This window comes from Dyadobacter sp. CY347 (genome assembly GCF_021502655.1).
In the GTDB taxonomy this organism is placed as follows: Bacteria; Bacteroidota; Bacteroidia; order Cytophagales; family Spirosomataceae; genus Dyadobacter.
Genome location: NZ_JAKFFT010000007.1, coordinates 576,716 through 623,591, shown reverse-complemented (window position 1 = coordinate 623,591; position 46,876 = coordinate 576,716). Strand labels below are relative to the sequence as shown.

47 protein-coding genes (1 of these 47 only partly in view) are annotated in these 46,876 nt (G+C 43.9%); 12 read left to right on the top strand and 35 right to left on the bottom strand.

What is annotated here, in order from left to right; genetic code table 11:
- Positions 1 to 72 precede the first annotated feature (72 nt).
- Together kbl and L0659_RS18315 are read right to left on the bottom strand one after the other, a co-directional pair.
- Complete coding sequence (gene kbl / locus L0659_RS18320; protein WP_235128045.1) at positions 73 to 1,257, bottom strand: glycine C-acetyltransferase; 1,185 nt, start codon at positions 1,255 to 1,257, stop codon at positions 73 to 75.
- Between the two features lie 36 nt (positions 1,258 to 1,293).
- Complete coding sequence (locus L0659_RS18315) at positions 1,294 to 2,247, bottom strand: NAD-dependent epimerase/dehydratase family protein (protein WP_235128044.1); 954 nt, start codon at positions 2,245 to 2,247, stop codon at positions 1,294 to 1,296.
- Positions 2,248 to 2,418: 171 nt separating this feature from the next.
- On the opposite strand from L0659_RS18315, the gene L0659_RS18310 reads away from it, so the two are divergent.
- On the top strand, positions 2,419 to 2,880 hold the full coding sequence (locus L0659_RS18310; protein ID WP_026631284.1) for an Lrp/AsnC family transcriptional regulator: 462 nt from the start codon (positions 2,419 to 2,421) through the stop codon (positions 2,878 to 2,880).
- Here L0659_RS18310 and L0659_RS18305 read toward each other — a convergent pair whose 3' ends face one another.
- The 4 genes from L0659_RS18305 to L0659_RS18290 are packed head-to-tail and all read right to left on the bottom strand — an operon-like array spanning position 2,881 to position 9,956.
- On the bottom strand, positions 2,881 to 5,274 hold the full coding sequence (locus tag L0659_RS18305) for a hypothetical protein (protein ID WP_235128043.1): 2,394 nt from the start codon (positions 5,272 to 5,274) through the stop codon (positions 2,881 to 2,883).
- A 23-nt stretch (positions 5,275 to 5,297) separates the two neighbouring features.
- Positions 5,298 to 6,449, bottom strand: a complete 1,152-nt coding sequence (locus tag L0659_RS18300; RefSeq protein WP_235128042.1) for a DUF4249 domain-containing protein — start codon at positions 6,447 to 6,449, stop codon at positions 5,298 to 5,300.
- A 1-nt stretch (position 6,450) separates the two neighbouring features.
- Positions 6,451 to 9,222: a TonB-dependent receptor gene (locus L0659_RS18295; protein WP_235128041.1), complete on the bottom strand. Its 2,772-nt coding sequence runs from the start codon at positions 9,220 to 9,222 to the stop codon at positions 6,451 to 6,453.
- Positions 9,219 to 9,956 (bottom strand): hypothetical protein, encoded by a 738-nt coding sequence (locus L0659_RS18290; protein ID WP_235128040.1) that lies wholly within the window; start codon positions 9,954 to 9,956, stop codon positions 9,219 to 9,221. The genes L0659_RS18295 and L0659_RS18290 overlap by 4 nt, the downstream gene beginning before the upstream one ends.
- 249 nt (positions 9,957 to 10,205) lie before the next feature.
- Here L0659_RS18290 and L0659_RS18285 point away from each other — a divergent pair, with 249 nt between their 5' ends.
- A complete protein-coding gene (locus tag L0659_RS18285) occupies positions 10,206 to 11,267 on the top strand; it encodes an NAD-dependent epimerase/dehydratase family protein (protein WP_235128039.1) in 1,062 nt (353 codons plus the stop codon).
- Positions 11,267 to 12,109 carry a hydroxymethylglutaryl-CoA lyase gene (locus L0659_RS18280; protein ID WP_235128038.1) on the top strand — a complete coding sequence of 281 codons (843 nt, stop codon included), beginning with the start codon at positions 11,267 to 11,269 and terminating at the stop codon, positions 12,107 to 12,109. The genes L0659_RS18285 and L0659_RS18280 overlap by 1 nt, the downstream gene beginning before the upstream one ends.
- Before the next feature lie 4 nt (positions 12,110 to 12,113).
- Here L0659_RS18280 and L0659_RS18275 read toward each other — a convergent pair whose 3' ends face one another.
- Positions 12,114 to 13,226, bottom strand: coding sequence for a hypothetical protein (locus tag L0659_RS18275; RefSeq protein WP_235128037.1), 1,113 nt, complete (start codon positions 13,224 to 13,226; stop codon positions 12,114 to 12,116).
- A 101-nt stretch (positions 13,227 to 13,327) separates the two neighbouring features.
- Between L0659_RS18275 and L0659_RS18270 the strand changes: the two genes are divergently transcribed.
- Together L0659_RS18270 and L0659_RS18265 are read left to right on the top strand one after the other, a co-directional pair.
- Positions 13,328 to 13,915 carry a thymidine kinase gene (locus tag L0659_RS18270; protein WP_235128036.1) on the top strand — a complete coding sequence of 196 codons (588 nt, stop codon included), beginning with the start codon at positions 13,328 to 13,330 and terminating at the stop codon, positions 13,913 to 13,915.
- Complete coding sequence (locus L0659_RS18265; RefSeq protein ID WP_235128035.1) at positions 13,912 to 14,553, top strand: GDSL-type esterase/lipase family protein; 642 nt, start codon at positions 13,912 to 13,914, stop codon at positions 14,551 to 14,553. Before L0659_RS18270 ends, L0659_RS18265 begins: the two co-directional genes overlap by 4 nt.
- Before the next feature lie 67 nt (positions 14,554 to 14,620).
- Here the strand turns inward: L0659_RS18265 and L0659_RS18260 are convergent, their stop codons facing one another.
- Complete coding sequence (locus L0659_RS18260) at positions 14,621 to 15,715, bottom strand: chorismate mutase (RefSeq protein ID WP_026631274.1); 1,095 nt, start codon at positions 15,713 to 15,715, stop codon at positions 14,621 to 14,623.
- 188 nt (positions 15,716 to 15,903) lie between these two features.
- Between L0659_RS18260 and L0659_RS18255 the strand changes: the two genes are divergently transcribed.
- A complete protein-coding gene (locus tag L0659_RS18255; protein ID WP_235128034.1) occupies positions 15,904 to 17,106 on the top strand; it encodes a proline dehydrogenase family protein in 1,203 nt (400 codons plus the stop codon).
- 50 nt (positions 17,107 to 17,156) lie between these two features.
- A complete protein-coding gene (locus tag L0659_RS18250; protein WP_235128033.1) occupies positions 17,157 to 17,978 on the top strand; it encodes a lipoprotein signal peptidase in 822 nt (273 codons plus the stop codon).
- Positions 17,979 to 18,011: 33 nt separating this feature from the next.
- Here L0659_RS18250 and L0659_RS18245 read toward each other — a convergent pair whose 3' ends face one another.
- The 10 genes from L0659_RS18245 to L0659_RS18200 form a co-directional block, all read right to left on the bottom strand.
- On the bottom strand, positions 18,012 to 19,610 hold the full coding sequence (locus tag L0659_RS18245) for a hypothetical protein (protein WP_235128032.1): 1,599 nt from the start codon (positions 19,608 to 19,610) through the stop codon (positions 18,012 to 18,014).
- A gap of 256 nt (positions 19,611 to 19,866) precedes the next feature.
- Complete coding sequence (locus L0659_RS18240; RefSeq protein ID WP_235128031.1) at positions 19,867 to 20,541, bottom strand: OmpH family outer membrane protein; 675 nt, start codon at positions 20,539 to 20,541, stop codon at positions 19,867 to 19,869.
- A gap of 7 nt (positions 20,542 to 20,548) precedes the next feature.
- Positions 20,549 to 21,175, bottom strand: coding sequence for an OmpH family outer membrane protein (locus L0659_RS18235; RefSeq protein WP_235128030.1), 627 nt, complete (start codon positions 21,173 to 21,175; stop codon positions 20,549 to 20,551).
- 52 nt (positions 21,176 to 21,227) lie between these two features.
- Positions 21,228 to 23,816: an outer membrane protein assembly factor BamA gene (bamA, locus tag L0659_RS18230; RefSeq protein WP_235128029.1), complete on the bottom strand. Its 2,589-nt coding sequence runs from the start codon at positions 23,814 to 23,816 to the stop codon at positions 21,228 to 21,230.
- A gap of 6 nt (positions 23,817 to 23,822) precedes the next feature.
- Positions 23,823 to 24,575 carry an isoprenyl transferase gene (locus L0659_RS18225; RefSeq protein WP_235128028.1) on the bottom strand — a complete coding sequence of 251 codons (753 nt, stop codon included), beginning with the start codon at positions 24,573 to 24,575 and terminating at the stop codon, positions 23,823 to 23,825.
- A 319-nt stretch (positions 24,576 to 24,894) separates the two neighbouring features.
- On the bottom strand, positions 24,895 to 25,680 hold the full coding sequence (locus L0659_RS18220) for a LytTR family DNA-binding domain-containing protein (protein WP_235128027.1): 786 nt from the start codon (positions 25,678 to 25,680) through the stop codon (positions 24,895 to 24,897).
- Complete coding sequence (locus tag L0659_RS18215) at positions 25,643 to 27,112, bottom strand: histidine kinase (RefSeq protein ID WP_235128026.1); 1,470 nt, start codon at positions 27,110 to 27,112, stop codon at positions 25,643 to 25,645. The genes L0659_RS18220 and L0659_RS18215 overlap by 38 nt, the downstream gene beginning before the upstream one ends.
- A 20-nt stretch (positions 27,113 to 27,132) precedes the next feature.
- The gene (locus tag L0659_RS18210; protein WP_235128025.1) at positions 27,133 to 27,795 is read right to left on the bottom strand and encodes a hypothetical protein; all 663 of its coding nucleotides are present in this window, start codon (positions 27,793 to 27,795) and stop codon (positions 27,133 to 27,135) included.
- Positions 27,796 to 27,966: 171 nt separating this feature from the next.
- Complete coding sequence (locus L0659_RS18205) at positions 27,967 to 29,715, bottom strand: TonB-dependent receptor (RefSeq protein ID WP_235128024.1); 1,749 nt, start codon at positions 29,713 to 29,715, stop codon at positions 27,967 to 27,969.
- A 128-nt stretch (positions 29,716 to 29,843) separates the two neighbouring features.
- Positions 29,844 to 30,479, bottom strand: a complete 636-nt coding sequence (locus L0659_RS18200; protein ID WP_235128023.1) for a DUF1080 domain-containing protein — start codon at positions 30,477 to 30,479, stop codon at positions 29,844 to 29,846.
- A gap of 95 nt (positions 30,480 to 30,574) precedes the next feature.
- On the opposite strand from L0659_RS18200, the gene L0659_RS18195 reads away from it, so the two are divergent.
- On the top strand, positions 30,575 to 31,084 hold the full coding sequence (locus tag L0659_RS18195) for a fasciclin domain-containing protein (RefSeq protein WP_235128022.1): 510 nt from the start codon (positions 30,575 to 30,577) through the stop codon (positions 31,082 to 31,084).
- Between the two features lie 73 nt (positions 31,085 to 31,157).
- Here L0659_RS18195 and L0659_RS18190 read toward each other — a convergent pair whose 3' ends face one another.
- A complete protein-coding gene (locus tag L0659_RS18190; protein WP_235128021.1) occupies positions 31,158 to 31,577 on the bottom strand; it encodes a nucleoside-diphosphate kinase in 420 nt (139 codons plus the stop codon).
- 202 nt (positions 31,578 to 31,779) lie between these two features.
- Here L0659_RS18190 and L0659_RS18185 point away from each other — a divergent pair, with 202 nt between their 5' ends.
- The 4 genes from L0659_RS18185 to L0659_RS18170 all read left to right on the top strand — a co-directional run bounded on the left by L0659_RS18185 (position 31,780) and on the right by L0659_RS18170 (position 35,356).
- Positions 31,780 to 32,814, top strand: coding sequence for a bifunctional oligoribonuclease/PAP phosphatase NrnA (locus L0659_RS18185; RefSeq protein WP_235128020.1), 1,035 nt, complete (start codon positions 31,780 to 31,782; stop codon positions 32,812 to 32,814).
- A gap of 53 nt (positions 32,815 to 32,867) precedes the next feature.
- Complete coding sequence (locus L0659_RS18180) at positions 32,868 to 33,767, top strand: FKBP-type peptidyl-prolyl cis-trans isomerase (RefSeq protein ID WP_235128019.1); 900 nt, start codon at positions 32,868 to 32,870, stop codon at positions 33,765 to 33,767.
- 83 nt (positions 33,768 to 33,850) lie between these two features.
- On the top strand, positions 33,851 to 34,426 hold the full coding sequence (locus L0659_RS18175; RefSeq protein ID WP_235128018.1) for a non-canonical purine NTP diphosphatase: 576 nt from the start codon (positions 33,851 to 33,853) through the stop codon (positions 34,424 to 34,426).
- Positions 34,427 to 34,462: 36 nt separating this feature from the next.
- Positions 34,463 to 35,356, top strand: coding sequence for a polyphosphate kinase 2 family protein (locus tag L0659_RS18170; RefSeq protein ID WP_235128017.1), 894 nt, complete (start codon positions 34,463 to 34,465; stop codon positions 35,354 to 35,356).
- A gap of 85 nt (positions 35,357 to 35,441) precedes the next feature.
- Here L0659_RS18170 and L0659_RS18165 read toward each other — a convergent pair whose 3' ends face one another.
- From L0659_RS18165 to secY, 16 genes are all read right to left on the bottom strand, one after another.
- Positions 35,442 to 36,395, bottom strand: a complete 954-nt coding sequence (locus tag L0659_RS18165; RefSeq protein WP_235128016.1) for a hypothetical protein — start codon at positions 36,393 to 36,395, stop codon at positions 35,442 to 35,444.
- A gap of 325 nt (positions 36,396 to 36,720) precedes the next feature.
- On the bottom strand, positions 36,721 to 37,254 hold the full coding sequence (locus L0659_RS18160) for a hypothetical protein (RefSeq protein ID WP_235128015.1): 534 nt from the start codon (positions 37,252 to 37,254) through the stop codon (positions 36,721 to 36,723).
- Positions 37,211 to 37,408, bottom strand: coding sequence for a hypothetical protein (locus L0659_RS18155; protein WP_235128014.1), 198 nt, complete (start codon positions 37,406 to 37,408; stop codon positions 37,211 to 37,213). The genes L0659_RS18160 and L0659_RS18155 overlap by 44 nt, the downstream gene beginning before the upstream one ends.
- A gap of 15 nt (positions 37,409 to 37,423) precedes the next feature.
- Positions 37,424 to 38,956 (bottom strand): 2,3-bisphosphoglycerate-independent phosphoglycerate mutase, encoded by a 1,533-nt coding sequence (gpmI, locus tag L0659_RS18150; protein WP_235128013.1) that lies wholly within the window; start codon positions 38,954 to 38,956, stop codon positions 37,424 to 37,426.
- Positions 38,957 to 39,000: 44 nt separating this feature from the next.
- Positions 39,001 to 39,333, bottom strand: a complete 333-nt coding sequence (locus L0659_RS18145) for a septum formation initiator family protein (protein ID WP_235128012.1) — start codon at positions 39,331 to 39,333, stop codon at positions 39,001 to 39,003.
- A 57-nt stretch (positions 39,334 to 39,390) separates the two neighbouring features.
- Positions 39,391 to 40,662 (bottom strand): phosphopyruvate hydratase, encoded by a 1,272-nt coding sequence (gene eno / locus L0659_RS18140; protein WP_026631254.1) that lies wholly within the window; start codon positions 40,660 to 40,662, stop codon positions 39,391 to 39,393.
- 91 nt (positions 40,663 to 40,753) lie between these two features.
- Positions 40,754 to 41,857, bottom strand: a complete 1,104-nt coding sequence (gene carA, locus L0659_RS18135) for a glutamine-hydrolyzing carbamoyl-phosphate synthase small subunit (protein ID WP_235128011.1) — start codon at positions 41,855 to 41,857, stop codon at positions 40,754 to 40,756.
- A 152-nt stretch (positions 41,858 to 42,009) separates the two neighbouring features.
- Complete coding sequence (rplQ, locus tag L0659_RS18130; protein ID WP_235128010.1) at positions 42,010 to 42,591, bottom strand: 50S ribosomal protein L17; 582 nt, start codon at positions 42,589 to 42,591, stop codon at positions 42,010 to 42,012.
- Positions 42,592 to 42,663: 72 nt separating this feature from the next.
- Positions 42,664 to 43,653 carry a DNA-directed RNA polymerase subunit alpha gene (locus L0659_RS18125; protein WP_026631251.1) on the bottom strand — a complete coding sequence of 330 codons (990 nt, stop codon included), beginning with the start codon at positions 43,651 to 43,653 and terminating at the stop codon, positions 42,664 to 42,666.
- 124 nt (positions 43,654 to 43,777) lie between these two features.
- Positions 43,778 to 44,383, bottom strand: a complete 606-nt coding sequence (gene rpsD, locus L0659_RS18120; RefSeq protein WP_026631250.1) for a 30S ribosomal protein S4 — start codon at positions 44,381 to 44,383, stop codon at positions 43,778 to 43,780.
- 86 nt (positions 44,384 to 44,469) lie between these two features.
- Complete coding sequence (gene rpsK / locus L0659_RS18115) at positions 44,470 to 44,865, bottom strand: 30S ribosomal protein S11 (RefSeq protein WP_026631249.1); 396 nt, start codon at positions 44,863 to 44,865, stop codon at positions 44,470 to 44,472.
- Between the two features lie 41 nt (positions 44,866 to 44,906).
- Complete coding sequence (gene rpsM / locus L0659_RS18110) at positions 44,907 to 45,284, bottom strand: 30S ribosomal protein S13 (RefSeq protein WP_026631248.1); 378 nt, start codon at positions 45,282 to 45,284, stop codon at positions 44,907 to 44,909.
- Between the two features lie 5 nt (positions 45,285 to 45,289).
- Positions 45,290 to 45,406 (bottom strand): type B 50S ribosomal protein L36, encoded by a 117-nt coding sequence (gene ykgO, locus L0659_RS18105; protein WP_015813811.1) that lies wholly within the window; start codon positions 45,404 to 45,406, stop codon positions 45,290 to 45,292.
- A gap of 41 nt (positions 45,407 to 45,447) precedes the next feature.
- The gene (gene infA, locus L0659_RS18100) at positions 45,448 to 45,666 is read right to left on the bottom strand and encodes a translation initiation factor IF-1 (protein ID WP_015813810.1); all 219 of its coding nucleotides are present in this window, start codon (positions 45,664 to 45,666) and stop codon (positions 45,448 to 45,450) included.
- A 12-nt stretch (positions 45,667 to 45,678) separates the two neighbouring features.
- The gene (gene map / locus L0659_RS18095) at positions 45,679 to 46,476 is read right to left on the bottom strand and encodes a type I methionyl aminopeptidase (RefSeq protein ID WP_235128009.1); all 798 of its coding nucleotides are present in this window, start codon (positions 46,474 to 46,476) and stop codon (positions 45,679 to 45,681) included.
- A 7-nt stretch (positions 46,477 to 46,483) separates the two neighbouring features.
- Positions 46,484 to 46,876, bottom strand: the final stretch of a protein-coding gene (secY, locus tag L0659_RS18090; RefSeq protein WP_235128008.1) for a preprotein translocase subunit SecY. Its footprint extends 921 nt past the window's final position; only the last 393 of its 1,314 coding nucleotides appear in the window; the start codon falls outside the window, past its right edge; its stop codon occupies positions 46,484 to 46,486.

The window sequence follows — 46,876 nt, the reverse complement described above, 5'->3', positions numbered from 1 at the left end:
GGAGTCGAAGGCGCGTTACCCAGGAGTAGCGCGCCTTCGACTCCGCTCAGGCTGACAGGTGGATGTTAGTCTTTATATTACCCCCAACTCCTTCCCTACCTTGGTAAACGCCTCTACGGCTTTCACCAAATGCTCCTGCTCATGCCCAGCAGAAATCTGAACACGTATGCGGGCCTTGCCCTGTGGCACGACGGGATAGAAAAACCCGATTACATAAATGCCTTCTTCCAATAATTTCGAAGCAAATTCCTGTGCGAGTTTTGCATCATAAAGCATGATCGGCACGATGGGGTGCTCGCCTGGTAAGATATCAAAGCCTGCCTCATTCATCGCTTTGCGGAAATAAGCTGTGTTTTTTTCCAGCTTGTCTCGCAATGCTGTGGATGAAGAAAGCAGATCCAGCACTTTAATGGATGCGCCAACGATGGAAGGCGCTAGTGTGTTGGAGAAAAGATAAGGTCTTGAACGCTGGCGAAGGATTTCAACAATTTCCTTTTTAGCAGCCGTAAAACCGCCCGATGCACCGCCCAATGCCTTTCCGTAAGTGCCTGTGATAATGTCTATCCGGCCCATTACATTGCGGAATTCATGTGAGCCGCGGCCGGTTTTACCCATGAAGCCCGATGCGTGACACTCGTCGATCATGACCATGGCGTTGTTTGTCTCAGCCAGGTCGCAGATCTTGTCGAGCTGTGCGATGGTTCCGTCCATGGAGAACACGCCGTCCGTTACGATCAGGATGCGGCGGCTTCCGGCTGCGTCTTTTAATTGTTGTTCCAAATCGGCCATGTCATTGTGCTTGTAGCGAAAACGTTTCGCTTTACACAACCTGATGCCGTCTATTAAGGAAGCATGATTCAGTTCGTCAGAGATAATGGCGTCCTTTTCATTGAGTAACGGTTCAAAAACGCCACCGTTCGCGTCAAATGCTGCTGCGTAGAGAATGCAGTCTTCCATGCCTAGAAAAGCTGCGGTTTTGCTTTCCAGTTCCTTGTGAATGTCCTGTGTTCCGCAAATAAAACGAACCGAAGACATACCGAATCCGTGTGTGTTAATGGCTTCTATCCCGGCTTTAATCACCTCAGGGTGAGACGAAAGTCCCAGGTAATTGTTAGCGCAAAAGTTAAGCACATCCTTTCCGTCGGTTGCGATCTGAGCGGCCTGTGGGGTGGTGATGACCCTTTCTTTTTTATATAAACCGGCCTCCTTAATGGCTTCCAGTTCCTGATGCAGTTCTTCCTGAATGCTAGCGTTCATAAATCTGATTTTTTAATGTTGATATGTAATCGCCTTTCAGCTTTTAACGGATTGATATTTCTTTTTCAGTTCAGAAATCATTTCATCCGTCATTTTATCCAAATTATAAGCCGGACGCCATCCCCAGTCTTTTCTGGCTTGCGAATCGTCAATTTGTGCAGGCCATGACTCGGCGATTTTCTGGCGGAAATCGGGCTTGTAGGAGATCTTGAAATCGGGAATTACCTTAATAATGCTTGCGGCAACTTCTTCGGGAGAAAAGCTGATCCCAGCAAGATTATAACTCGTTCGTACCGAAATTTTATCCTTAGGCGCTTCCATTAACCGCACCGTTGCGTCCATTGCATCACTAATGTAAATCATCGGAAGCGTTGTTTTGGCTTCCAGAAAACATTCAAATGCTTCGCCCTGCACGGCCTTATGATAAATATCAACCGCATAATCCGTCGTTCCGCCGCCGGGCATTGACTGATAACCAATGATTCCCGGATATCTCAGCGACCGGATATCCATTCCATATCGCTGAAAATAATAATTCGACCAGTTCTCGCCAGCCGCTTTACTGATCCCGTAAACCGTTGCCGGATCCAGATAGGACCATTGCTCTGCCTTTGTATCCACATTATCGCCAAAAACCGCAATGGAACTTGGGTAAAAAACCTTTGCAACATTATTTTCCCGGGCGGCTTCCAGCACATTAAAATACGTTTGCATATTGATATGCCACGTTTTTAATGGTTCCTGCTCCCCTTTCGCGGACAAGATTGCGGCCAGGTGATAAATCTGGGTAACCTTGTATTTTTTTACCAATGCAGCCAAAGCATTGCCATCGGTTGCATCCAGTTTTTCAAAAAGCCCAATTGCGCGATCCGGTTGCCTGATGTCCGACGCAACTACTTTTTCAACTCCATAAATCTCTCTTAAATATTCTACCAGCACCGAACCGATCTGTCCGTTCGCACCGATCACTAATATGCATTCTGATTTCATGACAAGGCAATTTTGATAAAGCTTTAATCACTTGCAATTTCCCCAATTCGAATAATAACTTCAATGTTTAGCCCAATTCACAGGAAATGTTCCTGCACTATTAAAGATTTAAAGAATATATTACTTTTAAACTTCACTTACCTTTTGGCTCACAGTAAATATTCTTGCACTATGGAACAGTTGGACAAAATTGATACCAAGATCCTGCGCATCTTACAAAAAGATGCGAAAAAAACGACCAAAGAAATTGCTACAATGCTAAATCTGACGGTTTCGCCGATCTATGAAAGGATACGAAGACTGGAAAGTTTGGGGTATATCAAACATTACGTGGCGATCCTGGACAAAAAGCTGATCAATAGGCAGGTCACCACCATTTGCCAGGTTTCAATGCGTTACCACAATGAGGCATTCATCGAAAAATTTGAACAGGAAATACAGAATTTGCAGGAAGTCCAGGAATGCTATCATATGGCCGGACAGGTTGATTTTTTACTAAAAATCAATGTCGCCAGTCTCGATGATTATCATGACTTCGTGAAATACAAACTTTCCAAAATCGACAACATTGGCGTGCTTAACAGCACATTTGTACTCAAAGAAATCAAGCATACATCAGAATTTTATATCTGATCAAAGGCTGCTCTTGCCCACGCTGAATGACAGCGTTTTACTTCCCGAAACGCCGGATGGCGTAATTCCCTGGATTACAACCTGATAATTGCCAGTTTGATCGGAAGTATAGAAATCAAGCTTTGCCTTGCCGGAAGCGTCGGTGGTAATGTTGGGCGCCCAATGCAAGAGGTTCCTGAAATCCGGGACGCGGCTGTCTGCATTGCCTTTGTCGTATCGGGGCGAGTAAAATTCGCGTTGCACCTGCACGCCTTCATAAGGCATAACAGTCACTTTCGGATCGAGCTCAAAGCCGGCCAGATCATTGCGATAGGTTGAAAAGCTGGCGATCCCGGTAAAAGTCATCGGCCCAAGGAAATAACGAGAATTCAAGACTTCGATCTTTTTAATCTTCAAAGGATCAATTTCCATGATCTTATCTGTGTCGAAAATGGGAATGCCGTCCAGTAACACGAGCGGGTCGGTGGTGTAAAATGTATTCGGAAGCAGCTTGTCCACCATCCGGAAATGGAATTCTTTTTGACGTTTTCTGACAAGCACCCCGCGGACATATTCCCGCAAAACCTCTTCCATAGTAGGAAAACGGGTAAAATCGTCTAGAAAATATTTTTCATCCGGCACACCGAAAAACGCGACCGAATCTGCTAATGTTGCTTTTTGCTCAACTACAACCGGCGGCAGAAAGACATTGGCGGTCTGCATGTTAATGGCGCGGTTCAGCAATTGATTTTCCCAGGTTTTGCTAAAAATGAATGGTGCGAGTGGTCTGGCTGCGAATTGTTTGAAAAATGGACTGGCAATCTCGATCCGATAGGTAGAATCCATGTCCAGGTTGGTCTGTAAAGTAATTTCTTTTGGCCCTGCAAATTTTCTTACCTCATACATTACATTGCCTTTCTGATCACTTTGAGCAACATATAGCCGCGCCGGAACGTCAAGCGCGGCTAGATAAGTATCAATGCCTTTGCCCGGTGTGCTGTCAATTTTGCTGATAACCCTGCCCTGTATCAAATGTCCGTCAAACTCAGGAAGGAATTCGAATGGAGCAGCCTGGCTTACAAACACATTTTCCCACTTGAACCTGCGCCAGCCGTGCGTGAGCATTAAGTTATCCAGCTGCCGGTCTGTGTCCGCATTGCTATTTGACAAATAATATTCAGGAGATTCCACGCTGCCTTTTAAGTCGGACGAAAGCCATAAGTGGCTCGTAATGTCGGATTGGGGCTGGGTAACGATAGAATCCGTCAGGTAAATCGCAACAGAGACATTGGCCATTTCTCCCGAACCGACTGCTGCGGAAATGTCCATATTTGCTTTTTCTCTTGTTACAAAAGCATTCTTAATCGTTGCCTCAATGGCAAGTTGCTTCGCCGGCCTTTTGAAATACAACCTTTCACAAAGTGGTTTCAGTTTTTCATTGAAGATCGTAATGTGGGAAATCCCTTCTCCAAGTTTTGACTTGTCCACAACGAAAACCGCCCTGTTATTTTTAAGATATTTTCTGTCTGCTGATGGGTTTAGTTGCCGCGTATGGCTCATAAGATAAACCGGCACAGGTTCATCGCTCGTTACATTCGAAGTTACAGTGACTTTCAGCAGTTTACTGGTAGAATCTTTCAACTGCATGACATAACCCTTTTCTTCCGTTTTGGGCAACGGAAACGTGAACTGCTGTCCCTTACCATCTTTTATGACAGCCTTGTAACTCGCCCCGGGTTCGGGTTTGAATGTAAAAAAGCCGATTCCGTTTTTCTCAGGCTGAAATTTCGTAATGCTTTCATTCTGGCTGTTGACAATGTCGCCTGTGAAGCTGATACCAGTGCCTTCTTTGCCAATGGCCCTGAATGCCACTTTACTTTCAATTCCCTGAACTAAATATCCACCTTCGGGAAAAAACTGCACGTCATATTTTTCGGCTTCTTTGGCCAACCTGTCCGGATCGAAGCGCACAAATGGGTTGACGATGGAGATCGAAGATTCGAAGAAATATTCAGGACCGAAATTCTTCATCCAGTTGGTATAGCACCGCACTTTATATTGTCCGCTGGCAATCGTGGATGGGATCAGCACAGAACCATTCCCTTTGCCTTCTGCTATTGAAAATTTCGTTTGGATCAATGCATTGTTTTCAGTATCAAGCACTTCCAGATAAGCCACTTTGCTAACATCCAAGAATTGATGCGAGGCTGCATTCAGATTATATGCCTTAAACCATATCGTCTCCCCGATGAGATACAATGGGCGATCCAGGTGCACATACATTTTTTCCTGCAATGCCTTTTCGGCATATAAGCCAAACCTATACTGGATCGACTTGACCATAGCGTCGTCCTGCGCCTTTGCGGATAAAGCGGCACAGAGCAACATACAGCAGTAGAATAAAATCCGTTTCATAAAATTATATGATCATTAAAATATCATTTCCAAAAAGATGGCCTTGTGGTTGTTCCGCCTTGTGACCTGCAATCGGCACAATCTTCGGAAGAACTCAAAATAAAAGTGCTTCCGCCTGCATCTATATATGAATTCAACAGCACACCGTAGGATTTGTAGGCATCGTCTGGCGTGAGCGTATCGGGCGCAAGACACATCGGTGAACGACCCAATGCAGGCGTCATGAAAATGCGCTGTTTCTGTTCTGTAACCGCGCTGAAATAACCAAAAACCAGCTCCTTGGGATCTCCTGTATTCTTAATGTTACCCGTAACCTGCGAAGGCTGTGGGTCAAACAGACTTCCGGTTCCCTGCGTAGTTTTTGAAAGATCTGTCCAATATTCAAATGCTTCCCGTGACAATGCATACTGCCTGACCAGAATGCTGTATTTAATAAAGAGCTTATTTGTAGAGATGTCAATGATATTGATCGGCAGATCTTTGATTATATCCTGATTCAGCTTGATTGTAGAGCCCAGCTTAATGTCCCTGGATTCCAGTGTGTTCCAGCATGTACTAATGTCATCCCGCCGGGGAACAATTTGGCCTGCCTCCGTATCACGCACCAAACCAGAAAAATAGGCGCTCTTATATTCAAAAGTCTCTTCAAATTTCCATCGGTAAAACCGCGTGTTGTTTGCAGGATCGTGTGTGTTTACGTAAATGATCATTGCATTTCTTCTCAGATCCAGCTTGTACGTCAAACTGTCAATAGGAGGTGTTTGCGTCACAACCACATAATCGGACAAATATTCTCTGCCATTGGACCGGCGAATGTGCAGGCGATATTTGGTGGTCATATTGAAATTTACGGGTGGCAAAAGATAAACACCCTGCCCTTTTTCCTCAAAATCATATTTTTCACCCGTTTCCGCTTCCGCTGAAATTCGCGCGCCTCCTTCTATTACGGGACGTGTGTCGTCATTTGTATTTTGCGTGTTCCGCAATGTGATCCTGCTCGTATCACTTCCCACATTCAGAAATCCGTCCACCACCAGAAAGCTCTCTGTGTTGTTAACTTCCGGCGGAGAAAACGGCTCTATACAGCCATATATAATCAGGATCAGTGCGAGGAAAACCATCGCCTGATAACCCCAGTGCATTTTTTTAACTAAAAACGATTTCCGTGCGACCATTTTAAAATCTGAAATTATAAGTGATGGTCGGGATAGGTTGTCCAAAAATCGAAAGCTGGTATCCGCTTACTTTGCCGCCAACAGTCTGGAAATAAACGGAAGTTGGGTTTTTACGACCCAGCACATTATAGACGGCCAGCGTCCACGAGCTATGCGCCAGCTTTTTAATCCTGTGGTTGCCTTCCAGGTTCAGGGAGACGTCTGTACGGTAGTAATCCGGGATCCTGAACTGGTTTCTATCCGCATAGTAAACGCGCTGCGAGCCATCGATCAGATATTTCCCGATCGGCGGCGTGTACGGCCTTCCGGTGCTGTATGTGAAATTGAAAGAAAAGCTCACCCGGTGCGAAAACCTGTAATTGGAGATCAGTGTAAAATCGTGTGGCTTATCATAGTTACTTGGGTAAAAATTGCCATCATTAGGCGCATCCGGCGACTCACGGTCAATGGCACGCAGCAATGTACGGGCATAAGTGTAACCCACCCAGCCGTTTAGCTTACCCGTCATTTTCTTGATCATAAACTCAACCCCGTATGCTTTGGCTTTCGTGTTCAGCACGGCAGCTTCAATGTTGTGGTTCATGATCAGGGAGTCACCGCCTTTGTAATCCAGGAAGTTTTGAATGTTTTTGTAATAACCTTCCAACGAAACTTCAACCTTATTTCCCCTGAAATTCCGGTATAGCCCAACAGAGATCTGATCACCGATTTGCGGCTTCACATAATTATCGCTGAGTTTCCAGATATCCGTCGGCGAAACCGTCATCGTGTTGGTTAGCAAGTGGATATACTGGCGCAATGTGTTGTAACTCACTTTTAGCGAAAGATTATCGAAAACGCTGTAACGCACCGACGCACGATATTCAGGTCCACCATAGGATTTGATTTTCTTGCCTGCGCCATATTCCTTTACACCATTTTGATAAATGTATTCAATCGGAAGTCCTGGCACATAAGTGTTTACATTCCTTGGCCCTAAATATTGGTAAAATGAATAACGGAGCCCCGCGGTAATCGAAAGTCTTGGGCTAACCTCAAATTTATCCTCAACATAAATGGCGCTTTCTGTGCCCTGCTCAGGTTCCAGCACATCCGGAACGATCAGGGATTCAGTCCCTTTCGGCTGGAATGATCCGGGGTGCAGTTTGTAATAAATTGCGCTCAAACCAAAATCCAACGTATGCTTTGGATGCAGGACATAGCTCAGATCGGCCTTGAAATTGGATTGGTTAATGTCAAATTTGAGATCAAAAGAATTGAGTGGCAAGCCCGCGGCGCCCATGGCATACTGATATTTGGTGTGTGCAGCCGTGAAAACGCTGTATAACCTGTTGTTAAATGTGTGTTTCCATTTTAAAGATGCCAGCTGGTTCTGGTAGGTGTAAAGTGTGTCGCCATACAGCCTGAACCGGTCGTCGCTAATGTATCCGGTCAGAAACAAGCTGTTTTTTTCATTGATCTCATGGCTGATATGCAGGTTTACATCATAAAACGAGGCCGAACTTTTGTTATAATTTTCATTATCCAATCTCTTGATCAGCCAGCTCGAATAAGTGGAGCGGCCTCCCAGCAGAAAGGACGTTTTGTCTTTAACCAATGGCCCTTCTAATGTCAAACGGCCTGTTACCAACCCGATTCCACCCGATGCAACAAACTTTTTCTTATTCCCATCGCGGCTGCTAATGTCCAAAACCGACGCCAGCCTGCCGCCGAACTTGGCCGGGATCGTGCTTTTGTAAAGTTCCACATCCTTTAAAACATCCGGGTTGAATGCTGAAAAGAACCCGAAAAGGTGTGACGGATTGTAAATGACGGCATCATTATATTGGATCAAATTCTGGTCCGTTGAACCGCCGCGCACGTTTAACCCTGTACTGTTTTCACCCACCGACTTGATCCCCGGCAATGTCAGCACCGTACGCAGCAAATCCGTTTCACCGAACACGGTAGGCACTTGTTTCAGGTTTTTAATGGTCAGCTTAACCGTTCCCATTTGGGTTCCTACCACGTTTTTGTCCATCCCGGCCTTTACCGAAACTTCTTTCAATGCGATCACGCTTTCACGCATTTCCACATCCAGTTTTCCATCGGAATAAAGCATTACCTGGCGTTGGGTTTCGCGCATTCCTGTGCTCTTAATGTGCACAAATTGTTTTCCACGCGGGATAGTAAGCGCGTACAAGCCCAGCGCATCCGTAGTAACCCCAATGGATGGTGATGTAATGAACACAGCGGCGCCGATCACCGGCTCGCCGGTCACAGCATTCCGCACATAGCCGGTTATGGTTGAGTTTCCGGGAGTTATGCGGTGTTTTTTGATGCCTATCTCGTGTAATTTACTTTCAGCGGTGGAGAGCAGCCGTTCTTTGGCATCGTTTTCCGGACCGGCGTAGGCGACAGTTCCATTGTCCCCGGCAAGATCGGGCTCAAAAAGTCCGGGCGTGAGCTGCGTAATGATCCGCTGGCCCTGGGTAATGTAAATGCGTTTTTGCGCATCAATGGCATATTCAAATTCCGAGCCCTTAAAAACCTGATCGAGCACATCCCGGATCGTAAGATCTTTGACATTAAGATCCAGCGTGAGGCTGTCGAACTTGGAGGCGTCATAATAGAAATAGTAACCTGTCTGGCTTTCGACTTGCTTTACGAAATCATTAAATCGCGCAGAATCGAGGCGCATTGTGATTGTCTTTTCCGGTGCCGACTGAGCGTAAGCATCTTTGGAAAACAACCCAACACTGAATAAGATAAATAAGGGTAAAAGTATTTTCATTGTTTGGCTAATTTGTCGTAAGTGTCGACAATGGTGACGATGGCAACTTCCCGGTTTTTCCTGAACTTGATTTTCTGGTCTTTCAGCACTTTACGCAATTCCTTTTTGTATTCAGGGAATAAATTCAGCGTTGATTTTTTGGAACTGACGTTATAATAGCGGTCGCCTTTCCTGATATAGAAGTTATTTTTCTGAGGATATAATGCGATAACTGACTTATCCACAATCTTTTCCTGTCGCTGTTTTGACCTGCGGACGATTGTGCGGGATTTACCTTCATACAAAACGTCATAAAAGCCGGTGCGCATCTGCTCATTAATGTCCTTACCCGCTTCGTAACGTACGAAAGTGTGGTTGTCTACTTTAAAATAATCAACCTTTTCGGACTGCAACAGGATGTGATCGCCATTGAAATGCTTGATAATGAGCTCGTCTTTGAATATATCATAAACCATCGGAATGCTGTCGAAGCGCTGGCCGTCGTACATGATCACGCCATTATGCCATTTCCTGAACTCAAAAAACTGGTGTTCTTCCGACCGGTTGTCATAAACGTAATATTGCCGGCCATTGTAGAGGTTTTGCGATTGGCTGGTGGCTTCCTTGTACATCGCTATCGGATATGCGGTTTCTTTGGCCTCCGTTACAGTTGCCTCCGTTACAGCAATGTTTTGCCCAAAAGACTGGAATGCGAGACTAAAAAGAAGAAAAACAGTAAAAGTACAAATACGCATGTAGGGCCGGTTTGTTATTCTTGATTACGAAGGACAGCTAACAAATTGTTACAGTGAGGTATGCTTAAAAGGATGTGAACATAAGTTACATACTACATTCCAAATTTATTCAAATTAATTAGATTTCAATGTTATACATAACAAGTTTTAAATATAAATATTCCTGGCAAATTTATCCGTTCTTATGGAATCCCCTAACTTTGGAAACAGTTTACATCCACACTTTTAGCTTACACATAAAATCGCTTTATGAAAATTTTAATTACCGGAGGAGCCGGTTTCGTAGGTTCCGCATTAGCCATATCCCTGAAAGTAAATTATCCTGATTATCAGGTTTATGCATTGGATAACCTCAAACGCAGAGGTTCCGAGCTGAATTTGAGCAGGCTGAAAGCGCAGGGCATTGAATTCGTCCACGGCGACATCAGGAATAAAGAAGATTTTGACTCTGTTCCGGCAGTTGATGTGGTGATCGAAGCCTCGGCAGAACCATCCGTTTTGGCTGGTCTGGACGGCACGCCAGATTATCTGATCAATACAAACCTTGTTGGGACCATTAATTGCCTTAATTATGCATTAAAGCACAAAGCTGGCTTTATTTTCCTTTCCACGAGCCGGGTTTATCCGATCAAAACCATTGAAACATTAAACTTCGTTGAAGAGGAAACGCGTTTTGCATTGTCGGACGAGCAGCCTGTTGCAGGTGTTTCTTCCAAAGGGATTGCGGAAGATTTCCCGCTGAATGGTGCGCGCTCGTTATACGGAACGACCAAACTGGCTTCTGAGCTCATTATCCAGGAATACAACGAGTTTTACAATCTCAAAACAGTGATTAACCGCTGCGGCGTGATCACAGGTGCGTGGCAAATGGGTAAGGTGGACCAGGGCGTCATGGTGCTTTGGATTGCAAAACATTATTTTGAACAACAACTGGGTTACTTCGGCTACGGCGGAACAGGCAAGCAAATCCGCGATATGCTGCACGTGGCAGACCTTTACCGCCTGATCGACTGGCAGTTGCATAACCTTGATAAAGTAAATGGCGAAATCCTGAATGCAGGAGGCGGCTTGGAAAGCAGCGCATCCTTGCAAGAATTAACGAAAGTATGCCAGGAGGTTACCGGCAAAACGATCCCTATCAAAGTAGTTCCGGAAAACCGCACCGCCGACATCAGACTCTACGTAACGGACAACACAAAAGTAACTGCCCTCACAGGCTGGAAACCCGAAATCGGAATCCGTCAGATCGTAGAGGACATTGCAGCATGGCTGGCTGAAAATGAGAAAGATTTAGCGCCAATATTGAAATAATGAAAATCATCGAATGTCCGCGTGATGCCTGGCAGGGTGTTCATCGCTTTATTCCTACTGAAAAAAAGGCGCATTACATCAATCAGCTGCTGCGGATTGGGTTTGATACCATTGACTTTGGGAGTTTCGTTTCTCCCAAAGCCATGCCACAAGTGAGCGATACGGCTGAACTAATAAGCCAGTTGGATACAGCCGGCTCCTCGACCAGGCTGCTTGCTATCGTTGCTAACGAGCGTGGCGCAATGGATGCATGCCGGTTTCCTCAGATTACCGACATTGGTTATCCTTTTTCTATTTCCGAAACTTTTCAGATCCGTAATGCTAATTCAACCATTAGCGAATCACTGGAAAGAGTAAAGCGCATTGCCGCTTTGGCTGAGGATAATGGCAAAACGCTCGTTATTTATATTTCAATGGGTTTTGGAAATCCATATGGAGACGCCTGGAATGCTGAAATTGTGTTTGAGAACATTGAAAAAGTGGCTCAATTGGGCATACGCACATTTTCTCTGGCGGATACTGTGGGCGTTGCGCGGGAAGATGACATTCGGAATGTATTTTCTCAATTGCTAGCACTCCGGCCAGACCTGGAATTTGGGGCGCATTTTCATACGACCCCCAATCAATGGGAGGAAAAAGTTTCAGCTGCATATGAAGCCGGATGTCGCCGTTTTGACGGTGCAATGCTGGGTTACGGCGGCTGTCCTATGGCGCAGGACGAGCTGGTAGGAAATATGCCGACGGAGAATCTGGTGGAATTTGCAAAACAAAAAAAGGAACTGCTCAATCTGGATTTGCAGGCTTTGCAAAACGCTCGTGAGCAGTTCCTTCAATTGATATAAATGCTTATTGACCTGAGAATTTGCGCTTGACAATCGCTAATAGCGCTGTAACCGCTTCTCCATTCACATCCCAGGCATATTTGGACGCGTAACGATGCCAGATCAGGTTTTGCGCTTCTTCAAAACTTTTCACCATGTCCAGCTCATAAACGGCTTTGTCGAAATGTTCGCTGTTTTTGTCAAAAAGCTGATTAACAAACATAAAGCGCTGCCCCAAAGGAATAGAACCCGCAATGCTTTCAACTTTCACAGGAACGCTTCCGTAGGATTTGTCGTCGTCATGCTTCGGAAGCTCAACTTTGTAACGGTTATTAAGGCTATCTTTTTCAGTGGAATTCGTTTTCGCAATAATTTCACCGATCACTGCCGAAGCTGGTTCTGCGCGTGGCGGTGCAGGCTTAGCAGGCGCTTCCAGCTCATTGAATGCTGAATCGAAAAACGATTTAGACTCATTTCTTCCGCTGGGTGATGTATTCCTTCCACTTTCGGAAATGCGCAGATCCGTCAAATTGAGTGGGAACACATCTGAGAATTGTAGCAAATAAGTCTCCGTATCGTCGATCAGGTCCGGATTGCCTTTTAATTCATACAACCAGCTAACAGCCTGCGTCTGATAGACCGAATCCGAGCCGCTGTCTGTAAGGCGGGCTAACATTGCCTCTGCCAGTCCGCGGTGAATGTGGGTATATTTCACCAGCTGCTCCGCCTTTTCAAGCGTAAATTCAGCATCCTGCTTTTCCCTGATTTTATCTTCAAAATAACCTTCGGGCGCAAGTAATAACCTGAGTGCATCTTTAACAGAGTCTGACAATATCGGTTCGAGATCGGCGCGTTTAACAGCAATGTGTTGCGAAGCGGTGTTCATAAAATCTTCCAGCGCCCTTTTTACCTCTTCATTCGTAAAATCAAAATAAGGGCTGCGAAACTGCTGTGCATTACTTCTCCAGGCGTCAAATAACCTGTTCAAAATTCCAAGGTTTACTTGTCTTACGGGCGTGAGTTTTAGTAATCCGGCTCCTGAGATCGTATCCTGGTCCCGGTACATCTCATTTAAGATCGTTGTGGTGAACCTGGCAGCGTATTGGTTGAGTGCAATTGAATTCAAATTATCCGGCATAACGAATAAGAGCTTTTGATAACGTCGTGTTTAAAAAAAATGTGCTTGATTTGTAAAGATAAAGAAATTTGCCTGTTCGGCAGCCCAGTATCCCGTCAAACATGTTCATAGAACCGTCGCATAGGAAAGAAAACGAGAGTCCGAGAACGGGCTGGATCGAAGTGATCTGCGGATCCATGTTTTCCGGCAAAACCGAGGAGCTGATCCGCAGACTGAACCGCGCGAAAATAGCCCGGCAACGGATTCAGATTTTCAAGCCTGCGTTGGATAAACGCTATCACGATGAGAACATTGTTTCACATAATGACAATTCGATCCGCTCTATTCCTGTTCAAACGTCGGTTGAAATCCTGGACCTGGCCGAAAACTGTGAGGTCGTAGGGCTCGATGAAGCGCAGTTTTTTGATGAGAAAATTGTGGAAGTGTGCACCTTGCTGGCGGATTCGGGCAAGCGGGTGATTGTAGCGGGCCTAGATATGGATTATATGGGAAAACCATTTGGCTGCATGCCGCAGCTGATGGCCATAGCGGAATTTGTGACCAAAGTGCACGCCATTTGCATGGTTTGCGGTGAAGTGGCGTCCCATTCTTATCGCCTTTCGCCGTCTAATGAACGCGTGTTGTTAGGCGAAACCGATCTTTACGAAGCACGATGCCGCCGCTGCTTCAATTTGGGAGAACAAGTATGAAAACCAGGAAATGGCTTGTCGCGTCCGTTGCGCTCAATGCATTGCTGGTCATTTCAATTTGCGTTTTCTCATACATTTATCGGGACAAGATCATGCAAAGATTCGTAGCCATGAAGGGTAATCCAACCATTGTCATGTATGGCAATTCAATCACAGCGCAGGGAAAATGGACCGCATTGCTTAACCGGACGGATGTCATGAACAACGGACTGCCCGGCATGAGCACTTATCATTTCCTGCAATTGCTTCCTACACATGTTATTAACCTGCATCCGAAGATATGTTTTGTAAAAGGAGGAATTAATGACATTACAGTCGGCGTTTCGCAGGAGCGAATGCAGGGTTATTATAAGGCTATTCTTGACAAAATAATAGAAAGCAAAATCATTCCTGTGGTCACGCTGACAGTCTATGAGCAAAATGATCCTGTTAGCAAAAAGGAAGTAGATACATTAAACGACTTCCTGATTAAATATTGCCAGGAAAATCAAGTCGATTACATTGACCTTAATCCATTTATTTCAGATTCAACGGGTTTGAAAGCTGAGTATGCTGTTGATAAAACACATTTGAACGAGAAGGCTTATGAGATCTGGGCGCGGGAGATCAGGAAAGTTTTGAAGGCGAAGGGAATTTGATCCCACATTATAAAACACAAACGGCCGCTTCTTTCGAAACGGCCGTTTGTGTTATGCTATATTAATGCTAAACATTCACCTGGTTCATCACCTCAGTTTGCTTGCGGATTGATTCCATATGAACAAGTTTGAAAAGCTCGTCTACAAGGTTTGGATACAAATTCATGCTTTTGCCCCATCCTGCGCGTGTTTCCAAAACTTCACGGAAACGGTCAACCTGGTAAGCGGCAACGTTGTTATCGCGTTTGTATTCTGCCAATTTCTCAACCAAAGCCATGCGGTTTGCCAATGTTTCAAGCATTTCGCGGTCCAGGTTGTCAATTTTGCTACGGATAATTTCCAGTTGAGATTGGTAATCGCTGCCGTAAGACTCTTTACGAACATGCAGATCGTGCAACATTTGACCAAGGGCAGCTGGCGTCAACTGCTGAGCAGCATCAGACCAAGCTTTGTCCGGCTCGCGGTGTGATTCGATGATCAAACCTTCGTAGTTCAAATCGAGTGCACGTTGTGCCAATTCATATAAGTAAGCACGCTTTCCGGCCATGTGGCTTGGATCACCGATAACAGGCAACTCAGGGAAAAGTGTTTTCAACTCGATTGCAATGTTCCACATCGGGGAATTACGGAACTTCGTCTCCTGCGCATTGGAAAAACCACGGTGGATAGCACCCAATTTCCTCACGCCAGCCTGGTTCAAACGCTCCAAAGCACCGATCCACAATTGCAGATCCGGGTTTACAGGGTTTTTTACCAAAACAGGAACATCAATGCCTTTCAATGCATCCGCCAGTTCCTGAACATTGAAAGGGTTCACGGTTGTACGCGCGCCAATCCAAAGAATATCCACTCCGTATTTCAATGCTAATTCAATGTGCTGAGGGTTTGCAACTTCAACAGCAACAGGCATTCCGGTTTGTTTCTTTACTTCCTGTAACCAGGGTAAAGCAGCTTCTCCCATGCCTTCAAAACTTCCTGGACGAGTCCTCGGTTTCCAAATTCCCGCACGGATTACGTGCGCAAATCCTTCCTCTTTGATCTGGATTGCGGTTTCTAACATTTGTTCCTCGGTCTCTGCGCTGCAAGGTCCGGCGATTACCAAAGGCTTACCTTCGGTATTGATCCAACTGCTTAACGGAAGGATATCTAAAGAAGCATTCATATTCAAAAACTTGTCCTTAATAAAAAATGATAATTGTAATATTTTGATCCGGTGTTATGCGTATTTCTGGGATTGACGTACATTTGATATAGTAAAAGTCAATCAACTTCTTAATGCGTACTACTTTCTTCCAGTGATTTTAAGCAAATACATTAAATTTTCACTCAGGAAAAACGTATAAATAAAAAATGGCATATCCTTCTCCAAAAGACGAAATACCTGTATTTTTTGAAGATACTTCCGTCGCATTTGCATCCAAATCAGACGCTCAATTACGGAAAACATACTGGTTATTCAGCCTCATGAATCAGGCTCGAGTGGTAAATTTAGGCACTTTTTTTATAAAGCTTGCACTAAAACTTCACTTACCCATAAAAAATGTTATCCGGGTTACCATTTTTGAACAATTCTGTGGCGGTGAGACGATTAGGGACTGCGACTCAACCATTTCGCTACTCGGTCAGTCGGGAATAGGAACGATCCTGGATTATTCCGTCGAAGGTGAAGACGATGAGGCAAGTTTTGATGCAACTACGAACGAAATACTAAAAACGATCGATAAGGCAGCTTCATCAGACACGATCCCGTTCTCCGTATTTAAGGTAACGGGTGTTGCTTCGGCAGATTTATTGGAAAAAATTCAGCGTAACGAAGAGCTTACCAGCGATGAAGAAGCTGCATACACCCGCATTCAGGAACGCATGGAGCAACTCTGCAAGCATGCCTATGACCTGAACGTCCGGATTTTTGTAGACGCAGAGGAAAGCTGGATCCAGGGGATCATTGACGACCTGACTTACAGAATGATGCAGAAGTTCAACCGGGAAAAGGCCATTGTTTACAACACATACCAACTTTACAGGCACGATACGCTGGATGGATTGAAGACGGCTTATCTTATGGCAAGGCAAAGAGGATATTTCCTGGGTGGAAAACTGGTGAGAGGCGCTTACATGGAAAAGGAGCAGCTTCGCGCAAGAGAAAATGAATATTTCAATCCGATCCACGTTTCAAAAGATGCGACTGATAAGGATTACAATCAGGCCATTGATTTCAGCCTGGACCACATTGAGCACGTTTCAATTTGCCTGGGCACGCATAATGAATACAGCTCACAATATTGCGCTGCTAAAATGAAAAAGCTCGGCATCAGCCGGAATGATGACCGGATCTGGTTTGCACAACTGCTCGGCATGAGCGATAACATTTCCTTTAATTTGTCGAAGGCAGGTTATAATGTAGCCAAGTATGTCCCTTATGGCCCTATTGATGCCGTTTTGCCATATCTGATCCGTCGTGCGGAGGAAAATACATCCATTGCCGGACAAAGCAGCAGGGAGTATCTGCTGGTTAAAAGTGAATTGAAGCGGAGGGGAATCGGTTCTTTGTAAGTAACTGATTACTTTCGCATTCCTGAAATTGTCAATTGTTTTAAAAACGAATGAATCAATCCCGAAATCCAACGCCATATTTAGTTTTAAGTTTGCTGCTTATCGTGCTGGACCAGCTTTCCAAGTTCCTGGTTTATAAATATATGGAGCCTGGTTTTTCTGGCCAGATCCCGCTGATCGGCAATTGGTTGAAACTACATTATGTGCTCAATCCGGGAATGGCTTTCGGGATGCAGCTGGGACATGAGTATGGCAAGCTTTTCCTTACATTGTTCCGCCTCGTTGCCATGTGCGCCATTGGCTGGTATTTGATACATCTGGCCCGCTCCGGCGCGTCGAAAGGCTTGTTATGGGCACTCGCTATGATCCTTGCCGGAGCTGTCGGTAATGTGATTGATAGCACATTTTATGGGGTTTTGCTTAAAAATGCGCCTTACGGCTCTCCTACTCCCTGGTTTCACGGCCAGGTGATCGATATGATCTTTGTGGATTTCTGGGAAGGGTTTATTCCGGAATGGATTCCTGTCTGGGGCGGACAATATTATTCAACACCAATCTTCAACATTGCTGATTCATGCATTTTCATCGGCGTTTGCAGCATACTGATATTCCAGGGAAGTTTTCACTCGGATTATAAAGACGAAAATCAAAATGAAACGGATCATAACAATGAACCACAGCAGCACAATGATTCTTTGCAGGACAATGATCCGGAATACAGTAAAGAACCAACGAGCAACTTTACCGAAACTGATCATTACGGCGTGATCGAAACTCCTGATAATCCGCCAATAAGCCCAACCGAAGAGCCATCACCATTTCCGTCCAGACCTATTAAACTGGAAGACGACGAAACGAAAAAAGAGAGCTAAGGCTCTCTTTTTTCGTTTGATATGATCCTGATCTTAATTCTCATCCTTGGACAAAGGCACGAAATCCTTAAATGCCTTTTTCAATGCTGAATCCGTAGCCTCCTTCTTATTTTCCCAATTCGCATCCAGCTCCAACGCTACCAAACCACTCAGGTTCATCAGCGACTTGAATTCATCGAGTTTACGAATGAAGTCCGGCGTGCGTCTTGCTGATTTTTGCGCATATTCCCTCGCAAAAACGTCTCCCTTATTTTGCAATTCATTCTTCTTCTGCAACACGTAATTGAAGCGGTCCAGCAAACCATTTGTGGATTTTCCTATCACTTCTGTCGCTTCCAGCGTTCCTACTGTTGCAACTGTGGTCCCGCCAATCGTTGTAATGTATCCGCGTGCTTTGGGATCATTTTGTGTGAACTGCGGCGCCAGGCCGGTCGTTGCTCCTAACGAAGCATTCAGCAGTGAACGGCTTCTTTTCCCGCGTTTCGCTTTGGAATATGCTTTTTTAAGATAAATTTCTTTTTCCTGCATTTGCTCCAAAAGCCCCCAGGCATTCACTAACGCACCTTTATATAACCCATACACGTAGGCATCGCGAAGACTTTCGTCTACTGTGTTTTTGATCACAAACCGGATTGTCTTCTCCTTTTTGTTCTGCGCTTTGTCCATCACGTAAAAAATGATGTTGAATGCGAGTGTATCGAATGGGTCTTTTACGAAATCATATCCCGGCTCCCAGATGAATTCATAGCTGGTAGGTGCATTCTTCACCAGGGCCTCTTTCGGAACATTCTTATTTTCGGAAATGAATGCGAAGGTGGAAATGTCGTCCTCACCATTCGGATCGGATAATGCAAAACGAAGGTTAATGCGGTTGTTTTCCGCGCTTCTGATGGTGGATACCTGAGGCACGATCGTAAAGTCCGGCGCGAGGTCCATTTGCGTAATGTTCAATCTTAACCTGCCTTTTGTGCGCTCCTTGGAAGGCTGATCCTCCACATAAAACTCAACATATTTCGGCGACTCCTTTAAGATATTGAACTGCTTGGTTGAAGGCTCCCAAACAATTTCACCCGCAGCCGACAGCTTCATCCCTTCCGGCATTTCCTCCAAAATAGGAACAAACACAACAGGATCACCATCCGGGTCACGGACAGAGTTCATGTCAATCTGATACGTGTTCTGGGTTCTATACTGAATGTAAAATGGCTTTAATTCGTCAACCTGTGGGGGGCGGTTTACATGCATTACTTTAAAAACCACTTCCCGGGAAGCACTTTCTCCCGATGTGCTCTGCGCTTCAAATACAACCGGGAAGGACTTAGAAGTGTTGATCCGGTCGGCGATGTCGTAACTTGGTGTCCAGATAAAATGGCCGAGCGAGTCAAATTTCATTTCCTTAAGAAAACCGCTGGAAATGGTGTAACGCACCGAATCACTTTTTCCGCCTCTGGTCTGAAGGTGGAAATTGATCTCTTTCCCTTCGCTCAACACATTCCATTCTGACTCATTAGGGAACACAATCTGCAAGGGGCCGGTCGCAGAACTCTTCATATTATCCTGTCCCTGCGCCTTAGAAAACAATAAAACGGCCGTCAGAAGTATCAGTATTTTATGAATATGTTTTGTAATCATAACTTCAAAAATATAATTAATTCCATGTGTCGAGAAACCCTTTGAGTCTAACGCAAAACTAGCAAATACTATATAGAAAAGCGTTTTGAATAAATTTTAAATTAATATTTGAAAACCAAAGCATGGTTAATCCGGGCGATTTTGGATATTTCAAATAATAGTGCAGTGCTTAACCTTCGGCCTTGTTAAATACAAATACCGGAGGGAGCCATTTTAAAGACTACCCTCCGGTATTATAAGTTCAATGAAGCTGCTACTATTTTTTCTTTGGCGTTGTTGCCGCAGGTGTTGTAGCAGGCGCTGCTGCTCCGGTTTTCGCCGGCGCCGTTACTGGTGCTGCTGTTCCTGGCTTCGCTGCCGCAGGAGCTGCTGCCTCGATTTTGTCAGGATCTACTCCTAATTTTCTTAGGATAAGATTGGTTGCGTTGTTGTCTTCAGAAGCTGCAAACAAAATGATCGGCGTTGTTCCTGCACCTGCATCCATGTTCAGGATGTAAAGGAATCCGCTTTCTTTTCCAACTTCCTGGATAGCATTGTTAACCTTGGTCAAGATTGGTTCAAGCAATTGCTGCTGCTTGGTTTGCAATGATGTCTGTGCATTGTTTTGCATTTCCTGAATTCTGGTTTGCAGGTTTTGCAATTCTTTTTCTTTATCTGCACGGATGACATCAGTCATATTTGCACCATTTTTTTGATAGGCTTCATATTTCTCCTGCGCTTCCTTATAAGTTTCTCCCAATGCTTTATCCAACTGAGCCTTTGTAACTTCAAGCTGGTTCTGCATTACTTTACTTTCTGGTAACTTGCCAATTATATAATCAACATTGGTATAACCGATTTTAGTAAGTCCGCTTGCAGGGGTTGTTTGTGCTAACAGAGGGGTTGTAATAATGGTCATTACGACCAAAAAAGCCATCAATTTTTGTTTCATTGCTTTGTTACTTAAGTTTACTGTTTGTACTTTTTTGTTTTGGTGAGTTTTGTGTCGGTGCCTGTACAGGCGGCTGCTCTGCCTTTCCTACTTTTTCCTCCGCAGCTGCTTTTGTTGCTTTTGGATTGATACCAAGCTCCTCCATCACATAATCCGAGTAATCGTGCTTGGGATTCGTATAAAGCATGCCTACATCGCTGGACTTATCAAACATAAAATCGAGCCTGCGCTGGCTGCAAACTTTGGTCACTGCCCGCTGCACTTTTTCAAGGACAGGCTTCATTAATTCTTTCTTCTTCTGAAACAGAAGTCCTTCCATGCCGAAGATCTTGCTGTTGTATTCTCCGGCTTCGAGCTCCTTTTCTTTAATCTCGCTCTGTCTTTTCCGTTTCAAATCTTCCGTGAGCAGGATCTCCTCGGCCATATAAGCACGCTGCATGCGATCAATCTCCGAAAACTTGTCCTGAATCTCTTTGGCCCACTTATCAGAGAATTTCTTCATCTCTGTTTGTGCCAATTGGTACTCAGGCATTTTACTAGTGATGAATTCCATGTCTGTGTAACCAATCTTTTGCGCCCAGGACGCTGATCCACATAGAATTGACAAAACTAGTAAAATAAAAAACTTCTTCATGCCAGGGAGCTAATAATTTGCAAACTTCTTAACGAAACTACAACCGAAAATATTATCTGATCTGCTGTCCAATTGTAAAATGGAACTGCGGTCCGCTTCGTTTCGGCTCTCCCTGAATTTTGTCAAATCCATAACCCCAGTCGATACCCAAAAGTCCGAATGCAGGCATAAATATACGCGCTCCAACCCCGGCTGAACGTTTCAGATCAAATGGGTTAAACTCTTTATATGTTCCCCAGTTGTTTCCACCTTCCGCGAAACCTAATATAAAGATGGTCGCTTGCGGGTTCAATGAAACAGGGTAACGAAGCTCCATTACATATTTGTTATAAACAATCCCGCCACCAGATGCCGGAAATCCGTCCGCATTCTGCGGCCCTACTTTCTGATCCTGGTAACCGCGCAAACCGATGATATCCTGGTCAGCAAGTGAGAACGATCCTTGTCCTGCCAGGCCTGATCCACCCACGATAAAGCGGCCGAATGGGCTGTAACCTACTTTGTCTCCATATGCTCCCAGGAAACCCATGTGCGTACGGGCGCTTAATACAAGTTTTCCGGTGATGGTCGCATAATAGCTGGCATCGAACATCCATTTGTGATATTCTACCCAACGATAAGTGTCGGTTTTATCAGTAAATTCCTTTTTCCTCAGCAATGAATATGGAGGTGTGAAAGTCCCGCTTAACGAAATGTTGCTTCCGTTTCTTGGGAATTGGAAATCGCTCAGCGTATTTCTTGAAATGGTTGTGTTGAAAGAAATATTGTTTGAAGATCCTGTGTTGTAACCAATCCGGAAAATGTCAAGACTGTCCAAACGGTAACGCTGGTAAGATAGCGAATGGGTCATCACCAGATTGCGATCCGGTTCTTTCAAACGGCGACCAAGAGACAATGTGATACCATTGTTATAGTAACCACCACGGTAATCAATGTTGCGGCTTCCACCGTAGATCGAACGGTAATCTGTCATACGGTAAACGGTGCGCTGCAAGGAAACACCAAAGTTGATCGGCTTCTTCCCGCCCAGCCATGGCTCACTGAATGATAGCGAGTAAGTCTGATATTGCTTTCCGTTCGCCTGGAATCTCAATGATAGTTTTTGACCGTCACCGGAAGGTAATGGCCGCCATGTTTCGCGGTTTGGAATATTTTTTAACGAGAAGTTATTGAATACCAAACCCAATGTTCCCACGAAACCAATGTATCCACCCCATCCACCGGATAATTCAATCTGGTCAGAAGGTTTTTCTTCAACTGTATATTCGATATCCACCGTTCCATCCTGCTGGTTCGGGATCGGGTTGATCTGGATTTTTTCAGGGTCAAAATAGCCCATTTGGGATAACTGACGCTGTGTGTTGATAATTTCGGTCTTACTGAATTTCTGTCCCGGCAATGTGAAAAGCTCCCTTAACACGACGCGGTCACTGGTTTTGGTGTTACCATTCAGCAAAATGCGGTTGATCGTTGCTTGCTTTCCTTCAAACATTCTTAATTCAACGTCGATAGAATCGCCTTCAACGGCTTTTTCAGTAGGCTCAATGCGGAAATACAGGTAACCGTCGTCCATATAAATGGAGCTAACGTCTGCACCTGGAATACCATTAATTTTTTTGTCAAGCTCTTCCGGATTGTAAACGTCGCCTTTCTTGACACCCAGGCGCTCGCTCAGATAAGCCGATGTATAAAGGTAATTTCCGGACCAGCTGATATCGCGATAGAAATACTTGGTCCCCTCGTCGATCTTCATGACAATGCTGATCGTTTCTTCGCCATTTTTGATGGAGTCAAATTCGATCGTTGCATCGCGGTAACCGTTTTTACGATAATAGGCGATCAGTTTTTCCTTGTCTTCGTCGTATTTTTTAGGAATGTATTTGGAGGGGTTGAAAAGGCGGCCAATTCTTTTTTGCTTGGTTCCTTTCATTTTGCGTTTGAGGATCTTGTCGCTCACCGCTGTATTTCCCTCAATGTCAATTTTCTCAATCTTAACTTTCTTTCCTTTCGTAATTGTGAAGTTAAGCGTCGCTTGTCCGCGGGTCGAATCCGGAATTTGCAACACTTTTACTTTAGTGTTGTAAAACCCTTTATCCATGTAATATTTCTTGATAACAAGCTGCGTATTTTTAATTACGGTTGGCGTGATCACGCGTCCTTTAATCAATTTCACCTTATCATTCAATGTTTCGCGCTCTCCTTTGCGGATGCCTGAAAACGAAACTTTGTAAAGTCTTGGACGCTCTTTAATGTGAATGTTCAGCCAGATTTTTTCGCCTTCCACCTTTGTGGCCATGATCTCCACATCATTCAGTGTTCCGAAATCCATCATTCTTCTGATAGACGACGGAATTGCTGGTCCCGGCACACGGATTTTATCCCCGGGCTTCAAACCTGAAATGGAAACCATGGAATTAGGGTCCAGAAACTGGGTCCCTGAGACGGTTACTTCTGCAATGGTGAATTCTTTTGGATTAGCCGGGTCAATTCCCAGATTGGCGGCAGCGGAGGAAGGCTTTGATCCCGCAGCGCCCAGCCCGACCTTTTGTGCATTTGCTGAAAAACACCAGCAAAGCAGGATCAATGCTAAAATACTTTTGAGGTGTGCTAATGATTTATTCAAATTTTTCACAAGGTTCATATTATTCTACTTAGCACTATTCGCTTTTATTTGTTCACCAGTTTTGCCAAAACGACGCTCTCTGTTTTGAAAGGCGGCAATCGCTTCATATAAATGTTCCCGCCTGAAATCCGGCCAGAAAAGGTTTTCGTAAAAATACAGCTCTGCGTATGCAAGCTGCCATAAAAGGAAATTGCTGATCCTGTGGTCACCGCCTGTGCGCAGCATCAGGTCCACTTCCGGGCGGTTTTGGGTTGCCAGATTCGTAGCCAGCATCTCTTCGTTGATCTCCTCCGGTGTAATCACACCATTCTTTACATCTTCCGCAATCTTCTTCGCAGCCTGAGTAATGTCCCATTTTCCACTGTAACCAAGCGCCAGGATCAGGTTAAGACCTGTGTTTGCCTTGGTAGCTTCAACGGCTTCGGCCAATGTTTTCCGGCAGCTTTTCGGCAAACTCTCCGTATCACCTATGGTGTCCAGCTTCACATTGTTTTTGAGCATGGTAGGCAGCTCATTTCCGATCGACTGAACCAGTAATTCCATCAAAGCCCTTACTTCAAACTCGGGACGGGCCCAGTTTTCGGTGGAAAATGCATAAAGTGTCAAAAACCCGACACCCAGTTCTGCACAACCTTCGGTTACTTCCCTAACGGCCTTAATCGCATTGCGATGGCCGAAAATGCGCGCTGCTCCCTGGTTTTGGGCCCATCTTCCGTTACCGTCCATGATAACGGCGATGTGCTTTGGCAGATTGCCCGTATCAATGAGCTCCTTCATTATTCCTGACCCCTTTAACCTTTTTTAATAAAAACAAAATGAACTACAGCGAGGATCTTTTCAAGTAAGATCAAAATTTAAAACTTCCCGCTTTTTTAAAGGGATCACTTTGTACATCACGATACGCAGGAATGCAGCATTCTGTGTCGAAAACTAAAAAAATATTAGTCTTAGCTTCGCCTCAAATTGCTATAAACCTTCTGATGAACAGTTGATTAACCTCAAAAATAGTAATGGAATTTAAAATCAGGGCGCAATTTAGGAATAAGTATGGCCTCTTCAAAATCATTATTTTGTGTCTGAGGACGGACTAACCCGATTAATTATCAAGAAGATGGCGGATTGCATCGCCATATGTGCTGCCGCTCGTGAGCTGAGATGCTTTGCGGTCGCGCATGATAATGACATACTTGCTGTTGAAATGCTTCTGGATTTCTTTAATGTGATGGGAATTGACGATCCCGGCGCGGCTGATGCGCAGATATTGCTTGGGAAGCTTTTCTTCCAGGGACGTCAGGGTATAATTGAGCAGATATTTTTGTCCGTCTAATGTATTCAGGAAAACATACTTTTCCTCAGCCTCAAAGTGGGTGATCTCGGTCAGCGGAATAAGCAAAATCCGGTCGCCTGATTTGACGGACAATGAGAAAATTTCCTTTTTAGGCTTCATTTCCTCCAAAAGTCTCAGGAGGTTTTCGGAATATGGATTTACCGTGGCAAGGTTATTCGCGCCGGCTTTGGTAATGTTGCGGATCTTTTCAATCGTCTTGACAAGCCGCTCGTTTTCAACCGGTTTTAGCAGATAATCAACAGAATTTTCCTCAAAAGCGCGGATCGCATACTGATCGTAGGCTGTTGAAAATATTACCAATGGCATTTTCGTGAGCTTGGCAAGCATTTCAAAACCATTCAAAAGCGGCATTTCAATGTCCAGGAAGATGATATCGGGATTATGCTTGTCGATCTCAACCAAACCTTCCGCACCGTTTTTTGCGTCGGAGACAATGGTGAAAACATCATTATGCTTCTCCAAAAGCCTTCGAAGGCGGCTTAATGCCAGCGGTTCGTCATCTATGAGGATCGTTTTCAACGGGAATTGCGTCATGGCCTTGGTGTTGATTTTTAATAATAGCAGATTTTCGAATAGAAATGTTGACCGATTTACGCGGCTTATTATGGAGTTCAAGGCGGGCAGCGTCTCCATAAAGCAATTTTAGTTTATCCTGAATGCTCCTCATTCCATAACCGGCGCCCATTGTTTCGGAAAACGGCGGGCCGTTGTCATGCACGCATAAATGCAGCCAATCGTCTTCTTCGTAGATTCTCACCACAATGGCGCCCTGTTCGGCCATTTTGGAAACGCCGTGCTTGATGGCGTTTTCCACAATGGGCTGTAAAATGAATTTGGGAACATGCAGTTCTTTTAACGCGGGATCGGTAACCTCAACGGTAAACCTGAGCCGGTCCCCGAACCTCACTTTTTCAACTTGCAGATAAGTGGCAACCATTTCCAGCTCATTTTCGATGGTATCAAAGTAATCATTGGTTTTTCTTCCCGTTGTATATCTGAATAGTTTGGAAAGCAAAAGGGTCATTTCCTCCGCCTTATCGGGATCTTCGTGCACGAGGCTGGCAATGCTGTTTAAGGAATTGTATAAAAAATGCGGGTTAATGCGTGCCTGCAATGCGTCCAGCTCCGCGCGGGTTTTCAGTTTTTCGAGGTTCAGCAATTGAAATTCCTGATCTGAAATCTTTCTTGAGATCTGTTTGCTTTCCCGGCTGAGGAAGTAAAAAATATTCGCTACAATGATCGGTCCCCACATATACCAATACCAAGGCGCATCCTGTGCCGCTTCATTAGGATAGAGATTCCTGTAATTATCAACGAGCGTTACTCCGAAAAGAAAATACACTGCAATACTCAGCAAATTATTCATTACCAGCACGATAACAGATAGAATAATGTGCTTAAGAATGGTGCGGGTTATAAAAACGTCGAGCCAAATGGTAATTCCCTGTGTTAGCAGAATTGTAAAAACGCCTGCTATAATGTTCTGGGAAATCAGATATTGATACAGCTTGATCCGTACGGGCTCATTGGTAAAATAAATTTCGGCAGTAAAATAGGAGATCGCATTAATCCCATATAAAACGGTTGCGCCCAGGATCACAGCCACAATGGTGCCAATCCAGCCCTGATTTTGAATAATGCCAATGAGGTTGAAATCGCGCCAGTTAAATGATTTTTCCTGAGAGGTAAAACTAAAATTGGCCCCTTCAACCCTGGCGCCGGTGAGGTCTACATCGGTTAAGCTGCTGAAACTGAGATCCGCATTGCGCAGATCTGAATTCCGGAATGTGGTGCGGTCCAAAGCAGAAAAACGAAGCTTTGCATTCCGCAAATTGGCCCCATCGAAATTGATGTCTTTGAGACTTGAAAAGCTGAAATCAGCATTTTCAAGGTCCATGTTACTAAAATCCCTTCCATCCAGCGATGATGCAGTCATCCGCAGACGCTTCGTTCCTTTATCGTTCATAATCTAATTGAAACGCAATGTTACTGATTTGTCTGGGCTAGCATCCATTCTGTTTCCGACTTGCCCCAATCCGGATGAATGTTGGTTTCGGGTTTAAATGCAGCGAATTTCTGGCTGGCTTTTTCCAATAGCGGCTTGGCTGCTTTTTTGCCTCCTCCAAATTCTTCCGGCGTGAAAAACGCGCTGGATGCTTCCAGGTAATATATCCTCGGATTCTCTGCATTAACCTTTTTGGCAGATGCCACATACTCCACGAACTTCGCACCATCTGCTTCCCACCTGTTCGTGGCATCCGCTGCAAGGTGTATTTGTGATTGAAAGGCTTGCATGACCAATATTTCATCATTGGGCTTGCCTGCAATTGCTTCTGCGTCCTTTAATAAGGCGCTGGCTTTTTCAAGATACTTATCTTTCTCATCCAGACCAGTGCCTATGAAGCCAAGGATTACATTGCTATATCCGGCATAATATTTCGGAAGCCATTCTTTGGGCTCCGCTGCGGCAATGCGCTCAAACTGATTAGCAATATCCTGCAAGGCTTTTGGATCGGGTTTTGTTTTGTCCAGGCCGTTTAATGCCTGAATGCTGGCTGTCATCGCCTGCGAATATTTTTCATTTTGGGCCAGAACCACGCACACGGAAAACGCGAATGCGAAAATGGTGAACATTGTCTTTTTCATCATGTAGAGATTAATATAGATTACTGTTTGATTAAATGTCATCTTTTGAAACTTTGGCCTTTTTAGAAAGCATGATCTGCATGCCTACGAAAAAATTCCTATAACTCTGCGGCCCAACGGCGTAACGCGTTTTGCCGTCAGGCGTGTAGCGGTAGGTGAATACATTCTTCGTATTCAGGATGTTGTCGACGGACGCGTAGAATATGACCAGTAATCGAAGTTTTTGATTGTTTTCTGATCGCGCCAGAAGAAGTCGAAACCGCGGGCGTATCCCTTTCCTGCGTTGTTGGTCTCGCCCCAGGGAAAGCGATACGGATCTGCATCGTATTTCTGGCCGGTGAATTCCCGCACCAGTTGCGCGTAGTTTTTATAGAATGCTTCGGCGCGGAATGTGCGCTGGTTTTTAATGATCTGATAGTTGAGGATCAAATGGTCGGCGCGTTCGTAACCGAGGTTTTTATTGGTATATAAATATTTGTAATCCGGATTTTGGTAAAATTGGCCCGCGGCTAATGAAATCTGACTGTATTTTCCTGTTTTATACGCAAATGAAAGGCGGGGAGCCAGATTAACGTCTTTTAAAATGGAAGAATATTCTGTCCGCAAGCCTATGCGGCCAGCGAGCTCACGGGTAATGTAGATTTCGGATTCGATAAAAGCGGCAGTGTATCGGTCTTTCAGATCATAAAACTTTCCATCGAAACCATTCTTCAACCGGATTGCATGTGCCTCCGCACCAAAGAGAATTGTATTGTTTCCTGAAAGAAGCCTCGAAAGCACAATCCTGGCTTGCGTCCTTTCGTCAAAACGGTTGAAGTTGAAACCGGCTAATGTCGTGTTATCGTTGTTGCGGCTGTATGAAAATCCGGAGTTCAGCGACCAGCGGCCATCTTTCCAGGAATCTGTGTAAGTGCTGGTAACGAAGGAGTTTTTATTTTGAAGATCCAGCTTCGTCTTCCCCGACTCACTCGCCGGGTCCCTTGAATTCATGCTCAGATCACTGTCTGAATACATTCCATAGACTTTCAGGACACCGTTTTTTCTAGGCCTAAGGCGATAGGTTAATGAGGAGCCTTTGAATTCGGGTTCATGCAGCCATTCCACATTTTGTTTGACCAATGCAAAGAGCGGTTTGAGATTTCCATAATAAGCAACGGCGGAAATGCTCTGATTTTTGGTTGCATAATCATAATTAAGCCCTGCATTAGCCAGATTTAAACTGATTCCCAGACCGTTATTGCTCACCTTATCCGTGGTATTAAGTAATAAAACCGAAGAAAGCGCCTGCCCATACTGAGCCGAATAACCGCCGGTGCTGAACGAAGTGCCTTTGAACATAAATGGATTAAACCTTCCGCGCGACTGCACATCCGGTAAGGAGCTGAAAAACGAGTTTTGAACGATCATTCCGTCAATCACAACCTTTGTTTCCTGACCCGACCCGCCTCTCACAAAAAGTCCTTCCTGCTCCCCTACCCGCTGTGCGCCCGGCAGGAATTGCATAGCGCCAGTAATGTCTGCGGCTGCCCCGGCTGTGGTAACAATGTCCAGCGGTTTGAGCATGGCCATCCGCTTTTCGTCCGAGGCTTCAAAAGCACCCGCGGTGATTACGACCGTATTCAGCTCTTTCGCCAGCTCTTCCAGTTTAACAGAAATGTCATTAACATTATCTTTTAACCCGATTTTCTGTTCTGTGGCTTCATATCCCACATATGTTGCCGCCAGTGTTGCAGTGTCTTTTTCGAATGTTTGAAAGCTGAAAATACCATTCGCATCAGATGTCGTTCCATCGTAAGTGCCTTTCAAAAATACATTGGCTCCCGGCAAAGCATGGCCCTTCTTGTCGGTAATCTTCCCGCTCACCGTTTTTTGGGCGTGGGCGAGCGGGGAGATCGAGAGCAGGAGATAAATAAAAAACTTCATGGCTAATAGGATATGTGTTCCTTGTTGACACAAATCTATCAGCCATGAAGCCCTATGTTAAGCGTTTTCCGACGAACTGCTTATTTCGAATGCATGAACATCGTTACAGCCAGAATGAAAAAAGAAGCTTAAAGCTCTTCAACCATGATATTTTTCCAGCGCACTTTGATTCCGCCGCCGTCATGGATCTGCAATGCGATTGAACCTTCACCGGCGCCAATTTTGGCATCTGTGAAATCAACCATTTGGTTACCATTAAGATAGGTTTTAACATTATCACCTTCTGCGCGGATTCTCAATGTATTCCATTCGCCCATTTTCAGGAAACCTTCTTTTTCTTCAGGGATCTGCACAAGCCAGTTACGACCATAAGATTCGTAAATGCCGCCTGTGTCATGGTTTGGCGGCGCAACTTCAACCTGCCATCCCGAAACCTTCGTACCGTCCACCGTGGAGCGGAAAAACACGCCGCTATTGCCATTCGATTCTTGCTTGAATTGAAGGGAAAGGTCGAAATTCTTGTAAAACTTATTGGTTGTGAGGTAACCATATTGCTTGTCCGGCCCGCTTTCGCAGATCAGTTCGCCATTTTCTACATACCATTTCTCGGTCCCATTGACTTTCCAACCGCTCAGATCTTTCCCGTTAAATAATTTAACCGGCTTTTTTAAAGGACTGGGAACGGGAGCTTTGAATACAAAAAATGCGGAGTTAAGCAGCAAAATAGTCGCACAGAGCACTATAAGTTGTCGAGGTTTTAACATAATACATTGGGGGTTAGGATTAAAAAAATTTCACTTAGAATTCCGTCAAAATACATTTTCCATTAGTTTTACGGAAATTAACCAATGGGAAAGCTATGAAAAAAAACCGTTTTGTAGGGCGTTGTCTGGCATTTTTTTTACTTGCAGTGCTGCCGTCAGGATTGATTATTTCCTGCACTGAGAAGAGCGAAGACATAGTAAAGCGCAAAACGATCACAGAAGTCATCATGGAGAATGAACGATTTAGTATTTTGAAAGATATTATGATTCACGCGAAGATGACGGATGCATTGCGTACAGGAGAAATTACATTTTTTGCGCCTGATAACAGTGCTTTTGGCAAAGCGAATATTTTCAGTTCAAATGTGATTACTGCGTTACCGGCAGACTCTGCTATAAAGCTGATCAACAATCACATTGTTGGTAAAAAAAGATTGGAATATAAGGATCTGACTGTTGCGAAAGAGAAGTCGATTACGGGCAAAGAACTTAGCCTGACTGTGAAAGACAGCATATTTGCAGTGAATAAAGCAGATATCATATTTTCCAACATCAGCGCCGCCAATGGTGTCATCCACATTATCGATAGCCTTGCTGTACGATAAGATAAATAAGATTACAAAATAGATCGGCCCGGTTGAACATTCAACCGGGCCGATCTATTTTGGTCCTTCATGCTTAAAACTGCTCGATATGGGCAAAGAAGAAGTTTCCTTCAATTTCAGCGTTTTCGTCAGAATCCGAACCGTGGATGGCATTGGCTTCAATGGATTTTGCGAACAATTTGCGAATTGTGCCTTCGTCTGCATTAGCAGGATTAGTCGCGCCGATCAATGCGCGGAAGTCCGCAACGCCGTTGTCCTTTTCAAGGATCATCGGAACGATAGGGCCGGAAGACATATATTTACATAAATCATTGTAAAAAGGACGCTCTTTGTGCACTGCGTAAAATTCTCCGGCACGTTCCGGGGTAAGCTGTGTTTTTTTCAAGGCTACAATCCGGAACCCGGCCTCCTCAATCATTTTGATAATTGCTCCGGAATGACCGTCCTGAACGGCATCCGGCTTAATCATGGTGAATGTTCTATTCGTTGGCATACTATTGGCTGAATTTATTTGCTGCAAAACTATACAATTTTTCATTTTATATCCTCGCCCTTCGCATTGTACGAAGCTGTAATGGTTAAAACATAGCCTGATAACCAGCCTTTAGGGCACAACATTGAGCAAATCCCAACAGTTTTATTAATTTTGTGGGCTGAATACGAACCGAATTTTCTTCTTTCCGAATTAAATAACTGTGAATCAAACCGTTGAAGAGCTTAGCTCTTTTTTATCTCATCCCCAAAAAATCATCATTACGATGCATCGTGACCCTGACGCTGACGCGCTGGGATCGTCATTGGGCTGGGCGAGTTATTTAATCAAAAAAGGACACGAGGTTACAGTCATCAGTCCGACTGATTATACGGCCAATTTGCGCTGGTTGTCTGGCATTGAGCATGTTCTGGTTTATGAAAAGCAAGCTGATCAGGTTAAATGCAAGAATAAGATTGCACAAGCAACACTGATCTGCTGCCTGGATTTCTCTGCGCTTTCCAGACTTAAAGATCTCGGAAGGATTGTAGAAGAAGCGCCTGCACCGAAATTAATGGTGGACCATCACCTCGAACCGGAGCATTTTGCGAAATGGATGGTTTGGGATACGCATGCTGCCGCTACAGCACAGCTAATTTATAAACTGATCAAAGAACTGGAACATGATGCCCCAGTTACGGAGATCTTCGACATTCCAATGGCTGAATGCCTGTACGCCGGCATTATGACGGATACGGGTTCTTTCAGGCATGGCAATGTTACTCCTGAGGTCCATCTGGCCGTTGCTGATCTGATGCTAACCGGATTCGATTCCAGTCGCGTTCACCGGCTTATTTATGATAATGCGCCGCTCTCCCGCTTGCAATTTTTAGGTTACGTACTTTCTCAAAAACTGGTTGTACTGCCGCAATACAGGACTGCTTACATGGTTCTGACAGAAGCTGAATTACAGAAATTCAATTCCAGCACAGGTGAGACCGAAGGAATCGTGAACTACGGTTTGCAGGTTGAAAATGTAGTAATGTCGGCCATGTTTATTGAAAGAAAAGGTGAAGTGAAAATTTCATTCCGCTCGGTGGGCACATTTTCGGTAAGAGACCTGGCGAGCACATATTTTAATGGTGGCGGGCATAAGAATGCGTCCGGAGGAAGATCGGAACAATCAGTGACTGATACAGTTGCGACTTTTTTAAATATTCTTCCTGAATACCAACAAGAACTTTTGAACGTTGACTAAACTTAATTTTACTTCAAGAATCACATCATAATCTTTCCAATTAACACAATCCAATGAATTTAAAATCAATAGGTTATGCGATGGGCGTAACTATTCTAGCTGCGGCTTGCAACCAACATAAGACGCAGGTTACTGAATCCGGACTGAAATACCAGATTTTCGAGCACGAAGACAAAGCAAAAAAAGCCAAATTGGGAGACATTATGACATTCCACTTTGTCTTGAAAAACGGCAGCGATTCTACGCTTCGTGATACATATAAAGAAGGCGCGCCGCAAAAAATGGTTTTGCAAGCCCCTCAATACAAAGGCAGCTTTGAAGAAGGACTTGCATTGCTGGCATCGGGCGACAGCGCGAAAATATCGATCAATGCGGATAGCATGTTTGCAAAAATCGGCCAGCCAATGCCTCCGATGATCAAAAAAGGTTCTGATCTTAGTTTTACAGTGAAAGTAGTAAGTGTGCTTTCTCCTGAGGAATTCCAAAAGCAATTATCAGAATCTGTTAACAAGCAAAAAACCATCGACGCGAAAGTAATCGACGACTATCTTGCAAAAAACAACCTGAAAGCAAAAGCACAGAAGACTGCATCAGGCCTGGCATATGTTGATGATGTTGTAGGAACTGGCGATAGTCCTAAGGCTGGTGACAATGTGAAAGTTCACTATACAGGTAAGCTTTTGGATGGCAAAGTATTCGACAGCTCGAAAAATGGAGGCAGACCGCCCATCGATTTTCAGGTTGGCGTAGGCATGGTTATTCCGGGTTGGGAAGAAGGCATTATGCTGATGAAAAAGGGCGGAAAACGCACTTTGATCATTCCATCCGGCCTGGCTTACGGAGCTGAGGGATCGCCAGGAACCATTCCAGCAAACTCGGTTTTGTTATTTGACGTTGAACTGGTTGATTTTGGAAAAGCGCCAGCGCAACAGCCTGGTCCACCAACGAGATAATTTTCAAATTTGAATTAAAACGGCTGCTTCACAAGAGTGGCCGTTTTTTTATGTAAAATGCGTTTCGAACAAACTATTATAGCATGAAACTTTGCTTTGCTACCAACAATCTGCACAAGTTAAAAGAGATACAAGCATTACTAGGAGACCAGTTTGAGCTCGTTACCCTGAGCGACATTGGCTGTGAAACCGACATTCCGGAGCCATTTGAAACTATCGCTGAAAATTCGGCTGCGAAGGCTAAATATGTCTGCGACCATTATGGTATAAACTGCTTTGCTGACGATACAGGACTTGAAGTTACGGCGCTTGATGGCGAACCGGGCGTTTACTCAGCACGCTATGCCGGGCCGCAGCGCAATGCTGATGACAACATTGGTCTGCTTCTTGATAACCTATCAACCAAAAGTGACCGCAGCGCGAGATTTTTGACTGTGATCACATTGGTAACTGACGGAAAATATCAGCAGTTTGAAGGCACAGTGGACGGGCACATTATTAGTGAAAAAAGAGGCAGTAATGGCTTTGGTTACGATCCTGTGTTCATGCCGAATGGCTTTGACCGGACATTTGCCGAGATGACATTGGATGAAAAGTCTTTACTAAGCCACCGTGCGCGCGCATTTGCCGGGCTGGTTGGCTTTTTGAAACAACTATAATGTTAAAATGTAAGCATCATCTTAAACAGCATTTACATGCCGGACTTCGATTCAGAGGAATTTCGCGTTGATGGGACGCAGAAATTTCAGATAAAAAAAGCTAAAACACGCTTCAAAGATATTTATAAGGATAAGGAAGACTATGAGACTATGCAAGCGGATTCGGCCAAAGAGCTGGACGTGTTGCAAAGTATGATGTATGCGCACAACCGATATGGGTTACTTGTGATATTTCAGGCAATGGATGCGGCCGGAAAGGACGGGACGATCAAACACGTCCTTGCTGGTGTGAATCCTGTGGGCGTGAAAATACACTCATTCAAAAGGCCTACGGAAACGGAACTGGAACATGATTACCTGTGGCGGAGCAATCTGGTGCTTCCTCAGCGCGGGACGATCACGATCTTCAATCGCAGTTATTACGAGGAAGTGCTGGTAGCCAAAGTGAATCCGGAGATCATCACGCAATCGCAACGGTTGCCAGTTGAGCTGACCGAGGACATGGATAAGCTTTGGAAGCACAGATACTCAGACATTCGTAACCTCGAAAAATATCTTTATAGGAACGGCATCCGGGTTATCAAGTTTTTCCTGAATGTATCGAAGGAAGAACAAGCTTCGCGACTCATTGAACGGATAGAGGATCCTTCAAAGAACTGGAAATTTGAGGAGCAAGATGTCAAAGTGCGCGGGCAGTGGAATGAATATATGCAGGCTTACGAAGATTGTATCAATAACACTGCAACGAAAAAATCTCCCTGGTATGTTGTTCCTGCCGACGACAAAAAGAATCTAAGGCTGACCGTGTCCAACATTATCGTGGAAGAGCTTAAAAAGATGGATATGTCATATCCTGAGTCCGGCCCTGAGCGTTCGGAAGAATTGCATCATTTCATTGATGTGATCAATGCACAGAATACAGAGGAGTAAATACGAAATTTATGTTATGCACAAAAAAGGCGGCTGAAATGAATCAGCCGCCTTAGATAGTTATGCATGGTGTGAATTCGAATTCTTATTTCTTGATAGTGAAGTTGCCACCACCAATTTTGTAGCCTTCCGCGTACAGTTCCACGTTGTATTTACCCGGACGGAACTGAGAGCTATTATCGTACAACAATTCAACTTTCTGGTTGTTGTTTTGGTAAGCAATAGACTCACGGGTTGTGAACTTAGACGGAGCACCGTCAACTTCAAATTCTCCCGATCCTGTTGCATCATCCGCTACAACCGCTCCTTCTGGGTCAAGCACACGCACATAAATATCTTTCGATTCTTGTGCTGTCAACTCATTTTCAGGAAGCGTAAACACCATTTTGATTTTGTCAACACGGCTAGCTTTGTATTCTTCTTTATCTTTCACCTTACCTCTTGAATTAACAGTAAGGATTTTCAGATTTGCCGCTTTCAATGAAGCTGCTTTTGTCACTTTATCGCTAAGCTCTTTGTTAGCAGCTGTAAAAGTTACCACTGAGTCTGTAAGCTCAGCCTGACGCTGTACCAATTTCTCACGTTCGCTGGTCAAACTTCCTACGTGTGTGCTTAGGGAGTCATTTGACGCTACCAACTTCTCGTTTTCAAGTTTCAACTGAGCAATTACCTCGTCTTTTTCTACGAGGAATTTTTCGTACTCCTTAATCTTGCCAAGATATTTGTTGGTCTCAACTCTTTTGCTTCTGCTGAAAGCCAATTTATCCGCTTCCAATTTTTCCTTAACCTTTGTAAGTTCACTTACGTCACCACCAAGTTTCTCAATTTCAGCGATTTTCGCATCCAGAACTGTCGAAATAGAATCTAATTTAGTTTTGGTTACAGCCAATTCTCTGGCTTTTTCAACAACCATTGTTTCTTGCTGAGTCAACTCATTTTTCTGAGTAGTAAACAAGTAGCCAAACATGGCCGTCGCAAGCCCAAGGACAACAACCATTGCCCAGGCGATACTTTGCTTATTCTTTTGTTCTTGTTCCATTGAATTAGAGATTTATTAATGTGATTTAGTTTACATGTGACAGGTTAAAACATTTACCCCGGGTCTACATGGATTTGACTTTAAAACTCTAATTCTATGCCGAATCGCCGATTACCGCTTATTACAAGGATTTCTCGTTCTCAATTTTATATAAATAATACCAAAAAAGAGGCTTGGAAAGATACAAAGCCTCTTTTTGAAATGTATTTTTAAACGGAGAAAAGTAGGGCTGAGCGGCTGTATGAAGGCTGGTTATTTGGAAAATTGGGTAATGTTTACCCAAAGTATGGAGTTACAGTACAAACAAACGTCATTTCAAAACACGCTATAATCCTATTTTTGCTGTAATATGGAAAGACTTGCGATTCATGAACAAAAGCTTTTGGTAACCTTTCACTGTATAGCCGGAAACTTCCAGCAAATTATCTCGTCGGCTTGATGTCAATTCGATTTCCTTTTCAGAACTATATATTCGATTTTCAGATCTTAGAAGCGCTTTTACCAGCACGGGTTGCTGCGTTGCGCTGTCCACTTTGATCATTAAGTAACGAACTGGCAAATTTTCCCCTTCCTTAACTTTATATTCATAAACCGACGAATCACTTCGGATCACGGAATAGCTTTTACTATAAGCTGGCTTATTAATGTCGGCCTGGGCAAATAATTCCAGCTCCTTTTTCCAGTTTGTTTCGATTTCAGCGCGCACTTCTTTTTTTCCATCCAGCTGAACAGTCTTCGTCACTTTGGGCTTTTTCTCATTCAAATACACAATCTGATTTTCGACAAAACCTTTGAGGTCGTAGTATGCCTTCTTTTCATTCGGATCCGTCGCCGATTCCTGGCAGGCACTTAATATCATTAAGCATATTAATGTATAAATAAGGCTGCTTTTGATGAACAACGGACGGCTGGATGGCTGTATTGAAATAAAACGCATTGGTAATGTTGACTTTATCACGCAGAAGATCTAAAAAAACAGAGAGCCCAATGGACTCTCCGGTAAACAACATCATTGCAGGTGGTTTAGTTTAAAGGATACTAACCCCTGTCATCTCGGCCGGCTTTGGAATTCCCATTAATTCGAGAATGGTTGGCGCTATATCGGCCAGCTTTCCATCTTTTATCGGATTTTGAAAATTGTTATCGACAAGCACACAAGGAACCAGGTTTAATGAATGTGCAGTATTAGGTGATCCATCATCATTCAGCATATAATCTGAATTTCCGTGATCGGCAATGATAATGGACGAATAACCATGGTTTAAGCCGGTTGTAACAACAGCCTGTACACATTGATCAACGGTTTCACAAGCCTTAACCGCTGCCTCGAACACCCCTGTATGGCCCACCATATCCGGGTTAGCAAAATTGAGGCAAACAAAATCGACTTCTCCTTTTTCTAACTCAGGTACTATCGAGTCCCTGATGCCAAATGCGGACATTTCAGGTTGCAAATCATAAGTTGCCACTTTCGGTGATTGGCAGAGTAAGCGGCTTTCACCTTCAAATGGCTTTTCTCGTCCGCCCGAGAAAAAGAATGTGACGTGCGGATATTTCTCCGTTTCGGCAATGCGGATCTGTTTTTTACCCGCCGCTTCAAGCACTTCTCCTAATGTATTATTGAGATTGTCCTTATCAAAAATCACATCTACGCCTTTGAATGTATCATCATAATTGGTCATTGTGATGTATCTCAGGTTAAGTTTGTGCATGTTTTGCTCATGGAAATCCTGCTGCGTGAGCACTTCGGTGATTTCACGCCCCCGATCAGTCCGGAAGTTGAAGCACAATACAACGTCGCCGTCCTCAATAATACCGATTGGCGTTCCATCCGGATTTGTCGCAACGATTGGCAGGATAAATTCATCAGTAACACCCGTTTCGTACGAGTCTTTGATTGCTTTCAACACGTCACCGGATGCTACGTGGGCACCTTCGCCGTGCACCATTGCATCATATGCAAGCTTCACACGCTCCCAGCGCTTGTCACGGTCCATCGCATAATAGCGGCCTGTGACGCTGGCAATGCGGCCGGTTGTCTGATCCAATGTTTGTTGAAGTTCGGTCAAGAAGCCCAGGCCACTTTTTGGATCACAGTCACGGCCGTCTGTAAATGCGTGTACAAACACATTTGTCAAACCTCTGTCCGCAGCGATTTTCACAAGACCTTTTAAATGGTCAATGTGCGAGTGAACACCTCCATCGGAAACGAGGCCGATGAAATGCACTTTTTTATTGTTTGTTTTTGCAAAATCCAGAGCATCGGTCAGCACAGGTTCTTTACCCAATGTTCCTTCGGTAACGGCCAGATTGATCTTTACCAAATCCTGATAAACCACACGTCCTGCACCAAGATTGGTATGCCCTACTTCTGAATTTCCCATCTGTCCGTCGGGAAGACCCACAGCGAGCCCGCTGGCAGCCAGTCGGCTGTGCGGGTATTTCTGCATAATGCTGTCGTAAAAAGGAGTGTTGGCAGCTAAAACGGCAGAGCGGCTTTCCTCACCTGATTTGGCGATGCCCCAGCCGTCCATGATTATAAGAATTACTTTTTTGCTCAATGTCTTAAAAATTAAATATTAAGTACGCAATGATCGATGCGAGCTTACTCGCTCTTTTTGCCTTCGACCGGTTGATTTTTCTCGTCAACGATTACATATACTTCCTCATTGGGCTTGCGCATCATGAAGTTCTCACGCGCCCATTTTTCAAGCATTTTCGGATTACCGAAAACTTCATTCCGCTCCTTCTTCACTTCTTTGATTTTTCCCAGCAAAATGCCTTTCTCATGTTCCAGCTCCTTCATTTTCATCCGGTTGGAAATCACAATGCGCATATTGTTATTGTCAAGAAAAAGGATCCAGACAAACCACGCCAGAAAGGTGGCTATGTAGAAGTTTTTGAGCGTCTGGATAGACCAGAATGATCCTTTTTTCATAAGGGAGCGGGTGTATACAAAAACCGGAGCATTAAGCTCCGGTTTCGATTAATGATGTCAGAATTTCAATCCTGGGAAGTATGCGTTTTCGCCCAGTTCTTCCTCAATGCGAAGAAGCTGATTGTATTTCGCCATACGGTCAGAGCGGGAAGCAGAACCAGTCTTAATCTGACCTGTGTTCAATGCAACTGCCAAGTCAGCAATTGTAGAATCTTCTGTTTCACCTGAACGGTGCGACATAATGCTCTTGTAGCTGTTGCGTTTTGCAAGGTTAACTGTGTCGATTGTTTCAGTCAAAGAACCGATTTGGTTTACTTTAACAAGAACAGCATTTGCAATTTGTGACTCAATTCCTTGTTGCAGACGTGTTACGTTTGTTACGAACAAGTCATCACCCACCAACTGGATTTTCTTACCAACCGATTGCGTAAGCGTTGCCCAGCCAGCCCAGTCGTCTTCGTCCATTCCATCTTCAATTGAAATGATCGGATATTTAGCAACCCACTGTGTCCAGTAGTCAGCCATTTCATCCGAGCTCAACTTACGTCCGTCTGATTTTTTAAAGTGGTACAATCCATCTTCGTAGAACTCAGAAACAGCAGCATCCATTGCGATGAAAATATCTTCGCCTGGTTTGTAGCCTGCTTTCTCGATCGCCTGGATTACGATTTCGATCGCCTCTTCGTTCGATTTAATGTTAGGAGCAAAACCACCTTCGTCACCAACGTTGGTAGAATATCCTTTGCTTTTCAAAACTGTTTTCAATGTATGGAAAACCTCAACACCCATTCTCAATGACTGAGAGAATGTATCTGCTTTCGCCGGCATGATCATGAACTCCTGGAAATCGATAGAGTTATCCGCGTGGCTTCCACCATTCAGAATGTTCATCATTGGAACAGGCAATGTGTTTGCGTTCGTTCCGCCTACGTAACGGTAAAGTGGCAGGTTAGCTTCCTGAGCCGCGGCCTTCGCAGCAGCAAGCGATACGCCTAGAATTGCGTTTGCGCCTAACTTGGCTTTGTTAGGAGTTCCGTCCAACTCAAGCATGATTTTATCAATCAGATTTTGCTCAAATACTGAACAACCGATCAACTCAGGGAAAATAATATCGTTGACATTCTCAACGGCCTTCAAAACTCCTTTTCCTACGTAAACGCTTTTATCGTCATCACGAAGTTCAACGGCCTCATGCTTTCCGGTAGAAGCTCCAGACGGAACAGCAGCACGTCCTAAATAGCCATTTTCAGTACGAATATCTACTTCTATTGTTGGGTTTCCTCTTGAATCCAGAATTTGTCTTGCATGTACTGATTGAATCGTACTCATTTGCAGCTTGTGGTTTTGATTTAAAATAGAATTTTTTAACGGTACAAAATAACACAAAAAATCCTCTGCATTACAGAGGATTTCGATATTTTCAGCTCGCTCTTAACAATTTGATAAATTCATCAAACAGATAACGCGAATCATGCGGACCTGGGGATGCCTCAGGGTGATATTGAACTGAGAACGCAGGATAATCCTTTCTGCGAATTCCTTCGATCGTTTTATCATTCAAATTCACGTGCGTGATTTCAATGTCAGGATGATTCTCTATTTCATCCGGATTGACAGCGAAACCATGGTTTTGTGAAGTGATCTCGCAGAATCCAGTGATCAGATTTTTAACCGGATGGTTTAACCCACGATGGCCATGATGCATTTTATAAGTGTTAATCCCGCTTGACAATGCAAGCAGCTGATGTCCCAGGCAGATTCCAAAAAGTGGCTTGCTGGTTTTGATCATCTGGTTTACACTCTCAACAGCGTAAAGCATTGCTGCCGGGTCACCTGGTCCGTTTGAGATAAAGAACCCGTCAGGTTGCCAAGCCATTACTTCCTCAAAAGGTGTTTTAGCCGGGAAAACCTTGCAGTAACATCCTCTCAAAGTCAGGTTTTTCAGAATGCTCTTCTTGATTCCGTAATCCATTACTGCAATCCGCCATTGGCTTGAAGATTCTTCGCCAATGAAGTAGGCATTCTCCGTAGTTACTTCGGAAGACAATTCAAGTCCGTCCATGGAAGGAATTTTTTGCAATTCCGCCATCAGCTCCTTTTCATCCAGGATCTCCGATGAAATGATCGCATTCATCACACCGCGTTGTCTTACGTGACGTACAATGTGCCTTGTATCGACATTACTAACACCAACAATGTTAGCCCTTTCGAAATATTCCTGCAATGAGAAATCGGCCGTACCTCTTGAATAAATTGGAGAAAACGTATTACAAACCATTCCACGAATCTTCACAGAAGCAGATTCCTCTTCATCTTCCAGCTGGACTCCGTAATTTCCAATGTGTGAATTGGTATTAACAATGATTTGACCATAATAAGAAGGATCAGTGTAGATTTCCTGATACCCTGTCATGCCTGTGTTAAAACAAATTTCTCCACCGGTGGTCCCGCTTATTCCCAAAGCAAGTCCCTTGTATGCCGTTCCGTCTTCAAGTAATAACAGAGCTTCCTTTTTTTGACTCATTTTATTGCTAAATCTATTGTTGCCACTATTAGTTTGAGCGAGATGCCCAAGTGTTTTTAAACTGCGGTGCAAAATTATAAAATTTTACCCATAAAAAAGGGTTAAACGAAACGTTCAACCCTTTTCCATATATTCTTAATGATTATCCAAAATTATTCCTTTTCAGTCGTAGATTCTGGTGACTCATTATTTTCAGCAGCGTCATCATTGCTTGCAGGTGCTTCGTCAGCAACTGGTTCCGTTTCAGCAACTACTGGATGGTCTTCTTTTTTAACAGGTGCAGCGGCTGCAACTTCTGTTCCTTCTTTCTTCACTCCACCTCTTCTGCTACGTCTTGTTTTTGCAGGTTTGTCAGCATTTGCAAGAAGCAATGCGTCGTTAAAATCTACAAGTTCAATTAGTGCAGTTTCGGCAGCATCACCAAGTCTGCTTCCAAGTTTGATGATCCGGGTGTAACCACCTGGGCGAGATGCAATCTTGTCTGAAACAACTCCGAAAAGTTCTTTTGTTGATTCTTTATCATTAAGATAAGAGAAAACAACCCTTCTATTGTGGGTAGAATCTTCTTTGGCGCGTGTTAGCAAAGGTTCAACATACTTACGAAGTTCTTTTGCTTTAGCTAATGTTGTTTCAATTCTTTTGTGGATAATCAAAGAAGAAGCCATGTTTGATAGCATCGCCTTGCGGTGAGATGCTGTTCTTCCTAAATGATTATCTTTCTTACCGTGTCTCATTGTTTTGTTGTTTAGTTGCTTCGAGCGGCGGCTAGCGCGCTACAGAATACAGACTTATTATGGAATTATTTATCAATCTTCGTCCAAACGATATTTGGCAACGTCCATTCCAAATGTGAGTTGTTTGTCAGCCACAAGCTGTTCCAACTCAGTAAGAGATTTTTTACCAAAATTGCGGAATTTCATCATGTCTGAAATTTCAAGTCTCACTAAATCACCAAGTGATTTAACGTCAGCTGATTTCAAACAGTTGTAAGCACGTACAGAAAGATCCAACTCAGACAATGAAGTCTTAAGCAGTTTCCTCATACGCAGCATTTCTTCATCCACCTGATTGTCTTCTTCTGCTTTCTGCTTCTCAAACGTCATTGTTTGATCAGAGAATAACATAAAGTGTTGAATCAAAATGTTTGCAGCACCTTTTAACGCATCTTCCGGATGGATAGAACCATCAGTTTGGATGTCGATCAAAAGACGCTCGTAATCTGTACGTTGTTCTACACGTGTATTTTCAACACTGTATTTAACGTTTTTAATTGGCGTATAAATAGAATCCACTGCGATGTACCCAAATGGCAATTCGTTTGCACGGGGTTCATCAGCAGGAACATATCCTCTTCCTTTGTCCAAAAGCAGTTCCATTTCAAACTCCTTCTGGTCATCAATATGGCAAATAACCTGATCTGGGTTTAAAACTTCAAATGCGTTAGTAAACTTGCCAATGTCACCCGCAGTAATAACGGATACATTTTTAAGGTTAACAACGATTCTGCTTTCGTTCAGATCAGAAACTTTTTTAAAACGAACCATTTTAAGGTTCAGGATGATTTCTGTAACATCCTCAACGATACCTTCGATAGAAGAAAATTCATGAAGCACACCAGGGAACTTCACGCTCGTAATGGCATAGCCTTCCAAAGATGAAAGAAGTATTCTACGTAATGCATTACCAATGGTTACGCCGTATCCTTTCTCTAGAGGCTTAAACTCAAACAACCCGTGAAAGTCGTCTGCTTTTTCCATGACGACCTTATCAGGCATTTGGAAAGCTAATATTGACATAGTCCTTGCTCCTTTTATAGTAGTAAATGATAGTTGATCACGCTACCGTTACCTTTGCGATCGCAAAATTGCCGTTTCCGGCCAAAAGCACGCCTGGTAAACTAGGCGTGCTGTAATGTGAAGATTATTTAGAATACAACTCAACAATAAGTTGTTCGTTGATGTTTTCAGGAATTTGTTCGCGTTCCGGGAAGGTTACGAATTTACCTGTCAATTGCTGACCATCCCACTCTAACCAGTTGAATCCTTTTGAGCTGTGACCAGCAAGGCTTTCTGAAACTGATTCTAGAGATTTAGATTTCTCACGAACTGTAACGATTTGTCCAGGACGAAGAGAATAAGAAGGGATGTTTACAATTTCACCATCAACAAGTATATGTTTGTGGGAAACGAGCTGGCGTGCAGCACGTCTTGTTGGAGCGATGCCCAAGCGGTAAACTGTATTATCAAGACGAGCTTCGCAGTATTTTAAAAGGTTTTCCCCAGTGATACCTTCTTTAACCGAAGCTTTTTCGAATAGATTACGGAATTGTCTTTCCAGAATACCGTAGATGAATTTCACCTTCTGCTTTTCCATCAATTGTAAAGCATACTCTGATTTTTTAGAGCGGCGACCCTTTCCATGAACTCCTGGAGGGTAATTTTTCTTTGCAAGGGCTTTGCTCGGGCCCATGATGGGTTCTCCGTAACGTCTTGCAATCTTTGATTTGGGACCTGTGTAACGTGCCATTAAAAACTTTTTATTTTACTTAAATAATTGAAAACCATTCTGTAACCCCAGTGTCCAAATTACGAATGGGCATTTATATTGAAATACTATACTCTCCGACGTTTTGGAGGACGGCAACCATTGTGTGGTAGCGGAGTAATATCTCTGATTGTCGTTACCTCGATTCCAGCATTCTGGATGGTACGGATTGCAGACTCACGGCCTGATCCGGGTCCCTTAACAAAAACCTCAGCTTTGCGCATTCCCAAGTCGAAAGCAACTTGTGCACAGCTTTGAGCTGCTGTCTGAGCCGCGTATGGAGTGTTCTTTTTAGAACCGCGGAAACCCATTTTACCAGCAGATCCCCATGAAATCACCTGGCCATTATTGTTGGTAATCGAGATGATAATGTTGTTGAATGAAGCTTTGATGTGCACCTGGCCCACCGACTCCACTACGACAACTCTCTTTTTTGCTTTATCTTTTCTTTTATTTTGTGCCATTGCTTATGGATAGAAATGTGGTTTTACCCACCGCTCACTGATTATTTAGTAGCCTTTTTCTTGTTCGCGATTGTTTTGCGTTTACCCTTACGAGTACGAGAGTTGTTCTTTGTCCTTTGTCCGCGCAATGGTAAACCCTTACGGTGACGAAGACCTCTGTAACAAGCGATATCCATTAAGCGCTTAATGCTCAGTTGAACTTCTGATTTAAGTGCACCTTCTACTTTATATTCACCTGCTATAACCGCACGAACCGCACCAGACTCTTCATCGTTCCAGTCAATCACCTTTTTATTGATGTCAACTCCTGCTTTTTCGAGAATTTTTTTCGCTGAACTGCGACCAATTCCGAAGATATAAGTTAGTGAGATTTCGCCCCTTTTACGGTCGGGAATATCAACTCCTGAAATACGTGCCATAATGATTAACCTTGTCTTTGTTTATACCGTGGGTTCTTCTTGTTAATAACATACACTTTACCCTTTCGGCGTATAACCTTGCAGTCCTCACTGCGTTTCTTTACTGATGCTTTGACTTTCATCTCGAATGTTACTTGTTGTTAATAATGAGGTGATCTTCTCCTTATTTGTACCGGTAAGTGATTCTTGCCTTTGATAAGTCGTAAGGAGACATTTCCAACTTAACACGGTCGCCCGGTAATATTTTTATATAGTGCATTCTCATCTTTCCTGAAATATGCGCAATAACTTCATGCTTATTTTCTAAAACCACACGAAACATTGCATTGGAAAGTGCTTCTAAAATAACTCCGTCTTGTTCGATTGATGCTTGTTTTGCCATTCGTAGCGTTAATTACATTACTTCAACCATAAGGCTGGTGTTGGCCGTCACTTTTTCTATATAATCGAATGTTGTCAGAATTTCGGCTTTGCCTTTACGGACAACAACCGTATGCTCAAAATGAGCTGAATATTTCCTGTCACTTGTTCTTATTGTCCATCCGTCACGCTCTTGCATTACCGTCTTAACGCCAAGGTTAATCATCGGCTCAATCGCAAGAACCATTCCTTCTTTCAATCGGATACCCTTTCCCCTCTTTCCATAGTTTGGCACTTCCGGGCTTTCGTGAAGATCTCTTCCTACACCATGTCCTACCAATTCCCGCACTACCGTGTATCCACGCTCTTCAACATAATTCTGAACTGCAAATCCAACATCCCCTATTCTAAGACCGTCAACTGCTTGTTCAATTCCCTTGTATAGTGACTTCTTAGTCGCAGTCAAAAGATTCATAACTTCCTGCGTTACCTCACCAACAGGGTATGTATAAGCACTGTCACTATGAAAGCCATTTAATTTAACTCCGCAATCAATCGAAACGATATCTCCTTCTTTCAATGCGTAATTTCCAGGTATTCCGTGAACAACGACTTCATTGACCGAGATACAAAGTGATGCTGGAAATTTGTTGAATCCCTTAAAAGAAGGGATGCCACCATTCTCTCTTATATATTCTTCTGCTACCGAATCGAGTTTATTTGTAGTTACACCCGGCTTAACCCATAATGCAACCTCAGCATGCGCTTTACCTAAAACCTGCGCACTCTGCTTAATTAGATCAATCTCCTCCTCCGTTTTTAAATAAATCATTGCAATATCAAATGGCGACGCTCTCAGTTCTGCCAGTTACACGACCAGATTTCATCAATCCTTCGTATCTGCGCATCAGAAGGTAACTTTCGATTTGTTGAAGCGTATCCAAAACAACGCCAACCATAATAAGCAAGGATGTTCCTCCGAAGAAGTGGGCAAAGTCAGTAGAAACACCTAACAAACTCGCAAACGCAGGCAATATCGCAACAAGAGCAAGCATCAAAGAGCCTGGAAATGTAATCCTATCGAGTATTGAACTAATGTATTCGGATGTCTGCTGACCAGGCTTTACCCCAGGGATAAACCCACCACCCCTCTTCATATCGTCAGCAATCTGCTGCGGATTTACCGATATAGCGGTATAGAAGAAAGTAAATACAATGATTAAAAACGCAAA

Bases quoted from the DNA above. Each gene is read 5' to 3' on its own strand.
- L0659_RS18265 (WP_235128035.1), top strand. From the start codon at position 13,912: ATGAAAACCAGGAAATGGCTTGTCGCGTCCGTTGCGCTCAATGCATTG.
- L0659_RS18225 (WP_235128028.1), bottom strand. From the start codon at position 24,575: ATGAAGGAGCTCATTGATACGGGCAATCTGCCAAAGCACATCGCCGTT.
- L0659_RS18125 (WP_026631251.1), bottom strand. From the start codon at position 43,653: ATGTCAATATTAGCTTTCCAAATGCCTGATAAGGTCGTCATGGAAAAA.
- L0659_RS18255 (WP_235128034.1), top strand. From the start codon at position 15,904: ATGGCATATCCTTCTCCAAAAGACGAAATACCTGTATTTTTTGAAGAT.
- infA (WP_015813810.1), bottom strand. From the start codon at position 45,666: ATGGCAAAACAAGCATCAATCGAACAAGACGGAGTTATTTTAGAAGCA.
- bamA (WP_235128029.1), bottom strand. From the start codon at position 23,816: ATGAACCTTGTGAAAAATTTGAATAAATCATTAGCACACCTCAAAAGT.
- L0659_RS18305 (WP_235128043.1), bottom strand. From the start codon at position 5,274: ATGAAACGGATTTTATTCTACTGCTGTATGTTGCTCTGTGCCGCTTTA.
- L0659_RS18220 (WP_235128027.1), bottom strand. From the start codon at position 25,680: ATGACGCAATTCCCGTTGAAAACGATCCTCATAGATGACGAACCGCTG.
- rpsK (WP_026631249.1), bottom strand. From the start codon at position 44,865: ATGGCACAAAATAAAAGAAAAGATAAAGCAAAAAAGAGAGTTGTCGTA.
- L0659_RS18280 (WP_235128038.1), top strand. From the start codon at position 11,267: ATGAAAATCATCGAATGTCCGCGTGATGCCTGGCAGGGTGTTCATCGC.
- L0659_RS18195 (WP_235128022.1), top strand. From the start codon at position 30,575: ATGAAAAAAAACCGTTTTGTAGGGCGTTGTCTGGCATTTTTTTTACTT.
- L0659_RS18215 (WP_235128026.1), bottom strand. From the start codon at position 27,112: ATGAACGATAAAGGAACGAAGCGTCTGCGGATGACTGCATCATCGCTG.
- L0659_RS18200 (WP_235128023.1), bottom strand. From the start codon at position 30,479: ATGTTAAAACCTCGACAACTTATAGTGCTCTGTGCGACTATTTTGCTG.
- ykgO (WP_015813811.1), bottom strand. From the start codon at position 45,406: ATGAAAGTCAAAGCATCAGTAAAGAAACGCAGTGAGGACTGCAAGGTT.
- L0659_RS18260 (WP_026631274.1), bottom strand. From the start codon at position 15,715: ATGAATGCTTCTTTAGATATCCTTCCGTTAAGCAGTTGGATCAATACC.
- L0659_RS18300 (WP_235128042.1), bottom strand. From the start codon at position 6,449: ATGGTCGCACGGAAATCGTTTTTAGTTAAAAAAATGCACTGGGGTTAT.
- L0659_RS18250 (WP_235128033.1), top strand. From the start codon at position 17,157: ATGAATCAATCCCGAAATCCAACGCCATATTTAGTTTTAAGTTTGCTG.
- L0659_RS18270 (WP_235128036.1), top strand. From the start codon at position 13,328: ATGTTCATAGAACCGTCGCATAGGAAAGAAAACGAGAGTCCGAGAACG.
- L0659_RS18245 (WP_235128032.1), bottom strand. From the start codon at position 19,610: ATGATTACAAAACATATTCATAAAATACTGATACTTCTGACGGCCGTT.
- L0659_RS18310 (WP_026631284.1), top strand. From the start codon at position 2,419: ATGGAACAGTTGGACAAAATTGATACCAAGATCCTGCGCATCTTACAA.
- L0659_RS18235 (WP_235128030.1), bottom strand. From the start codon at position 21,175: ATGAAGAAGTTTTTTATTTTACTAGTTTTGTCAATTCTATGTGGATCA.
- L0659_RS18290 (WP_235128040.1), bottom strand. From the start codon at position 9,956: ATGCGTATTTGTACTTTTACTGTTTTTCTTCTTTTTAGTCTCGCATTC.
- L0659_RS18205 (WP_235128024.1), bottom strand. From the start codon at position 29,715: ATGAAGTTTTTTATTTATCTCCTGCTCTCGATCTCCCCGCTCGCCCAC.
- L0659_RS18145 (WP_235128012.1), bottom strand. From the start codon at position 39,333: ATGAAAAAAGGATCATTCTGGTCTATCCAGACGCTCAAAAACTTCTAC.
- L0659_RS18160 (WP_235128015.1), bottom strand. From the start codon at position 37,254: ATGATATTAAGTGCCTGCCAGGAATCGGCGACGGATCCGAATGAAAAG.
- L0659_RS18175 (WP_235128018.1), top strand. From the start codon at position 33,851: ATGAAACTTTGCTTTGCTACCAACAATCTGCACAAGTTAAAAGAGATA.
- L0659_RS18295 (WP_235128041.1), bottom strand. From the start codon at position 9,222: ATGAAAATACTTTTACCCTTATTTATCTTATTCAGTGTTGGGTTGTTT.
- L0659_RS18240 (WP_235128031.1), bottom strand. From the start codon at position 20,541: ATGAAACAAAAATTGATGGCTTTTTTGGTCGTAATGACCATTATTACA.
- L0659_RS18155 (WP_235128014.1), bottom strand. From the start codon at position 37,408: ATGATGTTGTTTACCGGAGAGTCCATTGGGCTCTCTGTTTTTTTAGAT.
- L0659_RS18190 (WP_235128021.1), bottom strand. From the start codon at position 31,577: ATGCCAACGAATAGAACATTCACCATGATTAAGCCGGATGCCGTTCAG.
- L0659_RS18165 (WP_235128016.1), bottom strand. From the start codon at position 36,395: ATGGAACAAGAACAAAAGAATAAGCAAAGTATCGCCTGGGCAATGGTT.
- eno (WP_026631254.1), bottom strand. From the start codon at position 40,662: ATGAGTACGATTCAATCAGTACATGCAAGACAAATTCTGGATTCAAGA.
- L0659_RS18180 (WP_235128019.1), top strand. From the start codon at position 32,868: ATGAATTTAAAATCAATAGGTTATGCGATGGGCGTAACTATTCTAGCT.
- rpsD (WP_026631250.1), bottom strand. From the start codon at position 44,383: ATGGCACGTTACACAGGTCCCAAATCAAAGATTGCAAGACGTTACGGA.
- rplQ (WP_235128010.1), bottom strand. From the start codon at position 42,591: ATGAGACACGGTAAGAAAGATAATCATTTAGGAAGAACAGCATCTCAC.
- L0659_RS18315 (WP_235128044.1), bottom strand. From the start codon at position 2,247: ATGAAATCAGAATGCATATTAGTGATCGGTGCGAACGGACAGATCGGT.
- carA (WP_235128011.1), bottom strand. From the start codon at position 41,857: ATGAGTCAAAAAAAGGAAGCTCTGTTATTACTTGAAGACGGAACGGCA.
- L0659_RS18210 (WP_235128025.1), bottom strand. From the start codon at position 27,795: ATGATGAAAAAGACAATGTTCACCATTTTCGCATTCGCGTTTTCCGTG.
- L0659_RS18170 (WP_235128017.1), top strand. From the start codon at position 34,463: ATGCCGGACTTCGATTCAGAGGAATTTCGCGTTGATGGGACGCAGAAA.
- kbl (WP_235128045.1), bottom strand. From the start codon at position 1,257: ATGAACGCTAGCATTCAGGAAGAACTGCATCAGGAACTGGAAGCCATT.
- map (WP_235128009.1), bottom strand. From the start codon at position 46,476: ATGATTTATTTAAAAACGGAGGAGGAGATTGATCTAATTAAGCAGAGT.
- L0659_RS18275 (WP_235128037.1), bottom strand. From the start codon at position 13,226: ATGCCGGATAATTTGAATTCAATTGCACTCAACCAATACGCTGCCAGG.
- rpsM (WP_026631248.1), bottom strand. From the start codon at position 45,284: ATGGCACGTATTTCAGGAGTTGATATTCCCGACCGTAAAAGGGGCGAA.
- L0659_RS18285 (WP_235128039.1), top strand. From the start codon at position 10,206: ATGAAAATTTTAATTACCGGAGGAGCCGGTTTCGTAGGTTCCGCATTA.